This window comes from Streptomyces tauricus (assembly GCF_014650955.1).
Lineage (GTDB): Bacteria > Actinomycetota > Actinomycetes > Streptomycetales > Streptomycetaceae > Streptomyces > Streptomyces tauricus.
On the sequence record NZ_BMVY01000021.1, the window covers coordinates 115344 to 157623 of the forward strand.

The window sequence follows — 42280 nt, forward strand, 5'->3', positions numbered from 1 at the left end:
CGACCGGCAGATTCTCGATGATCTTGTCCACGCGGCCGTCGACGGCGGTGACGTGCCCGACCTCGATCTGGCCGGACGTGAGCACCTTGCCGAAGACGTGCGCGAGCGGCAGCCACAGGTACTGGACGTCGTCCTTGCCGACCAGGCCGGTCGCGGCGATGGCCTTCGCCATGTACGACCAGTTGTCGTGCGGCAGCCGGACGCCCTTGGGGCGGCCGGTGGTGCCGGAGGTGTAGATGAGGGTGGCGAGCTGGTCCTTGGTGATCGCCGCGACCTTGTCCTTGATCAGGTCGGGGTTCTTCTCCAGGTACGCGGCCCCGCGCTGCTCCAGCTCGGCGAGGCCGATCACCCAGTCGCCCTCGCCGTCGGCGGACTCGACACCGGCGGAGTCGATCACCACGACGTGGGACAGCTCGGGCAGCTCGGCGCGCTTCTCCCGCGCCTTGGCGAGCTGCTCCGCGTCCTCAGCGACCAGCACCCTGCTCTCGGAGTCGGAGAGGATGAAGGCCGACTCGTCGGACTTGGTCGACGGGTACACGGTCGTCGTCGCCGCGCCGGCGCACATGATGCCGAGGTCGACGAGGATCCACTCGACGCGGGTGGAGGAGGCGAGCGCGACGCGCTGCTCCGGCCGCACGCCCAGCTCGATCAGGCCGGCCGCGATCGCGTAGACCCGCTCGGCCGCCTGCGCCCAGCTGAGCGACCTCCACTCGTCCGGCCCCTCACCCGAGGCCGCGGGCACCGGGTAGCGGTACGCCTCGGCGTCCGGCGTGGCCGCCACGCGCTCCAGGAAGAGGGCCGCCACGGACGGCGGACGGTTCTCGATCAGGGTCTGTGTGTCGCTCACGACATCCTCCGGGGCCCGCGACAGTGCGTGACTGGCTCGTAGCGGTTAGCTCAGTAGCGGTCGTTGTTTAACTCGCGAGTAACGTCGAGTGGTGATCAGAGTAAAGCCCGTCCGCCCGGTGCGTAAGAGGCGGCGGCCTGTCACTTCCTACAGAGCGCGGGCGGAATACGGCAGTCCGTACACGACACGGGCCCGCCGCGCGAACGCGCGACGGGCCCACGTTTTCGGGCCTGACCCGACGGTTGCTGAGGGCTACTTCTTCCCCTTGCCACTGCCGGCGTTCTCGTCGCTGGACAGCACGGCGATGAAGGCCTCTTGCGGAACCTCCACAGAGCCCACCATCTTCATCCGCTTCTTGCCCTCCTTCTGCTTCTCCAGGAGCTTGCGCTTACGGGAGATGTCACCGCCGTAGCACTTGGCGAGGACGTCCTTGCGGATGGCGCGGATGGTCTCGCGGGCGATGACCCGGGAGCCGATGGCCGCCTGGATGGGGATCTCGAACGCCTGGCGCGGGATGAGCTCGCGCAGCTTGGCGACGAGCCGCACCCCGTACGCGTACGCCGCGTCCTTGTGGGTGACGGCCGAGAAGGCGTCGACGCGGTCGCCGTGGAGCAGGATGTCGACCTTGACCAGCGAGGCGTCCTGCTCGCCGGTGGGCTCGTAGTCCAGGGAGGCGTACCCGCGGGTCTTGGACTTCAGGTTGTCGAAGAAGTCGAAGACGATCTCCGCGAGGGGCAGGGTGTAGCGGATCTCGACGCGGTCCTCGGAGAGGTAGTCCATGCCGAGGAGGGTGCCGCGGCGCGTCTGACACAGCTCCATGATCGAACCGATGAACTCGCTGGGAGCGAGGATCGTGGCCCGGACGACCGGCTCGAAGACCTTGTCGATCTTGCCCTCGGGGAACTCGCTCGGGTTGGTGACCGTGTGCTCCTTCCCGTCCTCCATGATCACGCGGTAGACCACGTTGGGCGCGGTGGCGATGAGTTCGAGGTTGAACTCGCGCTCCAGGCGCTCACGGATGACGTCGAGGTGCAGCAGCCCCAGGAAGCCGACGCGGAAGCCGAAGCCGAGGGCCGCGGAGGTCTCGGGCTCGTAGACCAGGGCCGCGTCGTTGAGCTGGAGCTTGTCCAGCGCCTCGCGCAGGTCGGGGTAGTCGGAGCCGTCCAGCGGATAGAGCCCGGAGAAGACCATCGGCTTGGGGTCCTTGTACCCGCCGAGGGCTTCAGTCGCACCCTTGTCCTTGCTGGTGATCGTGTCACCGACCTTGGACTGACGGACGTCCTTCACGCCGGTGATGATGTAGCCCACCTCGCCGACGCCGATGCCGTCGGCCGGGGTCATCTCGGGCGAGGAGACGCCGATCTCAAGGAGCTCGTGCGTGGCGCCGGTCGACATCATCTTGATGCGCTCACGCTTGTTGAGCTGCCCGTCGATGACACGGACGTAGGTGACCACGCCACGGTACGAGTCGTAGACCGAGTCGAAGATCATCGCGCGAGCGGGGGCGTCGGCGACCCCGACCGGAGCCGGTACATCCCTGACGACCCGGTCCAGCAGCGCGTCCACGCCGACGCCGGTCTTCGCCGAGACCTTGAGCACGTCCTCCGGCTGGCAGCCGATGAGATTGGCCAGCTCCTCGGAGAACTTCTCGGGCTGCGCGGCCGGCAGGTCGATCTTGTTCAGCACCGGGACGATGGTGAGGTCGTTCTCCATCGCCAGGTAGAGGTTGGCGAGGGTCTGGGCCTCGATGCCCTGGGCCGCGTCCACGAGCAGGACGGTGCCCTCACAGGCCGCGAGCGACCGCGAGACCTCGTACGTGAAGTCGACGTGCCCGGGGGTGTCGATCATGTTGAGGATGTGGGTGTTGCCCGGATCCTCGGTCGGCGCCCAGGGCAGCCGCACCGCCTGGGACTTGATGGTGATGCCGCGCTCGCGCTCGATGTCCATGCGGTCGAGGTACTGGGCGCGCATCTGCCGCTGGTCGACCACCCCGGTCAGCTGGAGCATCCGGTCGGCGAGCGTGGACTTGCCGTGGTCGATGTGCGCGATGATGCAGAAATTGCGGATCTGAGCCGGGGCGGTACGGCTCGGCTCGGGCACATTGTTAGGGATCGCGGGCACGCAGGGTCCTGTCTCTTGAGGCGCCTGTCGCCTCGGGTCGGATCGATACGTAGGCTCCATGGTCCCACGGGCGGCGAGGTGCGACCGGTTTGGGCCGTCAGCGGGGCGACTGCTAATCTGGGCAGCTGTGTCTCCTGCCCTCTCTGCGGGGGACACGCAGGAAACGCAGGAAATTCAGAAGAGAAATCACCGGCGCATGGGACTCACCGTCGTGAGACGCCCCGTCTCGTGCGCCTGAACCTGAGAAGGCTCATTCGTGGCGAACATCAAGTCCCAGATCAAGCGGATCAAGACCAACGAGAAGGCTCGGCTGCGCAACAAAGCCGTCAAGTCCTCGCTGAAGACCGCGATCCGCAAGGCCCGTGAGGCTGCTGCCGCGGGTGACGTCGAGAAGGCCACGGCCGCGCAGCGCGAAGCCTCGCGCAAGCTGGACAAGGCCGTCTCCAAGGGCGTCATCCACAAGAACCAGGCCGCCAACAAGAAGTCGGCGCTTGCTTCGAAGGTCGCCTCCCTCAAGGGCTGAACCTCTGCCGAGTACTGGGCCACGGCCCCGCACTCACTTGATTCGAAGTGATTCGAACGCCGGAAGGACCTGAGCGGGCCCTCTCTCATCCGCTCCCGACCGGCACCCCGACTCGTACGCGACTGCGTTCGCCACGCGGGTACGAGTCCCCAGCGTGAACCGAACCCCGGTTGCCCGCCCCGCGAGGGGCGCACAACCGGGGTTCGTCTTTGCTGTTCAGCCCGAAGGGGACCCAGGGAAGAGGGCCGGGCTTGCCTTTCAGCCTTTTCGCCTGCGGGGGCCGGGGCGCGTCCTTGCCTTTCAGCCCGTCCGGCGTTCGAGGACGAGGCCGTTCAGGCCGATGGGGGTCCGGGGGCCTGCCCCCGAGTCAGTAAGGATGGGAGTCCCCCGCTCGAGCGAAGCCGAGGGTGGGGGAGGGCAAGGGCGGCGGGGGCGAGAGTCCCCGCCCCGCCGGCAACGGCTAACCCCGCCGCATCCGGGCCGCCCGGGCGACCGTGACGACCGCCTTCTCCAGCGCGTACTCCGGGTCGTCGCCGCCCCCCTTGACCCCCGCGTCCGCCTCCGCGACGGCTCTCAACGCGACCGAGACACCGTCGGGCGTCCACCCCCGCATCTGCTGCCGAACCCGGTCGATCTTCCAGGGCGGCATCCCCAGCTCCCGGGCCAGATCGGCCGGCCGCCCGCCCCGTGCGGAGGAGAGCTTCCCGATGGCCCGCACCCCCTGCGCCAGCGCGCTGGTGATCAGGACGGGCGCGACCCCGGTCGACAACGACCACCGCAGCGCCTCCAGCGCCTCGGCCGCCCGCCCCTCGACCGCCCGGTCGGCCACCGTGAAGCTGGAGGCCTCCGCCCGGCCGGTGTAGTACCGCCCGACGACAGCCTCGTCGATCGTCCCCTCGACATCCGCGACCAGCTGGGTCGTCGCGGACGCCAGCTCCCGCAGGTCGCTCCCGATCGAGTCGACGAGCGCCTGGCACGCCTCGGGCGTCGCCGACCGCCCCAGCGCCCGGAACTCGGCGCGCACGAAGGACAGCCGGTCCGCCGGCTTCGTCATCTTGGGGCACGCGATCTCCCGCGCCCCCGCCTTGCGCGCGGCGTCGAGCAGCCCCTTTCCCTTGGCGCCCCCCGCGTGCAGCAGCACGAGCGTGATCTCCTCGGCGGGAGCGCCCAGGTACGCCTTCACGTCCTTGATCGTGTCCGCCGACAGATCCTGCGCGTTGCGCACCACCACGACCTTGCGCTCGGCGAAGAGCGACGGGCTCGTCAGCTCGGCGAGCGTGCCCGGCTGGAGCTGGTCCGACGTGAGGTCCCGTACGTCGGTGTCCGCGTCGGCGGCGCGCGCGGCGGCCACCACCTGCTGCACGGCGCGGTCGAGCAGGAGGTCCTCCTGCCCCACGGCGATCGTGACGGGAGCGAGCGGATCGTCTTGTGCAGAGTTCCTGGCCATCGCGCCCAGCATCCCACGCACCACCGACAACGGGCCCGCCGCTACGGCTCCCCTACGGCTCCTCGCGCCAGCCGTCCCACTCCCGCACGAACTCGTCCAGCTCCCGCGCGTCCAGCCGCTCGTTCTCGTCGCGCAGCACGAGCAGCCACTGCGCGTCCTCGGCATCGTCCTCACCGGCCAGGGCGTCCCGTACGAGCTGGGGCTCCTCGTCCAGGGCGAACTGCTCACCGAGCGCCTCCGCCGCCTCCTGAGCGGCATCGCGGTCGGGCAGCACCAGTACATGTCTCACGTCGCTCACCCGGCCATTTTCCGGCACCGGCACAGCGCCTCGCACCGGGGGGCGCCCGCTCAGCCCTTGGGGACGATCTGTATGTCCAGGTCGACCGTGATGCTCGTTCCGACCATGGCGATACCCCGCGCGAGCATCGACTGCCAGCTCACCGTGAAGTCGTCGCGCCGCAACTCGGTGGTGGCCCGGCAGGCCGCCCGTACCTCGCCCTCGGTGCCGTTGCCGACCCCCAGGTACTCCGTGTCGAGCGTGACCGTCCGCGTCACCCCGTGCAACGACAGCGCCCCGGTGACACCCCACCGACTGCCGCCCCGGTGCGTGAACCGGTCGCTGTAGAACTCCACCGTCGGAAACCGGTCCACGTCCAGGAAGTCAGCCGACTTCAAATGCCCGTCCCGCGTCCTGACGTTGGTGTCGATCGACCCCGCGTCGATCACCACGTGCATCGCCGACTCCTCCACGTTCTCCGCCACCCGCACGATCCCCGCGAAGGTGTTGAACCGGCCCCGTACCCGGGCCATCCCGATGTGCCGGGCCGTGAAGCCGATCGAGGAATGGGTCGGCTCGATCTCCCAGTCCCCCGGCGCCGGTAACGCGGGGGGTGGCGCGGGATTGAGTGTCACGTCGCCGAGCGCGGCCACCTCGTTCGCCGGCACGGTGACATTCGCCCGGTACGGGGCGTGCCCCTCGGCCGACACCGCGAGGCGGTACTCACCGGCCGGCACCGTCACCAGGAAGGACCCGAAGGGATCCAGCTCCCCGCCGACCACTCTGCGCCCCGCGGCATCCGTGACCAGGAACTCCGCGTCCGGCACCGGCTGGTTCACCGGATCCAGCACCCGGCAGCCGAGCACACCGGCGCCCTCGGGCAACGGCACCGAGGCGAGATGGCCCGCCTGCGCCCGGTTCGTACGGTTCCCCAGCCAGCTGCCGACCATCTGCGACCCACCCTCGCGTCAACACACGCTGTGAAAACACTCGTTGTTGGGGAGGTATTCGACCACTGATGCGACTTTCGAGGCAACAGGCGACTACATCGCAGGAAACCAGCGCATGTGCTGGTACTACGCACGAGTAGCCCGAATTGACTGTTCCGCTTGCGCCCTCCCCTCAGTCGCCGCTTTTCCGGACAACCGGGACACGCTCCAGCGCGATCCCGAACCGCTTCCTGTACGTCTCCAGTACCTCCTCGTCCGAGACCAGTTCCTCCGTCTTCTTCCCGCCGCCGGGGTCCGTGACCGTGAGAGTGCGCCCGCTGAGCGTGACCCGTCCGCCGTCCTCCGTGACCCGCGAGCAGACCGGCGACCGGGTGAAGTGCGACGCCGGCGAGGTGCTGTGCCACCAGGCCCCCGCCACGAAGTCCCCGAGCACCCGCGGCCGTGTCTCCAGCCGGTACTGGGACTTGCCGTCCCGCACCACCTCCAGGTCCCCGAACTCCCCTGCGCTGCCCCGCACCCCGGCCGGATCCGCCCCGGCCACGATCACCCGGAACGCACCCGCCGGATCCGTCTGCTCCCCCCGCTCCCCGAAGGCCAGCGGGTAGTGGCTGTGCGCCCCGAACCCGACGTCGGCCAGCCAGTCGCCCCCGTCCACCGTCCGCACCCGCAGCGCCAGATGGTCGTAGGGAATCCCGAGCCGCTCCTCCTCGCCGTAGACCCGCCCCGCGAGCAGCGTCACATCGAAGCCCAGCGCCTTGAGCAGCGCGCCGAACGCCCCGTTCAGTTCGTAGCAGAAGCCGCCCCTGCGGGCGCCCACCACCTTGTCCAGGAGCGGTTTCTCCTCCAGCACGATCTCCTCACCGAGGTGGATCGACAGGTTCTCGAAGGGCACGGTCAGCAGGTGTCGCAACTGCAGTTCACGGAGTACGTCGGCGGTGGGCCAAGCGGGGTGGGTGACGCCGATCCGGCGGAGGTAGGCATCGACCTGTGCGGGTTTCATACCCTCAGTCTCGCGTGATCAGCAGGCGATCGTCTCCTCCTCCCACGGTTACCGCCCCGTCCACATCGGTGCGCAGCACCTGCGCGCCCCCTGCTTCCAGTGCTGCCGTCGTGCTCGGTGCCGGATGTCCGTAGGGGTTGCCGGCGCCGCACGAGATGAGCGCGAGGCGTGGCGCCGCCCGTCGTATGAGGTCCGGGTCCTGATGGGCCGAACCGTGGTGAGCGACTTTCAGAACATCCACGGCTTCCAGAGCGAGCCCGGCCGGCGATCTCAACAAGGCCTGCTGAGCGGGTGGTTCGAGATCCCCGAGCATCAGCATCGTCAACCCCGCCGACCGGACGAGCAGGGTGACGCTCGCGTCGTTCGGCCCCTCCGGCTCCGGCCCCGGCACCGGCCAGGACCCCGGGGCCGCACTCGGCGGCGGCCACAGCACCTGCCAGTCGAGCCCGCCCGTACGACGCCGTTCTCCCGCCACCGCCCGCGTCACCGGAATGCGCCGGACCGCGGCCTGCCGGTGGACGAATTCGGCCTGGTCCAGTGGCTCCTCCAGGCCCGTCGTCTCGATCGCGCCCACGGAACGCCCGCGCAGCACACCCGGCAGCCCCGCCACATGGTCCGCGTGGAAGTGGGTCAGTACGACGAGGGGAACCCTGGTGATGCCGAGCGCCCTCAGACACCGGTCGACGAGTATCGGGTCGGGTCCCGCATCCACCACCACCCCACTGCCGTCACCCGCCGCGAGGACCGTCGCATCGCCTTGACCCACATCGCACATCGCAAAGCGCCAGTCGGGCGGCGGCCACCCGGTGATCACCCGGGTGAGAGGCGGCGGCTGCACCGTCACCAGCAGAAGCAGCATTCCGCAGGCACCGCTCAGCCAGGGATGCCGCAGAAGCCTGCGCCCGACGAACACGAGGGTGGTGATCGCACCGGCGAGCAGCAGCGCCCCCGTCCAGCTTCCCGGCCAGTCGATGCCTGCGCCCGGCAGGGCCGCACCCGCCCGGGCGATGTCCGCGATCCATCCGGCGGGCCAACTCGCGCACCAGGCCAGCACTTCCGCGACCGGCATCGCCCAGGGAGCCGTGGTCAGCGTCGCGAAGCCCAGCACCGTGGCCGGCGCGACCGCGAACTCCACGAGCAGGTTGCACGGCACCGCCACCAGACTGACCCGCGCCGAGAGGACGGCGACGACCGGCGCGCACACCGCCTGCGCGGCGCCCGCGGCCGCCAACGCCTCGGCCAGCCTCGGCGGCACCCCGCGCCCGCGCAGCGCCGCACTCCACCGCGGGGCCAGCGTGAGCAGCGCGCCCGTGGCGAGCACGGAGAGCAGGAAACCGTAACTCCGGGCCAGCCAGGGGTCGTACAGCACCAGCACGAGCACCGCCGTGGCCAGCGCCGGGACCAGCGATCTGCGGCGCCCGGTGGCGATGGCCAGCAGGGCGATCGATCCGCAGGCGGCGGCCCGCAGCACACTCGGGTCCGGCCGGCACACGATCACGAAGCCGAGCGTGAGCGCACCCCCGCACAGAGCGGTCGCCCGCAACGGCAGGCCCAGCCGGGGCGCAAGACCTCGGCGCTCGATCCGCTGGGCCCGGCCCGGTGGTCCGATGAGCAGGGCGAGCACGATCGTGAAGTTGGCCCCGCTGACAGCGAGGATGTGCGTGAGATCGGTCGCTCTGAACGCCTCGTCCAGCTCCGGTGTGATCCGGGAGGTGTCGCCGACCACCAGTCCCGGCAGCAGCGCCCGCGCGTCCGGCTCCAGCCCGTCGGTCGCCGCCCGCAACCTGCCGCGCAGCTCTCCGGCGAACCGCTGCGTGGCGGACGGCTGCCCGACCACCGTGGGTGGCCCGCCGCCGCGCACACGGAGCACCGCCGCGATCCGGTCTCCGCCGCTGAGCGGGGGCGCGACCTGTGCCGTCACCCGTACCCGGGTGGAGGGGAGGAGAGAGAGCCAGGGCGAGCCCGCCCTCCCACGGGCCGCCCCCGGTTCCGGACCTGAACCCGAGTCCGGCCTCGGCTCCGGTCCCGGACCCGAGGCCGACGTCGGCTCCGGTTCCGAACCTGGCCCCGGTCCCGAACCCGGCTCCGGCACCGGTCCGGCCCCCGGCCTCGCTCCCGGCCCCGGCCCAGCTCCCGATCCCGTTCCCGCGTCCACGATCAGCAGTACCGGCGTGCGGGTTCGCGTCACCGTCCCGTCCGGTCTCTCGACGTGTCTGACCTCGGCGTCGAGCAGGATCGCGGTCGGGGCCGCGTGGTTCCCCTTGATCCGGGGGCGGGTGAGCCGTGGGTCCGAGGTGACCTCCACCTCGGCGGTCACCCGGTCGTACTGCCGCGCCGCCTCCGGGATCGGCCCCCTGCGCAGATCCGCACCGTGCAGCCCACCGGAGACGGCCGCGGCGGCGACACAGAGCAGCACGGCAGCGGCGGAGGCCTTCGACCAGGACGACCGGAGCAACCGACGCGGCCACGAGGCCCGGGACTCAGGCCCCGGCTCCGGCCCCCGCCCCGGCTCCGGTTCCGGTTCCGGTTCCGGCTCCGGCTCCGGCTCCGGCTCCGGCTCCGGCTCCGGCTCCGGCAGTCGCAGTCGCAGTCGCAGTCGATCAGGCCTCGCGCCCCGCACACGGTCTCGTCCCGTGAGCAGGAGCCGTCCGGCCGCGATCACGCAGAGCGCGACCACACCCGCGACCCACCCCGGCGGTGCGTCCAACACCACCGCCGCTGTCGCCCATGCCGCCAGCGCCGGTGGGACCAGACGCAGATCCGTCGGACCCTCCTGCCGAGGATGCGCGGCACCGAGCGGACTGCCGGAGACCGCGTGTACGGCCGGCCGATTCGTCGGGCCCCTCATGGCCGTACGAGATTCCGCAGATCGGCGAAACGGCGGTCGCCGATTCCGTTCACCTCGCGCAGCTCGTCGACCGTACGGAAGCCGCCGTGCCGACCGCGGTAGTCGATGATGTGCTGCGCCAGCACAGGGCCGACACCCGGCAGCGTGTCCAGCTGTTCCAGAGTGGCCGTGTTGAGGGCGACTGGAACGACCGCGGCGGAGGCGGCCCCACCGGGAGCCACGACACCCGGACCCCCCGGACCTCCCGGACCTCCCGGACCTCCCGGACGTCCCGGCGTCCCCGGCGCTCCCGGCGCTCCCGGTCCCGCCGCCGACGACGCCCCGACCACCACCTGCTCACCGTCCACCAGGAAACGCGCCCGGTTGAGGCCTTCGGTGTCGGTGCCCGGACGCACCCCGCCCGCGGCTTTCAGCGCGTCGGCGACCCGGGAACCGGCCGGCAGCCGATGGACACCCGGTTCACGCACCTTGCCGCTGACGTCCACCACGAGTGCCGTGGGGACCGCGCCCGCAGGCGCCCCGGCGGCAGCGGTGGTCCCGGCCGCCGCCTTCTGGCCGGCCGCGCCCCCCTCCTCGTACGGAACAGCGGCCCGAACGATCTCCGGAGCCCGCACCGGCTGCGTACGCCCCGACCAGAAGTGCTGTACGGCGAGGACCGCCGCGACGACCAGCACCACGGCGAGCGCGGCCACGCTCCTGCGTTCCAGACCGCACCTGGACTGAAGCCACAGCGGCATCCGCTCCCGGACGGCGAGCCCGGCCCGCCGCCGCCACGCGGGCCGGGCAGCAACCGGACCGTCGGACTCCCCGAGCACCCCATCAGCAACCGAGGCCCGCGCCTCGGCCTGAGCGACGACTTGCGTTTCGGCTTCGTCCCTCGCCCCACCCGCACCCCACTCCCCCGGCGGCCCATGCCGCAACTCCCCGCGCACCCTCTCCCGTTCAGGCCCAGGACCGGGCCCAGGACCGAAGAGTGTCTCCGCGCGCAGGCGCAGCGTCTCCGCCGAGGTTTCTCGGCGCCGGGACCTGTCGTGGTGGAGCCGGCGGCGGTGTCGTGCACGAACGTCGGAGGCCGGGCCGCGGCCCGGTCCACTGGTGGCTGTCGTGGTCCGTGAAGCTGATCGAAGTGGCATGGGACGAGAATCGGGCACCAGAGCCCATCCCCGATGATCTTGCTCAATTCCCGTGGATTACCACCCGGTTGTGGATAACTCCACCACCCGCCCGAGTCGGAGCACGACTCAGAACACCCACTCCCCACACAAGCCCGCACACCAGCCCGCACACCGGCAGGACATCTCACCGAGGTGAGACAACCGCCCCCAGCAGCCCCGGCCCCGTGTGCGCCCCGATCACCGCTCCGACCTCGCTCACGTGCAGTTCGGCCAGCCCGGGAACCCGTACTCTCAGCCGTTCCGCGAGCGCCGAGGCTCGGTCGGGGGCGGCGAGATGGTGGACGGCGATGTCGACCTGGGCGCTCCCGGCCCGTTCGGCCACGATCTCTTCGAGGCGGGCGATCGCCTTGGTGGCGGTCCGCACCTTCTCCCGGAGCTCGATGCGCCCGCCGTCCAGTTCGAGCAGCGGTTTGACGGCCAGCGCGGAACCGAGCAACGCCTGCGCCGCCCCGATCCGTCCGCCCCGGCGGAGGTAGTCGAGGGTGTCGACGTAGAAGTAGGCGTAGGTGCCCGCGGCCCGTTTCTCCGCCGCTGTGACCGCTTCGTCGACCGTGCCGCTGGCCTCCGCGGACTCGGCGGCCGCCAGTGCGCAGAAGCCGAGGGCCATCGCGACCATCCCGGTGTCCACCACGCGCACGGGCACGGGAGCCTCGCGTGCGGCGAGGACCGCCGCGTCATAGGTGCCCGAGAACTCGGAGGACAGATGCAGCGAGACGATGCCGGTGGCGCCGGACTCGGCGACGCGGCGGTAGGTCTCGGCGAAGACCTCGGGGCTGGGCCGGGAGGTGGTGACGGACCGCCGCTTCTGCAGGGCGAGGGCCAGGGAGCGGGCCGAGATCTCGGTGCCCTCTTCGAGCGCCTGGTCGCCGAGGACCACGGTCAGGGGCACCGCGGTGATGCCGTGGCGCTCCATCGTCCGCGGCGGCAGGTAGGCCGTTGAATCGGTGACGATCGCGACATGGCGGGACATGAGCTGGAGATTACCTGTCAGTGGACGTGGAAGGCAGCCCGGCCCCTGCCGCCCGCTGCCGGACCGGCGGTATCAAGTCGTGCTCTCCGGGCGGGGCTTCTTCTCCCAAGGGTAGGCGGCCCGCTGCCTGGGTGCGTCGATCGCGGCCCGGGTGGGCTCCTCGGCCTTACGCGCCTCGGGGTTGTCCGGCCAGGTCTGCTGGTCGGCGGTGGCGGCGCTCGGCGCCTCCGGCCAAGGCGGCGGAGAAGCGGCGCCGGCCGGGTCCGCCCTCCGCGTGGGAGACGGGCCCGACGTCCCCGTGGGAGACGGGTCGGACGCCCGCGTGGGAGACGGTTCCGTCGTCCAGTGCCGAAGCGCGCCCGCCTCCATGTCGATCTGCGTGCTCAGCGAGTCCAGGTCGTCGCCGCCGAAACGCTGGGCACGGTCGCGTGCCGCCCAGCGCAGTGCGTCGGCCGATTTCGTTATCTGCTCCGTGCGCTCCCGCAGCGCGGGCAGCCGCTCGGCGAGGCGCGCCCTGTCCGGTTCGCGCTCCAGCCGCTTCAACTCGCCGTCCAGCTCATGGCCGTGCGCGCTGAGGCGGTCGAAGAGCGCCAGTGACTCCTTCAGCGACTCGTCCTCGCCGACGCCCGCCTGCAGCGCCTCCTGGGTGGCCCGCATCGACGTGCGCAGGGAGAGACGCAGTTGAGCGAGCTGGCCCAGGGCTCCCGGCTGGGCGAAGGTCTTCGCCTTGAGTGTGGAGTCCTCCACCGTGCGGCGGGCCTGGGCGACGGTGCGGTCCACGCCCCGCTTCGCGGCGCCGACCACCTTCACCGTGGCGTAGATGCCCAGTGCCACGAACAGCAAGAAGATCACCGCCACGATGGCGACCACGGCTTCCATGACGGTCCTCTCGGTGCTGCGTCCAGTGCGTGCGGGCTCGTGCACGCACGTGTGGGCCCTTTCACCGTAAACGGAAAAAGCAGGCCGAGGGTTCCAGCGGAACCCCCAACCTGCCCGTAGGGGACTACCCCGAGCCGCGCCGCACAGGGCGCCGCCCGCCGCCCCCCACCCCACGACGATGGTCCGTACCTACGCCGGGACGTGCCGCGTACCTACGCCGGGACGATGTTCACCAGCTTCGGCGCCCGCACGATCACCTTGCGGATGCCCGCCCCGTCCAGCGCCGCGACCACCTTGTCGTCGGCCAGCGCCACCTTCTCCAGCTCCTCGTCCGAGATCGACGGGGAGACCTCCAGGCGCGCCTTGACCTTGCCCTTGATCTGCACGACGCAGGTCACGCTCTCGTCGACGGCGTACGCCGGGTCGGCGACCGGGAAGTCCCGGTGGACGACCGAGTCGGCGTGGCCCAGCTTGCGCCACAGCTCCTCGGCGATGTGCGGGGCCAGCGGCGCGACCAGCAGCACCAGCGACTCGGCCACGCTGCGCGGGACGGGACCGCCCGTCTTCGTCAGGTGGTTGTTCAGCTCGGTGACCTTGGCGATGGCGGTGTTGAAGCGCAGGCCCTCCAGGTCCTGGCGTACGCCGTCGATCGCCTTGTGCAGGGCGCGCAGGGTGTCCGTGTCGATGTCGGCGTCAGCGGTGTCGACGACCGTGACATCACCGGTGCCCTCGTCGACGACGTTGCGCCACAGCCGCTGCAGCAGCCTGAACTGGCCCACCACCGCGCGCGTGTCCCACGGCCGCGACACGTCCAGGGGGCCCATCGCCATCTCGTACAGGCGCAGGGTGTCCGCCCCGTACTCGGCGCAGATCTCGTCCGGAGTGACCGCGTTCTTCAGGGACTTGCCCATCTTGCCCAGCAGCCGGGAGACCTTCTCGCCCTGGTGGTAGAAGGCGCCGTCGCGCTCCTCCACCTCGGCGGCCGGGACGGCGATGCCACGGCTGTCGCGGTACACGAAGGCCTGGATCATGCCCTGGTTGTACAGCTTGTGGAACGGCTCCGCGGAGGAGATGTGCCCCAGGTCGAACAGCACCTTGGACCAGAAACGCGCGTACAGCAGGTGCAGTACGGCGTGTTCGGCGCCGCCGACGTACAGGTCGACGCCGCCGTGCGGCTGGCCCTCGCGCGGGCCCATCCAGTACCGCTCGATCTCCGGGTCGACCAGCTTCTCGGAGTTGTGCGGGTCCAGGTAGCGCAGTTCGTACCAGCAGGAACCGGCCCAGTTGGGCATGGTGTTGGTCTCGCGGCGGTACGCGCGCGTGCCGCGGCCGTCGCCCAGGTCCAGCTCGACGTGGACCCAGTCCTCGTTGCGGGACAGCGGGGTCTCCGGGGACGTGTTCGCGTCGTCCGGGTCGAAGGTGCGCGGCGAGTAGTCCTCGACCTCCGGCAGCTCCAGGGGCAGCATCGACTCGGGCAGCGGGTGGGCGACGCCGTCCTCGTCGTAGACGATCGGGAAGGGCTCGCCCCAGTAGCGCTGGCGGCTGAACAGCCAGTCGCGCAGCCGGAAGTTGACGGTGCCGCGGCCGACGTCCTTGCCCTCCAGCCATTCGGTGATGCGCGCCTTGGCCTCGGTGACGCCCAGGCCGTCCAGCGAGATGTCGCCGTTCGCGGAGTTGATGATCTTCGCGTCGTACGAGCCGAACGCGTTCTCCCAGGTCGAGGTGTCCGTGCCGCGTCCGTCCGTCGGCTCGACGACGCACACGATCGGCAGCTCGAAGGCGCGCGCGAACTCGAAGTCGCGCTGGTCGCCCGCGGGAACCGCCATGATCGCGCCGGTGCCGTAGCCCATCAGGACGTAGTCGGCGATGAAGACGGGGACCTGTTCGCCGTTGACCGGATTGGTCGCGTACGAGCCGGTGAAGACGCCCGTCTTGTCCTTGGCCTCGGCCTGCCGCTCGACGTCCGACTTGGAGGCGGCCTGCGCGCGGTAGGCGGCGACGGCCTCGGCGGGGGTGGCGTGGCCGCCCGTCCAGACGTCGTGGGTGCCCTCGGGCCATACGGCCGGGGTGAACTTCTCGACCAGCGGGTGCTCGGGGGCCAGCACCATGTAGGTCGCGCCGAACAGGGTGTCCGGGCGGGTGGTGAAGACGGAGATGGCGTCGCCGTCGATCGGGAAGTCGACGCGGGCACCCTCGGAGCGGCCGATCCAGTTGCGCTGCTGCAGCTTGATGGCCTCGGGCCAGTCCAGCGCGTCCAGGTCGTCCAGCAGTCGGTCGGCGTACGCGGTGATGCGCATGTTCCACTGGCGCAGCTTGGCCTTGAAGACGGGGAAGTTGCCGCGCTCGGAGCGGCCGTCGGCGGTGACCTCCTCGTTCGCCAGGACCGTGCCCAGGCCGGGACACCAGTTGACGGGCGCCTCGGAGGCGTACGCCAGCCGGTACTCGGACAGGACGTCCGCGCGCTCGGTATGAGTCAGCTCACTCCAGATACGTCCGCCGGGCAGCGCGCGTTCACCGCTCTCGAACTGCGCGACCAGTTCGGCGACCGGACGGGCCCGGCCGGCCTCGGTGTCGTACCAGGAGTTGAAGATCTGCAGGAAGATCCACTGGGTCCACTTGTAGTAGTCCGGGTCGATCGTCGCGAAGGACCGGCGCTTGTCGTGGCCCAGGCCCAGGCGGCGCAGCTGGGACTTCATGTTGCCGATGGCCGCCTCGGTGGTGATCCGAGGGTGCTCGCCCGTCGACACCGCGTGCTGCTCGGCGGGCAGGCCGAAGGCGTCGAAACCCAGGGTGTGCAGGACGTTGTGACCGGTCATGCGCTGGTACCTGGCGGTCACATCGGTGGCGATGTAGCCCAGCGGATGCCCGACGTGCAGGCCCGCACCGGAGGGGTACGGGAACATGTCCATGATGAACTTCTTGGGCTTGGCGACCACCGCGGGGTCGCCCGCCAGGTCACCGCTCGGGTTCGGCGCCTCGTACGTGCCCTCGGCGTCCCAGAAGTCCTGCCAGCGTGCCTCGATGTCGGCGGCCAGCGCGGCCGTGTACCGGTGCGGCGCGGCCACCTCGGAGGCGGCAGCGGTGTTCGTCTCGCTCATGATCCTCAAAGCTCCATCGATCGTCTCTGCCAGCGGACTTTCGGAAATGAAAAAACCCCTCGCACAGGAGGGGGCGCCGCGCCGATTCCGGTCGCGGTTTTCCGACGACCGGGTGTGATCAGCGCGGCTCGCTAAGCAGAAGGCGTACGGCACGCATGGCGTCAGGGTACCGCAGCGGCCGAGCGGGCCGCGACGCGCTTTCGGCTACGCTCCGGCACTGAGTGTCGCTCCCCGCGCCGCGTCGGCAAACGCTGGACAAAAGTCAAAGGTTACTTCGCGTAAGGGCCGCTAAGGGACATCACAGCTCCCTCACCGCCCTTTGATAACAGCGATATAACTCAAACCTCGTACTCCTCGGTATGCGCCGACCTAGAGTGCGGCAGCGGGACCGCTTTCCCGAACTGTTCGGAGTTGCCCCCATGAACTCTCGCCGCAACAACAGCACGCTCTCCCAGCCGAGTCGCTCGGTCCAGGGCGGAGTGATGGCTGCCGTTCTGCTGCTCATACCCGTGAGCGTCGTCGTCGGAGGTGACGCGTTCCGTGACTTCATCAACTTCGGCGCGGGCGTGCTGTCCCTCGTCGCCCTGACCTGCTCGGTCCTGTGGGGACTCGTCGCCACCGACCGCGTCTTCCTCAACACCCGCCAGCGCCTGATAGCCCAGGCCGTGCACCGCACGACCGCGGTGAGCTCGGTCGGCTTCCTGGTCCTGCACGTCACGGTCAAGCTCTTCCTCGACCACGTCTCCGCGATCGCGGTCTTCGTCCCCTTCGGCCTCGGTGTCACCGGCACGGGCCAGCTCATCGGATTCGGCACCCTGGCCGGCCTCCTGATGATCCTCACCGCGCTCACCGGCGCCCTGCGCAGCAGGTTCGCGTCCCCCGCGGAGGTCGCCGCCCGCTGGCGCGCGGTGCACATGCTGGCCTACCCCGCCTGGTGCGCGGCCCTGGTCCACGGCCTCTTCGCGGGCCGCGAGGCCAAGCCGGTCTTCGTGATCCTCTACAGCCTCTCCCTGGTCGCCGTCATGGGAGCACTCGGCCTGCGTGCGGCCCCCCTGTCGTTCAAGCGGAAGTTCGCCAAGCGCGTGCTGGCCCTGCTCGACAACGGCAACAACAGGTCCTTCCGCGAGGAGCCCCCGGCACGCCGTGCCGCGGAGGCCCCGCGGGGCGGCGGCGGCCGGCCGGGCTTCCCCGACCAGCCGATCCCCCAGCAGCGTTCCGGTGCACGGGACACCGGGGCCTTCCCGGCCGCCGGGTCGTTCACGGACACCGGCTCGCTCACCGACACCGGCGGTTTCGCGGCCGCCTACCGGGCCGTCTCCAGCACGCCGCGCGTCCAGGAGCCGATGATTCCCGAGGCGACCCGGCCCATGCAGATGCCGATCGACATGCAGCCCACCGAGGCGATGCCGCGCGTCGACGGAAACACCGGCACCCGCTGGCCGGCCCCGTCCCCGCCGCTGTACGAGGCCCCGCCGCGCACCGACGGGCCCAACTACGACACGGGCACCTTCAGCCCCGTGTCCTACGACACTCCCCCGCCGGGCGCCTCGTACGGCGGAAGTGACTTGTACAACACCGGTGAGACGAACGACCCCCTCGGTACGTACAACCCGAATGACACGTACAACAGCGGTCCCGCCACTGAAACGCTGCCCGGTTCCTACGAGGCACCGAGCAACGGCGAACCCTGGAACGCGCCTTCCGGAGGCTTTTAGTGAACGAGGCCCTTCCCGACGTCCCCGAAGTCCGAGTGGTGGGCCTTCCCCAGCTCACCTCCGGTTTCGATCTCGTCGAGAGACTCGACCTGCCCATGCACCTGAAGGTGCACGGGCCGCTCGAGCCCATGGGCGGTGAGCAGCTCGCGCAGCTCTCCGAACGGATCAACCTGAAGGGCCGCGGCGGCGCCGGCTTCCCGTTCCACAAGAAGCTCCGGTCGGTCGCCGAGGCGGCGATCCGCCGGGGCGTACGGCCCGTCGTCGTCGTCAACGGCAGCGAGGACGAGCCCGCCTGCCGCAAGGACACGGTGATGATCAACCGTGCCCCGCATCTGATCCTGGACGGTGCCCTGCTGGTCGCGGAGGCACTGGGCGCCCGCACCCTGGTCGTCGGCGTGACACGTGAATCCACCCAGCGGTCGATGGAGGCGGCGCTCTCCGAGCGCGGTCTGACCAACCGGCGCAACGCGACCATCCGCGCGCGGGTGCAGCGCAACCCGGTGCGGATGGTGACCGGAGCGGCCGCCTCCCTGGTCCGCTCGATCGACGGCGGCCCCGCCATCCCGCCGGGCCGCAAGACCAGCGCCTCGCAGAACGGTGTCGGCGGCGCCCCCACACTGCTGTCGAACGCCGAGACGTTCGCCCAGCTGGCGATCGCCGCCCGCATCGGCGCCGAGCGCTACGGGAACACCGGCCTGTACGACGAGCCCGGCACCGTCATGCTCACCGTCTCCGGGGCGGTCGCCCGGCCCATGGTGATCGAGGCCCCGACCGGCGTCCCGCTGCGCTACATCCTGCAGCTGGCCGGCGCCCCGCCCGTCCCGCAGGGCGTGCTGACCGGCGGCTACCACGGCAAGTGGCTGGACTCCGCGACGGTCAACGAGGCGATCGTCTCGCGCAACTCCCTGGACGCGGTGGGCGGCGCCCTCGGCGCCGGCGCGATCCTCCCGATCAGCATGAACACCTGCCCGCTCGGGGAGTCGCTGCGTGTGGCCCAGTGGCTGGCCGAGGAGAGCGCCGGCCAGTGCGGCCCCTGCTACCTCGGTCTGCCGGCCGCGGCCCGCGGCATGGAGGACATCCTCAACGGCGGTGGTCCGGCCGCCCTGGAGGCGCTCAAGCAGGTCGCCAACGCCGTGAAGCGGCGCGGCGCGTGCTCGCACCCGGACGGCTCCGCGATGTTCCTGGAGTCGACCATCAAGGCCTTCACGGACGACCTGGCCGCGCATGTCCTCGGCAACGGCTGCGGACGGCCCGTGGAGGGCGTTCTGCCGCTCTTCGAGGGCGGCCAGCAGCCCACCGGCATCCCGGGCGGCCAGCCCGAGGAGGAGCAGGGCCCCAGCCGTCAGAAGATCTACGTCGACTGGACGCTCTGCCGCGGGCACGGCCTGTGCGCGGACATCCTCCCGGAGGTCTTCCAACTGGGCGCCGACGGCTTCCCGACGGTCGCCCAGGCACAGGTCCCCCGGTACGCGGAGGCGAAGGCGCTGCGGGCCGTACGACGCTGCCCGGCGCTCGCCCTGCGCCTGGAGGAGGACACCCGCGGAGCGGCTCCGCGGCAGAACCTGCCCGCCGTGCGCGAGGGCGGCGGGGGCGGCCGTCGCGCGCTGGGCCGCGGCCGCTGACCCACCGGCGGCCCGGCACCCGGGCCGCCGCACCCGCACACCTGCGCACTCCGGTACGCCGAGACGTCACGAAGAGCAGAGACCTCACGACACCACACAACGCAACACAAAGAAGCGGGCCATCCTGATCGGATGGCCCGCTTCATCTGCTGTGGAGCTAAGGAGAATTGAACTCCTGACCTCCTGCATGCCATGCAGGCGCTCTACCAACTGAGCTATAGCCCCTTGCGGTGTCCCACCGGGTCTCCCCGGCGGCGACGCCAACATTACCGGTCCCTCCGCGCACCACCAAATCGTTTCCCGGCCGCGCTCCCGGCCGCGCATCCGGCCGGGGACGCCCCGGCCGGATCAGGCCGTGGCGAACGAGTAGAAGCGCTTGAGCGTGCAGTGCTCGTCGAGGAGCCGGCCGTAGATCGGCTCGCCCTCCAGCTCGCGGTACGTCTCGATGGGGTCGCCTTTTATGATCAGCGCCCGTGCGCATTCCTCGCACCAGTACTGATAGTCGTGGTTGACCGGTTCCATGTCGCGGACGATCGGCGTACCACTGCCGCACCAATCGCACTTCCGCCTGTGCGCACCCATCGATCAGCTCCAGCTGTGGCCGCAGGCCGTGCACACGTAGGGAACTCCTCCGTTGTCGCCGAGGACTTGAGCAACGTGGGCCGAAGCGCAGGAAGGGCGGTCGAGGCGCGTGATCGGGTCCCGTACCACCTCGGATCCGGAAAGGTCGTCGACCTTCCCGAGGATGCTCGCAGGCATCGCCACTCCCTCCCGTCGGGTCGCGCCCCCTTCCGGCCGTTTGATTCTGCCACGGCCGGAGCAATACGGTCAGCGACGCCTTCGTACCAGTCCGGACACGGCACCTGCCGCAGCGGTCGCGGCCAGCGCAAACGACGAGTAGTGCGTCCGAAGAGGTATACGCCTGGGAGGCCCAAGTGACTCAACAGGCCGGGAAGACGGGGCAACGAAAGATCCCGCCCCCTGACGGGGACGGGATCATCTACCTGTGGAGCTAAGGAGAATTGAACTCCTGACCTCCTGCATGCCATGCAGGCGCTCTACCAACTGAGCTATAGCCCCTTGCGGTGTCCCGGCCGCTTTCCCGGCGGCGGAACAAGAGAAACTTTAGCCTGCGACCAGCCGGAAAGTGAAATCCGGTGTGCGGGGGCACCGGGACACGATCCTCCGGCCGGCGTGGGCGGACCCACGCGTGCCGGCCGGAGGTTCTAGTCGTCGTCGCCCAGCACCGGCTCCGGCAGCGTCCCCGCGTTGTGCTCCAGGAGGCGCCAGCCGCGGGCGCCCTCGCCGAGGACGGACCAGCAGCAGTTGGAGAGGCCGCCGAGGCTTTCCCAGTGCTGCGACTCCAGACCGAGGAGGCGGCCGATGGTGGTGCGGATGGTGCCGCCGTGGCTGACGACCACGAGCGTGCCGTCGTCGGGCAGCTTCTCGGCGTGCCGGAGCACCACGGGGGCCGCCCGGTCGGCGACCTCGGTCTCCAGTTCGCCGCCGCCCCGGCGGACGGGCTCGCCGCGCTTCCAGCCCGCGTACTGGTCGCCGTACCGCGCGATGATCTCCTCGTGCGTCAGGCCCTGCCACAGGCCCGCGTAGGTCTCGCGCAGACCCTCGTCGTGCGTCACGTCGAGACCGGTGAGCGCGGACAGCTCGGCCGCGGTGTTCGCCGCCCGCTTCAGGTCCGAGGCGACGATCGCGTCGGGCCTCAGGGACGCGAGCAGCCGGGCGGCGCGGCGGGCCTGGCCCACGCCCGTCTCGGTCAGCTCGATGTCCGTGGTGCCCTGGAAGCGGCGCTCCACGTTCCACAGTGTCTGGCCGTGGCGCCACAGGATGACGCGGCGCCCGCGGCCCGCCTTGCGCCCGGCGTCGGACAGCGGCTTGTCGTCCGACGCCGATCGCTCCGCGCCGGCGGTCATCGAAGTTCTCCGCGCAGCTCTGCGGCGTCCTCCGCGTCCTGGAGCTCGGCGTGCTCGGCGGCCTTGCCCCGGGTGGCCTTGGCGTCGGCGGGCAGGTCGAGCTCGGGGCAGTCCTTCCAGAGCCGCTCCAGCGCGTAGAACACGCGCTCCTCGCTGTGCTGGACGTGCACGACGATGTCGACGTAGTCCAGCAGGATCCAGCGGGCGTCGCGGTCGCCCTCGCGGCGCACCGGCTTCGTGCCGAGCTCCTTGTTCAGGCGCTCCTCGATCTCGTCGACGATCGACTTGACCTGGCGGTCGTTGGGCGCGGAGGCCAGCAGGAAGGCGTCCGTGATCGACAGCACGTCGCTGACGTCGTACGCGATGATGTCGTGCGCGAGCTTGTCGGCGGCCGCCTGCGCGGCGGTGGTGATGAGCTCGACAGAACGGTCAGTGGCGGTCACTACAAGGCTTTCCGTAGGCGGTCAGGAACCCCGGGGGGTTATACCCCAAGGGTCTCACGGACCGCCGACAGCACCCCACGCGATTGAACGATCACCGCGTGGGGCCGGTGGGCCGGGTGGGCCGGCCTATTCGCCCACCTTGTAGTCCTGGCCCAGCACCACCGACACGTCCGCGTTCGAGGTGGCCTTGCCCTTCTTCACGGAGGTCGTCGGCAGGCCGAGTGTCTTGGCGACCTCCACCGCGTCCTGCTTCTTCGCGGCGTCGGCGTATGTGATCTCGGACACCGCCTGCGCGGCGTCGGCCGTACCGCCGTCGACGAAGGTGTAGCCGCCGTTGAGGAGTACGACCCTGGCCTTCTCCGTGGCGTCCTCGTCGGCCGTGGCGTTGCGGATGCCGACCTGGACGGCGGCGCCCTTCTCGGGGCTCTTGGCGGCACCGCCGAGCACGTCCTTGACCACGCTGTCGCTGGCCTGCGTACTGAGCCGGCCGTCCGTCTGGACGGGCAGCAGGGCGGTCTTGAAGTCGCCCTCCTTGGCGCGGTCCGCGAGCTTGGCGAGGAACGTGCCCAGGTCCTTGTCGGTGAGCGAGGGGTCGAGGATCTGCGCGAGGGTCTGCACGGTGGTCGTCGCGGCCTGCGCGTCGGACGACATCTTGCGCAGCACGCCCTGCATGACCTGCCCGAACCGCTGCAGCTGCGCGTTCTGCGCCTCCCCGGAGGCCCGGTACGTGGCGTACGCGACGGCCATCTTGCCGCTGAGCGTCTGCTGCTCGCCCTTCTTGACGAGGGGCGCCTCGCCCTTCTTCTTCGCCTCGGGATCCGGCACGTCCGCGTCGGTGTCGATGTCGATGTTGCCGACCAGCTCGACCAGGTTGTCGAGGTAGGGGGTGTCGAGGCGCCAGGTGCCCTCGATGTCCGTCCCGAGTACGGTGTCGAGCTCGTCGCGCGTCCCCGAGGAACCGTCGTCGTCGACCGACTTGGAGAGGGTGGTCGCGCCGCCGTCGTCGTCCGTCAGGGCAAGGGAGTTGGGCAGCAGGACCGTGGTGCCCTGCTTGGTGGTGGTGTTGTTGACGAGCAGGGCCGTCGAGGTGCCGCTGCCCTTGGTGTTGTGCAGGTGGACGACGATCACGTCACGCTTCTGGGCGCCGGACGCGGTGGTCTCGCTGGTCTTGGAGTCCGACGACGACCCGGGCAGCTTCCCGGCGAACCAGAGGTAGCCCGCCCCGCCCACCACGACCAGCGCGAGGACGACAACGAGGGCGACGACCCGGCCACGCGCGCGGCGCTTGGCCTCCTCGCGCCGCTCGGTGCGGTTCTCGGTGAACTTGAGCCAGTCGATGACGTCCTCGGACTGCTCGGGCTGCTCCTCGACGAACGCGAACTGCTCGGTGCGGTAGTCGGGTTGATCGGGCCGCTCGTCACCCTCCGCGGGCGCCGGGGCCGGCGCCGGGTCCTTCGCGGGGCGGGTCTGCTGCGGGATGTACGCGGTCTGCCCGGCGGCCTGGGCCTGCTGCCGACCGGTGGGAGTGTCGGTGTCGGTGTCATAGGAAGACACGGGTTGCTGCTGACCGGTGTCATACGACACCACAGGCGCCGCCTGCTGCCGGCCCGCCTGCTGCTCCGCCTGTCCCGCCTGCCCCGTCGCGTACGGGTCGTAGCCGTAGCCCTGCCCGTATCCCTGCTGCCCGTGGTCCTGGCTGTAGTCCTGTCCGTAACCCTGCGCGGGCGCCTGCCCCGGGACCTGTCCCTGGGCCTGCCCGCCATAGGGGTCGTACGAGCCGTACTCGTCCTGTTGCGGAGAGTACTGCGGGTGCTGCGGAGACTGCCCGGGCTGTGGCACCTGCCGGTACACGGGCTGCCCGAACTCGTCGTAGCCGACGAGTTCGTACTGGTCGCCTCCGTACCCAGCGTCGTATCGGTCGTTCACCGGTGCCCCTCTCGGCTCACTCGCCGCGGTACAGCTCACGCTTGTCGATGTAGCGCACCACACCGTCCGGCACCAGGTACCAGACCGGGTCACCCTTCGCGACCCGGACCCGGCAGTCCGTGGACGAGATGGCGAGCGCGGGCACCTCGACGAGCGAGACGCCGCCCTCCGGCAGACCGGTGTCGGTCAGTATGTGACCGGGCCGGGTGACCCCGATGAAGTGCGCGAGGGAGAACAGTTCGTCGGCGTCCCGCCAGGTGAGGATCTGGCCGAGCGCGTCGGCGCCGGTGATGAAGAAGAGATCCGTGTCGGGGTTGAGCATGCGCAGATCGCGCAGCGTGTCCGTGGTGTAGGTGGGACCGCCGCGGTCGATGTCGATGCGGCTCACGGAGAACTGCGGGTTCTCGGCGGTCGAGATGACCGTCATCAGATAGCGGTCCTCGGCAGGCGAGACCTTGCGGTCGGTCTTCTGCCACGGCTGTCCGGTCGGCACGAACACCACCTCGTCGAGGTGGAAGCGCGCGGCGACCTCGCTGGCGGCCACGAGGTGTCCGTGATGGATCGGGTCGAACGTTCCGCCCATGACGCCGAGGCGGCGCTTGCCCGGGTTCGACGGTCCGTTTCCCGTGCCACGCCGTGCGTCGTGTGCCACGACGCCCGCCGGACCGGTAGGCATGTCCTGCTCTCCCATGCGTGCAGACCCTACCGGCCCTGACGGCGGGCGCTGTCGCGCGGCCGTCAGCGGTCCCGGTTGAAGCGGGTGGTGATCCACAGCAGCAGCATGAGGGCGAGGAAGGCTCCACCGCCGACGAACAGGGGGTTCAGGCTCTCGTGGTTGCCACCGTGCTCCTCGCCCTCGGCGGCAAGTGTGACCAACTGGGCAGCGGTGCTGTGGAAGCTCATCTTCGGCAGACCTATCCGATGTGGGCGGGATAAAGACTTCCGCACATCGTAAGCGGGTGCCCTCTCCCCCATCACTCCGACTCCGCCGTTGGAGATCTCGGCTCCGCCGTCGGGGAGTTCGGCTCCGGCCGGTCGGGAACCTTCCGCGGGGTCTCAGTCGTCCCGTTTGTAGCCGCGCAGAAGGAACCAGGCGGCCAGCACGCATCCGACGACCATCACGATCAGCACGACGCGGAGGAGATTGCCCGCCCCTTGCTCCTGGGCGGCGCTCGCGGCCTCGACGAGCCACGATCCGGGGGAATGCTCCATGACGTACTACTCCTTGACGTACCGCTCCTTCGCTGTACTGCCCGTCCAAGGTATCTCCGCCTAGGCTGGTCCCCGCCTTGGGGGCACAGAAGGCAACCAAACGCATGGGGGACCACATGCCAGAAGAAAGCCACGAGAACGTACCGAGCAGGCAGCGCAGGCGCTTCGAGGGGATCTCCTCCCGGGCGTACGAGCACCCCGCGGACCGCTCGGCCCTGGTCGCCCTGCGCAAGCTCACCGGCTTCGACACGGTCTTCAAGGCGCTCAGCGGCCTGCTCCCGGAGCGCAGCCTGCGGCTGCTGTTCCTGTCGGACTCGGTGCGCGTCTCGGACGCCCAGTTCGCCCACCTGAACGTGATGCTGCGCGACGCCTGCTACATCCTGGACCTGGACAAGGTCCCGCCGATGTACGTCAACCAGGACCCGCAGCCGAACGCGATGTGCATCGGTCTGGACGAGCCGATCATCGTCGTCACCACCGGGCTCGTCGAGCTGCTCGACGAGGAGGAGATGCGGGCGGTCATAGGCCACGAGGTGGGCCACGCGCTGTCCGGCCACTCCGTCTACCGCACGATCCTGCTCTTCCTCACCAGCCTCGCCCTGCGCGTGGCGTGGATCCCCCTCGGCAACCTCGCGATCATGGCGATCGTGACCGCCCTGCGCGAGTGGTTCCGCAAGTCCGAGCTGTCCGCGGACCGTGCAGGGCTGCTGGTCGGCCAGGACCTGCGGGCCTCGATGCGCGGCCTGATGAAGATCGCGGGCGGCAACCACCTGCACGAGATGAACGTGGACGCGTTCCTCGCCCAGGCCGAGGAGTACGAGGCCGGCGGCGACCTCCGCGACTCCGTGCTCAAGATCCTGAACGTGATGCCCCGCTCCCACCCCTTCACCACGGTCCGGGCGGCCGAGCTGAAGAAGTGGGCGGAGTCCCGCGACTACCAGCGGATCATGGACGGCCACTACCCGCGGCGCGACGAGGACGGCGACACCTCGGTCACGGACTCCTTCCGCCAGTCGGCCGCCAGCTACGCCACCGACGTGAAGAACTCAAAGGACCCGCTGATGAAGCTGGTCAGCGACATCGCGGGCGGCGCGGGCGACCTCGGCGGCCGGGTCCGCCGAGGCTTCGGCGGCTTCGCAACCGGCAGCAGCACGGGCCCCGCCACCAACACCGACCCCTCCAAGGACAACCCGACCGACACACCCCCACCCGGCACTCCCTGATCCCTCGCCCCGTTCGGGGGCGAGGGTCCGCCCCGTTCGGGGGCGAGGGTCCCGTCCGGAGCACGGGCTCCGTCGTGGGCGCGGGTCCCGTCGGGAGCACGGGTCCCGTCAGGGACGCGGGCCCCGTCGGGGACGCGGGCCCCGTCAGGGACGAGGGTCCCGTGGGAAGCGAGGCCGCACCCGCGCCCCGTCAGGGGCGCGGGGAACTGCGTGGCCAGCACCCACCGGGCCCACGGATCAAAACAGAGTTCCCGGCCCCCGGCCCCGCTCAGTGCCCAGCCCCGCTCAGAGCTTCGGCTGTGCGCTGGCCGCCAGCGACCCGCACAGCGCCGTCGCGCTGCCCGTGGCGAACGGATCCGTGCCGGCCGGCCCACCCGCCCGGGCCGTCTCCCCCGCGAGCAGCGGACGCAGCTGGTTCGTCGCGTCCTCGGCGCAGGCCAGCGGCCCGGCCTGGACGTAGGAGACGAGCAGTTCGGCCTGGTGCATACGCAGGTCGTCCCGGTCGAACCGGAAGTGCAGCTCGCGCCGCACGGTGAACAGCGAGGCCTCGGCCTTCTCGTCGGAGCCGGTCGGCCGCAGCGCGTAGACGAAGGTGTGGTCGGCGCTGACCTCAAGGGTGTCGGAGTCCGTCTCGGCGGCGGTCAGCGTCCCCTGCACCCGGATCTTGGTGTCGGCCAGCTCCGCCCGCGCCGGATCGAAGCGGACCAGCCAGCCGGTGGGCGCGTGCCGCCCGTCGGCGGTCGGGCTCCGGAAGCTCTGGTCGAACTGGTCGAGCTGCTGCGGATCGAGCAGTATCCGTACCGACCGGCTGGCGCCGCCGGTGAGGACGTCCGGGTCGAGCGCGGACTCGACGAGGTAGTCCTTCGCCGTGGTCAGCGCGGTGACGATCTGGCTGTCGGAGAAGTGTGCGGTGCGCCGCGAGGCGGGCAGCGTGATGCCGTCGGCGCCTATGCGGAACTGGTCGGCGGGGCTGTGCGCGTACAGGGCCTCCACATCGGCCGAACCGGGTACGCGGCTCTGTGGCGCGAGCGGTATCACCGTCATGCGCAGAGGTTCGGGATGCTTCGCGGCGGGCGTCTGGTACGGATGGCGTACGCCCATGTAGATCGCCGTGCCGAACGCCACGGCGATCAGGACGACGAGGACCAGGGCCTGCCGGGAGAGCCCTCGGCGCATCGGGGGGCGGCGGCGGACGGCCGGGGTGTGGTCGCCGATCCGCTCCTGCGCGGAGAACTCCTGGAGGCGGGCAGCGCGGACGAACGATTCGTCGAAGACGACGGACCGGTACTCCTCCTCGCCACCGCCGGGTACACCCTCGGACGTCCCCTCCGGCGGGTCTCCAGGACTGCCCATACTTTCAGAGTAGGTCTCCTGGACCTCAGGTAAACGCCCTGCTACACGACAAGTTCTGACAGGTTCTCACCAGTTCTGGCACACGGTCCGAGACCGCCCTGGCAGGCCGCGGGAGAGGGTTCTCAAACCTGCGCAGGCCATGGTCCCCGGGGGAATTCTCACGGCGTGCGGGGCACCGCCGAGGCGGCCGGCGGGGAGTAGTCGGCGGAGGCCGAGGGGCCCACCCCGCCGCCCTGTTCGAGTCCGGTGGAGGCGGGTGGCGGTACCTGATCCCCGCTGCTCGACGAGGCGCCCCGGTAGACCGCCGCGAAAGCCAGCGCGACCATGCCGATGCCCATCACGAGGGCGAGCATCCAGGCCACGGGCCGGTGCCAGCGGGCCTGCTTCCCGTAGGTGCCGGGGTGGCCGTAGCGGCCGTGCAGGACGTCGCGGTCGTCCAGGTCGTCCAGATCGGGGTCGTGGCCGAAATCGCCCGGCCCGTCGGGGCCGAACCCGTCCTCGTAGAGCTCGTCGTCCCCGCGCAGGCCCCGGGTGTGCGCCCGGCGGGCCTCGGCCTCGGAGGCCTCCGCTCTCGCCTGGGCGGCGGCCAGGAGGCGCTCCACGGCGGTCGGCTCGTGCACCGTCGCCGCCCGCACGAAGGCCTCGTCGAAGACCACGGAGGCGAACTCTTCGTCCGCACCCCCGCGGTCGCGGTCGTCGTCGGGCTCCCAGCCGTCAGGGAACGGCGTGCCCCCCACGTCCTCCGGCACGGATCCAGAGTAGACCGGGGTGGTCAATTTGGGCAGACGGTAAGGAAATTCATCCGCCTGCCGAGACAGCCGGCAGGCGGATGGGGTCGCGGACGCGGATCAGCGCCGGACGTGCCCGTCGCCCGTGACGATGTACTTGGTGCTCGTCAGCTCCGGCAGCCCCATGGGCCCCCGCGCGTGCAGCTTCTGCGTGGAGATCCCGATCTCGGCGCCGAAGCCGAACTGACCGCCGTCCGTGAAGCGCGTGGACGCGTTCACGGCCACCGTCGTCGAGTCCACCAACTGGGTGAAGCGGCGGGCCGCCTGCTGCGAGGTGGTGACGATCGCCTCGGTGTGCCCGGACGTCCACAGCCGGATGTGGTCGACGGCCCGGTCCAGCGAGTCGACGACGGCCGCCGCGATGTCGTACGACAGGTACTCGGTCTCCCAGTCCTCGATCGTCGCCTCGACGACGGTGGCCTTGGAGTCCTTCGCGTACGCGAGGACGCGCTCGTCGGCGTGCACGGTGACCCCGGCCTCCGCGAGGGCGTCGAGGGCGCGCGGCAGGAACACGGGCGCGATGTCCTGGTGGACGAGGAGCGTCTCGGCGGCGTTGCAGACGCTGGGCCGCTGCGCCTTGGAGTTGATCAGGATGTCGATCGCCATGTCGAGATCGGCGTGCGCGTCGACGTAGACGTGGCAGTTGCCGGTGCCCGTCTCGATGACCGGGACGGTGGACTCCTGGACGACCGTGCGGATCAACGAGGCGCCGCCGCGCGGGATGAGCACGTCGACGAGGCCCCGGGCGCGCATCAACTCCCGTACGGACTCGCGGTTGTCGCCCGGTACGAGCTGGACGGCGTCGGCGGGCAGGCCCGAGCCGCCGACGGCGTCGCGCAGGACGCGGACGAGGGCGGAGTTGGACTCGTACGCCGAGGACGAGCCGCGCAGCAGCACCGCGTTGCCGGACTTCAGGCACAGGGCGGCCGCGTCGACCGTCACGTTCGGGCGGGCCTCGTAGATGATGCCGACGACGCCGAGCGGGACGCGGACCTGGCGCAGGTCGATGCCGTTGGGGAGGGTCGAGCCGCGGACGACCTCGCCGACCGGGTCGGGCAGCGCCACCACGTCGCGTACGTCGGAGGCGATCGCGCGGATCCGCTCGGGGGTGAGGGTGAGCCGGTCGATGACGGTCTCACTGGTGCCGGCCTCGCGGGCGCGCTCGACGTCCTTGGCGTTGGCCTCGACGATCTCGCTCGTACGGACCTCGAGGGCGTCCGCGATCGCGAGCAGCGCGTCGTCCTTCTCGGCGCGCGGCAGCGGGGCGAGGTCGGCGGCGGCGTTCTTGGCCCGGTAGGCGGCCTGGGTGACCGGGGACATCGAGTCGTACGGCGAGAGCGTGGTCATAACCCGCAGGGTAGTGCGCCCGCGAGGGCGGTTCAGCCGTTGTCCCACACCGCGAGACAGGTCCTGAAATGGCCGGAGAAAGCGTGTGCCCCGGCAAGCACAGGGGTCGGCGGAAGGGCGGCGGCCGCTACGAGGGCTAGAACGGGTGTACGCCGACGGGGGTGGCGGGCAGCGGCCCGTACCCCTCCGCGATCCGCTGGTGGTAGGTCTCGCGGTCGATGACCTCCAGGCCGACGATCTCCCAGGGCGGAAGTTTCGCGGTCTGGCGGTGCTCGCCCCACAGCCGCAGCGCGACCGCCGCCGCGTCGTGCAGGTCGCGCGCCTCCTCCCAGTAGCGGATCTCCGCGTGGTCGTTGGCGTACCGGCTGGTCAGCAGGAAGGGGTGGTCGTGGGCGAGCTGCTCCAGGCCCCGCCTGACCTCTTTCAGCGGGGCCTCGCCGCCCGAGACGCTCAGCGTGACGTGCCACAGCCGTGGCAGGTCCTGCGGCTCCTCCGCGTCGTACATCTCACCGGCGGCGACGCTCGTGAGCGCCCGTTCCTCGCCGGCCGCGCGCGAGCCGCCAAGACTGCGGGACGCCGCCGCCCCAGGGCGCACTCGTCTCACGACGGCCTCCTTTTACGCAATGGGTCCGCTCGGTCTGCCGGACTCAGGGGGTCTCCCTGAGACAAAGTTGAGCAGGTGGGAAGGCGCCGCGTGGCACTTTTACCGAAGGTCCACCTTCGGGCAGGGGCTTTGTCCGGCGTTCCCCGTCCTTTTCGGCCGAGGCCCTGTTGACGGGCGGGGCGCCGGGCGTACGCCGGTGAAGGTCCGGTGGACACCGCTCCGGGTCCGCGCGGCCCCTTTTGGGCCGCCCCGTTCACGGATTCAGCAGCACCAGGTCGTCCCGGTGCACGACCTCGCGTTCGTACGCGGGGCCGAGCTCGCGGGCCAGGTCGTGCGTGGAGCGCCCGATCAGCTGCGGGATCTCCTTGGCGTCGAAGTTGACCAGCCCCCGGGCGACCGCCCGTCCCGCGCTGTCGCGCAGTTCGACGGGGTCGCCCGCGGTGAAGTCGCCCTCGACGGCCGCGATGCCCGCGGGCAGCAGGGACGTACGCCGCTCGACGACCGCGCGCACGGCCCCGTCGTCCAGGACGAGGGCGCCCTGCGGGGTCGAGGCGTGCTGGAGCCACAGCAGCCGGTCGGCGGAGCGGCGGCCGGTGGCGTGGAAGTACGTGCCGGTGTCCCGTCCGGCGAGGGCGTCCGCCGCGTGCACCGCGCTCGTCAGCACCACCGGGATGCCGGCCGCGGCGGCGATCCGGGCCGCCTCGACCTTGGTGACCATGCCTCCCGTGCCGACGCCCGCCTTGCCCGTACTGCCGATCTCGACGTGGTCGAGATCGGCCGGAGTGCGTACTTCCGCTATCCGCGACGTACCGGGTCGGCTGGGGTCGCCGTCGTACACGCCGTCCACGTCGGAGAGCAGGACGAGCAGGTCCGCGCGGACGAGATGGGCGACGAGGGCCGCGAGGCGGTCGTTGTCGCCGAAGCGGATCTCGTCCGTGGCGACGGTGTCGTTCTCGTTGACGACCGGCAGGGCGCCCATCGCGAGGAGCTTGTCGAGGGTGCGGGAGGCGTTGCGGTGGTGGGCGCGGCGGCTCATGTCGTCGGAGGTGAGCAGCACCTGGCCGACCCGGACGCCGTACCGGGCGAAGGAGGCGGTGTAGCGGGCGACGAGGAGGCCCTGGCCGACGCTGGCGGCGGCCTGCTGGCGGGCGAGGTCCTTGGGGCGGCGGCGCAGGCCCAGCGGGGCGAGACCGGCGGCGATGGCGCCGGAGGAGACGAGGACGACCTCGTGCTCGCCGCCGCCACGGCTCTTCGCCAGGACGTCGACGAGGGCGTCGACACGGTCGGCGTCGAGGCCTCCGGCCGCGGTGGTCAGGGACGAGGAACCCACCTTGACGACGATTCTGTGGGCGTCCAGGACACCCTGTCTGCTTGCCGCCCGCCTAGCCGCTGACACGCTGTACCCCACTGTTCCCAACGTTCCCCATGGTCCGACCCGCGACCTGCCCGGTGCGTGCAATCTACGTGACGGAGGGTGGCGGACGCCCGCGCGTTTCGAGGGGCGGACGCGGAAAGGCGGGTCGGTGGGGGCGCGCGCGGAGGGCGGGAAGGGAGTGCCACGGCTTCTCGTCGTTTTAAACCCAAATCCGGTGATAGTTCTCACGCAAGATTGCTAGGCGACCCGCAGAGGTCATACGGTCAGGGATCGGCCTCTCCCGTACGAGCTTCAGGGAGGTACGGCGAGGCCCGACCTCCACGCCTCCCCCCATCCGTCGCACCCCTCGCAGGAGCCCATTCCGTGCCCTCCGCCGGACTCGCCACCCGCCGCATCGTGCAGCTGTCAGCGCTGCTCGCGATGTTCGCGCTCTTCACGGCGCAGATCGTCTCCGCTCTGCTGCCCAACGTCCCGGTGTTCGTCGCCGCGAGCGCCGCCGGCCTCGCCCTCGACGTGTTCCTTCAGTACCGGGATCCCGGGCTGCTCTCGCTGCTCGGCAAGGTCCGCTTCGACGCCACGGTCCGGCAGCTGCTGCGCGACATGATCATCCTGGTGGGGCTCCTGCGGATCGACGGCATCAGCCCGACGCGCGAGCAGGCTCCGCTGATGGTGGGGCTGTGCGTCTTCTACGCCCTGCACTTCGCCTGCCAGGCCGCCGCCGTCATGGTCCGCCGCACCCGTACGCTGCCGATCGTCACCCGGAACATCGACGCGTCCGCGCTGCGCCTCACCGCCGCGCCGCCGCGCATCCTGGCCCGCCGTCCCGGTCACCGGCTGCTCACCTTCTCCGTCCCGACCACGATCGGCCTGATGGTCACCGCGGCCACCGAGCACGCCCTCTGGGGCGCCATCGGCCTCGGTGTCGCCCTCGTGCTGATCGGCGGCGGCACCGCGTACCTCGCCACCTGGCTGCTGCCGAAGAAGCGCGCCCTGAGCGAGCAGAAGGTCATGGAGTGGCTGGACCAGTGGCTGGCCGACTACCGGCCGACGGTCGCCATGTACTTCTCCGGCGGCACGACCTCCGCGTACCAGGCCAACATGTGGCTCTCCACGGTCTCCGCCATCGACGCGAAGCCGCTGATCGTGCTGCGCGAGCGGTTCATGGTGCAGAAGATCGACGCCACCGACGTGCCGGTCATCTGCTTCCCGAAGGTCTCGACGATGTTCTCGCTGGAGAACTCGACGCTGAAGATGATGCTGCACCCGGCGAACGCCGCGAAGACCTCGCAGGTGCTGCGCATCCCCACGGTCAAGCACGCCTTCATCAACCACGGCGAGAGCGACAAGCTCTCCTCCTGCAACCCGTACGCGAAGGCGTACGACGAGGTGTGGGTGGCCGGGCCCGCGGCCCGCGAGCGGTACGCGCTGGCCGAGGTCGGCGTCGAGGACAAGGACATCGTGGAGGTCGGCCGCCCGCAGCTCGCGCCGATCCGCCCGTACTCGGGGGCGCCGACGGGCGCGTTCACGACCGTGCTGTACGCCCCCACGTGGGAGGGCTGGGACGGCAACCCCGGCAACACCTCGGTGGTGCTGGCCGGCGAGAACATCGTCCGGCAGCTCCTGGCCGACGACGGTGTACGGCTCCTCTACAAGCCGCACCCCATGACCGGTTCCGTCGACATGCGCGCGGGCGCCGCCAACGAGCGCATCAAGGCGATGATCCGCGAGGCCGCCGCGCTGCGCTCGGGCGCTCGTCCCCAGGCCGGCGCCGCCGCCGAACTGGCGCGGCGTACGGCCGAGTTGGACAAGCTGACGTCCACCCACTTCCGCAGCAGCGCCGACGAGATGGAGCGGATGCTGCTCCAGGGGGCGCCCCGGGGTGACCGCGAGGCCGCCATCGCCGAGGCCACGCTGGCCTGGGAGAAGGCGTACTGGGCGTCCTTCCCGGAGTGGGAGCACCAGATCATCACGGACGCGCGGCCGGGCATCTTCGCCTGCTTCAACCAGGCGGACCTGCTGGTCAGCGATGTGTCGTCGGTGGTGTCCGACTGGCTGTCGAGCGAGAAGCCGTACGCGGTGGCGAACACGTCGGGGATGTCCGAGGCGGCGTTCCGCACGGGCTTCCCGACGGTGTCTGCCGGTGTGGTCCTCTCTCCCGGCGCGGAGGGTGTGCCGGCGCTCCTGGAGTCGGTCCGCCGGCCCGAGAAGGACCAGTTCACGGCGGCCCGTGCGGCGCTGAAGGAGCACCTGCTCGGTCCGTCCGACCCGCCGTCGCTGGCGCGCTTCAACGGGGCGATCGACGACCTGTGCACGAAGGCCGACGAGCGGCGGGTGCGGATGGAGTCGCGGCTCGCGGCGGAGATTCCTTCCCCGCGGTCGGCGTCGGAGGAATTCACCCAGGACGCGAGTGAGCCGGAGGACGCGATCAACGCGTAACCGCCGACCGAAGCACAAAGGTGTGGGGCCCGGAGTTCTCTCCGGGCCCCACACCTTTACCTTCGCGTACGCCCCGGCGGGGGCTTGTTGCGCCGTTCCCCGCGCCCCTAGGGAGTGAGGCTGGGGCGGGTGTGTTTGCTGCGGGCCGACGGGGGTGGGCCGCGCAGTTCCCCGCGCCCCTAGGGAGTCGGGGCTGGGGCAGGTGCCTCACCGCGGGCCGTGGGGGTTGCCCGCGCAGTTCCTCGCGCCCCTAAAAGCAGACGCCCGCTGTGCGCCCTTCAGGGGCGCGGGGAACGGCGCGGCCCACCCCGACCGGCCCGAGGAAGCACAACAACCTCAACCCCCACTCACCCCAGGGGCGCGGGGAACTGCGCGATCAACCCTCACCGGCCGCAGGAAACACACCCGCCCCAGCCCAAACCCACCAAGGGGCGCGGGGAACGGCGCAATCAGCCCCACCCCTCCGGGCCGCGGTGTACAGACACCCCCGGCCCGGAGGGCAACCCCGTTAGAACGGGTTGAAGTCGTCGAACTCCTGGTCCGACTCGTCCCGCTCCGCCTGCTTGTCCCGCCGCCGCTGCGAAGCCGGCCGAGGCGCGTCGAACCGGTGGTCCTCACCACGGCGCCCGAGCATCTCCGCCCCCGCCATCACCGTCGGCTCCCAGTCGAAGACGACCGCGTTCTCCTCGGGCCCGATGGCGACGCCGTCACCCGTACGGGCGCCCGCCTTCATCAGCGAGGCCTCGATGCCGAGACGGGCGAGCCGGTCGGCGAGGTACCCGACGGCCTCGTCGTTGCTGAAGTCCGTCTGCCGCACCCACCGCTCCGGCTTCTCGCCGCGCACGCGGTACAGCCCGTCGTCCTCGCGCACCACCGTGAAGCCCGCGTCGTCGACCGCCTTCGGCCGGATGACGATCCGCGTCGCCTCCTCCTTCGGCTTCGCCGCACGCGCCTGCCCCACCACCTCGGCGAGCGCGAAGGACAGCTCCTTGAGGCCGATGTGGGCGACCGCGGAGATCGCGAAGACCTGGTAGCCGCGCGCCTCCAGGTCGGGGCGCACCATCTCGGCCAGGTCCTTGCCGTCGGGCACGTCGATCTTGTTCAGGACGACCATGCGCGGCCGGCGGTCGAGGCCGCCGCCGTACTGCTTCAGCTCCTCCTCGATCATGTCGAGGTCGGAGACGGGGTCGCGGTCGGACTCCAGGGTCGCCGTGTCCAGGACGTGGACGAGCACCTCGCAGCGCTCCACGTGGCGCAGGAACTCAAGCCCCAGGCCCTTGCCCTGGCTGGCTCCCGGGATCAGTCCCGGCACGTCGGCGATCGTGTAGACCATCGAGCCGGCCGTCACCACACCGAGGTTGGGGACGAGGGTCGTGAAGGGGTAGTCGGCGATCTTGGGCTTGGCCGCCGACAGGACCGAGATCAGCGAGGACTTGCCCGCGCTCGGGTAGCCGACCAGCGCCACGTCCGCGACCGTCTTCAGCTCCAGGACGATGTCCTGCATACCGCCGGGAACACCCAGCAGGGCGAAGCCGGGGGCCTTGCGGCGGGCCGAGGACAGCGCGGCGTTGCCGAGGCCGCCCCTGCCGCCCTCCGCGGCCACATAGGTGGTGCCCTGGCCCACCAGGTCGGCGAGGACGTTCCCGTCCTTGTCCTGGACGACGGTGCCGTCCGGCACCGGCAGGATCAGGTCCTGGCCGTCCTTGCCGGAGCGGTTGCCGCCCTCACCGGGCCGGCCGCTGGTGGCCTTGCGGTGCGGGGAGTGGTGGTAGTCGAGGAGCGTGGTGACGGACTGGTCGACGACCAGGATCACGTCACCGCCACGGCCGCCGTTGCCGCCGTCCGGGCCACCGAGGGGCTTGAACTTCTCCCGGTGGACGGAGGCACAGCCGTGACCTCCGCTACCCGCGGCGACGTGCAGCTCGACGCGGTCCACGAAGGTGGTCATGGGATGTGCCTCCAGTTACGTACGGAAATCTCTCATCGATGAGCACCGCGCGGCCGACGGCGAACGCCACCGCTCAGTGATCACTACTCAGTTAAAACACGCGAAAGGCGGACCCGCTTCCCGTACGGGAAGTGAGGTCCGCCTCGCGAAAGATCCGGTCAGGCGACCGGAACGATGTTCACGACCTTGCGGCCACGGTGCGTGCCGAACTCGACCGCACCGGCGGCCAGCGCGAACAGCGTGTCGTCCTTGCCACGGCCGACCTTCACGCCGGGGTGGAAGTGGGTGCCACGCTGGCGGACCAGGATCTCACCGGCGTTGACGACCTGACCGCCGAAGCGCTTCACGCCGAGCCGCTGAGCATTGGAGTCGCGACCGTTCCGGGTGGACGATGCGCCCTTCTTGTGTGCCATCTCTCCTCAGTCCCTTACTTCGCAGCCGCGGGGATCTCAGTGACCTTGATCGCCGTGTACTGCTGGCGGTGGCCCTGACGACGGCGGTAGCCGGTCTTGTTCTTGTAGCGAAGGATGTCGATCTTCACACCCTTGTGGTGATCCACGATCTCGGCCTGGACCTTGATACCGGCCAGGACCCACGGGTCGCTGGTGACAGCGTCGCCGTCGACAACGAGCAGGGTCGAGAGCTCGACCGTGTCGCCAACCTTGGCAGTGGAAATCTTGTCAACCTCAACGATGTCGCCGACAGCAACCTTGTGCTGGCGACCACCGCTGCGCACGATGGCGTACACGCGGATCTCTCTCTCACTCGAAATCGGAATCCCCGCAGTCCAGCCACCGAAGAAAGCGAAGCAGGCAGCCTCTCCCGGGGCGCGAGCCACCAGGAGGAAGAGGTTTACGGGAATGCGGTGCATTGACAAACACACCGAGGGTCAAGGTTACGGGGCCCCGACCTGGGGGTCAAACCGGGCCCCGACCACACCCTGACCAGGCAACCTATGTGGGCTCGCCGTCCGCCGGCAGCGGCTTCACGCCCTTGCACAGATCCGTGGTGTCCGCGGTGCCCGGGTAGGCGACCTTGGTCACCCGGTCGAAGTGGATCCGGTACATGTCGTGCACGGCGTCGTCGTCGACCTTCACGATCGACTCGTCGTTCTCGCGCAGCGCGGGGCCCGTGTAGTTGCCGGAGCCGGTGAAGCTGACCTTGTTCCTCACACCGTCGTACATGCCGTCGACCAGGATGTACTTGGAGTGGATGATGTACGGCGTGATCAGCTTCTTGCCGGGGTTCAGCGGGTCACGGTCGTCGTTGTAGCAGCGTACGGTCGGGCCGCCGGTGGTGTGCAGCTTCTCCCAGGTGCCCTTGGTGCCGCCGCTGCTCTTGGCGCTGTCCGACTCCGCGTAGACGATGCTCACGGAGCAGCCCGCCTTCTTCAGGTCGACCAGCTTCTCCGCGATGGCCAGCCGCGTGATCTTGAAGATCGCCACCCGGACCTTGGTCGACTGCGTGACGCCCGCGGTGTCCTTGTACTTGCAGGTGACGTTGTTGAGGATCGAGTACACCGAGTCGGTGGCCCGCGTGTTGCCCGCCCGCGGGAAGAAGTACGCCTTGTAGAGGCCGTTGCTCACCGTGCGGTAGTTCCAGGACTCCCAGTCCTGCGCGACCATCGTGTCGAAGTAGTCCGCGTACGCGTCGTACATCGTCGGGTTGTTCGGCAGCAGCAGCGCGTCGTTGAAGAAGCGCGTGTGCGCGGACGGCGTGGAGTTCGAGGTGGTCTCGACGACCACGTTCGTGGCGCCCTGCACCGCCGAGAACAGCCAGAACTTGTTGTGCATGATCGACTGCCCGAACTTCGGGTCGCCGAGGCACGACTTGTTCTCCGGACACGTCGAGACGTACGAGCCCTGTGTACGGTCCGTGCCGAGCCCGGAGGCGAGCGTCCCGTAGGCGGTGTTCGTCGGACGGTCGCTGATACTGGACTCGTCGAGCAGCACCTGCACGTTCACACCGCGGTTCTTGGCGGCGACGAGCGCGTTGACGACGCCGGCCTCCCAGACGTGGTAGACCGCGACCTTGATCGTGGAGCCGGGCAGCGCGGAGTTCGTCAGCTCGATCAGCCGGGTGCGGATCGCGTACTGCTGGTCGGTGGTGCCGAGCGGGTCGTTGAAGATCGGCCCCTCGGTCCACGTCGGGTTGTCGACGGCCTGCGCCGTACCCGCCGACGTGCCGGCCTGGATACCCGCCGCGGACAGCACGGTCGCCAGCGCGACGGCCTGACGGCTTCCCTTGACCGGCTTCACAGCGCGGTGCCGCCCAGTGCCCTGCAGGCGCACGCGCGCCATGAGATCCCCTCCCTGACACGTGTGAACGCCCTCCCCGACGTACACCCGTGTATGTGTAAACGATGACCGCCCGAGTTTTGCAGGTGAGGGTTCACCTTCCAAGTGGCGGGGGGTGAATGTGATGTCCGTGATGTTCCCGAAACCACGTCACGGTATGTCAAATCGGGCGCCCAGTACGACAGTTCGGGTAACCGCACGGGCCCTAAGGGTGACGGCGGCGGTGTCCGCGCCGGCCATGAGCGCGCCCCCGCCGGGCACGAGGACGCCCCCCGACCGGCGTGGTGATCGCCGGTCGGGGGGCGTCGTGCCGAGGCTCGCGCCTCCGCTGATGTCCGTCCTCGTCCGTCCTCGTCAGTCCTCGTCGGTGGAGGCCGTGACGGTGGACGGCGTCTGCTGCTCCGCCGCCGCGGTCTTCTTGGACGTCGACTTCGCGGCCGTCTTGGCGGTCTTCGTCGCCTTCTTGGCCGTGGTCTTCTTGGCGGCCGTCTTCTTGGCCGCCGTCGTCGTCTTCTTCGCGGCGGCCTTCTTCGCGGGCGCCTTCTTGGCCGCCTTGCGGGCCGTCTTCTTGGCCGGCGCGGCGCCGTCCTCGGCGGACGGCTCAGCGGGGGCCTCGACCGGCGCCTCGGCGGCCTGCGCCGGAGCCTCCGGCTGCGCCGACGGGACGACCACGACAGCGGTCTCGGCGGACGAGGTCGGCGCGGTGGCCTTACGGACCGCACGACGCCTCGGCCGGGCCGGGGCGGCGCTGTCGGCGACGGGCTGCTCCTGCGTGGCGGCGGCCTCGGCGGGCTGCTCCACGGGCTCGGCGGGCGCGGCAGGCGCGGCGACCGGCTCGGAGACCGTCACCACGGTCTCCTCGGCCGCCGTGGGCGAACCGGCGGGCGCGGACACCTTGCGGGTCGCCCGACGGCGCGTACGGCCCTTGGGAGCCGCGTCGTCGACGACCGGGGTCTCGGCGGCGGCCGGGGCCTCGACCACCGGGTCCTCGGCGGCGACGGGCGCCGTCTGCGCGGCCTCGGCCGGCTCCTGCTGGACCGGACGCGCGATCTCTTCCTCCGGCGTCACGGACTGCGCGGTCGGGACCTCGTCCCTGCGCTCGGCCTGCTCGGCCCGCTCGGCCTGCTCGGCTCGTTCCGCCCGCTCGGCCCGCTCGGACCTGCGGGACTCGGACCTCGGCGCACCCGCCGGGGCGGACGCCCGCCGGCTCGACCGGCGACGCGAACGACCGCCACGGGTGGCCGCGGCCTCCGCCTCGGCGGCGCTGCTGTAGAGATCCTCGTCCGGTACGAACTCGGGCTCGGGAAGCGCGACGGGCTCGGCGGCCTCCGCGGCGACCTCGGCGGCCGTCTCGTCCGGCTCGACGGCCTCGGCCGTCTCCGTCTCGTACGTGTGCTCGTGCTCGTGGCTCTGCTCGGCACCGCCGCGACCGCGCTTCTTGCGCTTGCCGCCGCCTCCCGCGGAGGTCGGCTGCTCCATGTGCACGATCACGCCGCGGCCGTTGCAGTGGACGCAGGTCTCCGAGAACGACTCGAGGAGGCCCTGACCGACCCGCTTACGGGTCATCTGGACGAGGCCCAGCGAGGTGACCTCGGCCACCTGGTGCTTCGTGCGGTCGCGGCCCAGGCACTCCAGGAGGCGCCTGAGCACCAGGTCCCGGTTGGACTCCAGGACCATGTCGATGAAGTCGATGACGACGATGCCGCCGAGGTCGCGCAGCCGCAGCTGGCGCACGATCTCCTCGGCCGCCTCCAGGTTGTTCCTGGTGACCGTCTCTTCGAGGTTGCCGCCCTGACCGGTGAACTTGCCGGTGTTGACGTCGATGACGATCATCGCTTCGGTCTTGTCGATGACCAGCGAACCGCCGCTCGGCAGCCACACCTTGCGGTCCAGCGCCTTGGCGAGCTGCTCGTCGATCCGGTACGTCGCGAAGACGTCGACCTCGGAGGTCCACCGCGACAGGCGGTTCGCCAGGTCGGGCGCGACGTGCGCCACGTAGCCGTGGATGGTGCTCCACGCCTCGTCACCGCTGACGATGACCTTGGAGAAGTCCTCGTTGAAGATGTCGCGGACGACACGGACGGTCATGTCCGGCTCGCCGTACAGCAGGGTCGGGGCGTTGCCGCTCTTCGCCTTCTTCTCGATGTCCTCCCACTGCGCCTGGAGCCGCTCGACGTCACGGCGCAGCTCGTCCTCGCTCGCGCCCTCGGCGGCGGTGCGCACGATGACGCCCGCGTCCTCGGGGACGATCTTCTTGAGGATGGTCTTCAGCCGGGCGCGCTCGGTGTCGGGCAGCTTGCGGCTGATGCCGGTCATCGAGCCTTCGGGCACGTAGACCAGGTAGCGGCCGGGCAGCGAGACCTGGCTCGTCAGACGGGCACCCTTGTGGCCCATCGGGTCCTTGGTGACCTGCACGAGGACCGACTGGCCGGACTTCAGGGCGCTCTCGATGCGGCGGGGGCCGTTGGCCATGCCCAGCGCCTCGAAGTTGACCTCACCGGCGTACAGGACCGCGTTGCGGCCCTTGCCGATGTCGATGAACGCGGCCTCCATCGACGGCAGCACGTTCTGGACCTTGCCCAGGTAGACGTTGCCGACGTACGAGGTCGCCTCCTCCTTGTTGACGTAGTGCTCCACGAGCACGTCGTCCTCGAGGACACCGATCTGCGTACGCTCGCCGCTCTGGCGGACGACCATCACGCGCTCGACGGCCTCACGGCGGGCCAGGAACTCGGCCTCGGTGATGATCGGGACGCGGCGGCGGCCCTGCTCGCGCCCTTCGCGGCGGCGCTGCTTCTTGGCCTCCAGGCGGGTCGAGCCCTTGATGGACTGGACCTCGTCGCTCGGGTGCTCGTCCTTCTTGCGGGGCTCGCGGACCTTGACGACCGTGCGCTCGGGGTCGCTGCCACCGGACTCGGCCTCGGCCTCGCCGGAGGAGTCACCGGCACGACGGCGGCGGCGACGGCGGCGACGGCTGCTGCTGGAGCCGCCGGCGTCGTCGTGGTCGTCGTCCGCGTCGGCGGAGTCCTCCTCGGCCTGCTCGGCGGTGTCCTCGGTGTCGTCGGCGGTACGGGCGGCCTGCTCGCCGCGCTCACCGCGTTCGCCCCGCTCGTTCTGCTCGGCGGCGAAGTCGTCGTCCGCGTCGGCGGACTCGCCCCGGCGGCGGCGACGGCCACCACGGCGGCGACGGCGGCGCGAACCGGTCTCCTCGCTGTCGTCACCGTCGGCGGCGTCCTCCGCGGACTCCTCCTCGACGGGCTCCTCGTCGGCCGGCTCCTCGGCCTCGGGGGCACGCTCCACCGGGGCACGCTCGGCGGGGGCGGCGGGCTCCTCGGCCTTGCCCCGGCGGCGGCGACGGCGCGAACCGCCCGTCTCCTCCTCGGCGGCGGCCACGGGGGCGGTCACGGGTGCGGCCGGCTGGACCGGCTCCGCGACCTCGGTGACCTCCTCGGCCTCTTCGGCGGCCTCGGCCGCGGCGGCGGCCGCCGCGCGCTCCGGCGTCTGGAACATCGGCTCGGTGAAGACCGGCGCCTGGAAGACGGCGACGGCGGGGCGCGCGGGGCGCCGGGCCGAACCCTCCTCGGCGGTCTTGCGGGGCGCGGGCGCGGAGAAGCCGCCGGCCGCCTTGCGGGTGGCGCGGCGACGGGCGCGACGCGGGGTGGCGTCGTCGGCGTCGGCGGGGGTCTCGGTCTCGGCGGACCGGTCGTTCCTGGCAGCGGCCACGGGGGCCTCCCTGCGCTCGTCGCGAGCAACGGCCTCGGCGGGCTCGGTCGCGGTGGGGGTCTCGGCGCGCTCCGCCTTCTGGCGGGCGGCGCGACGAGTGGGCTCGGCGGCGGCCTCGGCGGGCGCCTGCTCGGGCGTCTCGCTCAGCACCTCCGCCTCGGCCTGCGGCGCACCGGCGGGCGCGGTGGCGCGGCGGGTGGCGCGA

At 70.8% G+C, this 42280-nt stretch carries 33 protein-coding genes and 2 tRNA genes (1 of these 35 running past the window's edge); 5 read left to right on the forward strand and 30 right to left on the reverse strand.

The annotated features are described in order from the left end of the window. Both IE278_RS27305 and lepA read right to left on the reverse strand, forming a co-directional pair. Positions 1-847, reverse strand: partial view of an AMP-dependent synthetase/ligase gene (locus IE278_RS27305; protein ID WP_189775922.1) — the start only. Its footprint begins 1040 nt before the window's first position; 847 of the gene's 1887 nt are visible here — the first part of the coding sequence; it begins with the start codon at positions 845-847; its stop codon lies beyond the left edge, outside the window. A gap of 252 nt (positions 848-1099) precedes the next feature. Then, positions 1100-2968: a translation elongation factor 4 gene (gene lepA / locus IE278_RS27310; RefSeq protein WP_107016310.1), complete on the reverse strand. Its 1869-nt coding sequence runs from the start codon at positions 2966-2968 to the stop codon at positions 1100-1102. Between the two features lie 256 nt (positions 2969-3224). Here lepA and rpsT point away from each other — a divergent pair, with 256 nt between their 5' ends. Beyond that, positions 3225-3491 carry a 30S ribosomal protein S20 gene (gene rpsT / locus IE278_RS27315; protein WP_107016309.1) on the forward strand — a complete coding sequence of 89 codons (267 nt, stop codon included), beginning with the start codon at positions 3225-3227 and terminating at the stop codon, positions 3489-3491. A gap of 460 nt (positions 3492-3951) precedes the next feature. Here the strand turns inward: rpsT and holA are convergent, their stop codons facing one another. The 9 genes from holA to leuS form a co-directional block, all read right to left on the reverse strand. Beyond that, complete coding sequence (gene holA / locus IE278_RS27320) at positions 3952-4938, reverse strand: DNA polymerase III subunit delta (protein WP_189775923.1); 987 nt, start codon at positions 4936-4938, stop codon at positions 3952-3954. A gap of 52 nt (positions 4939-4990) precedes the next feature. Continuing rightward, on the reverse strand, positions 4991-5236 hold the full coding sequence (locus IE278_RS27325; RefSeq protein ID WP_189775924.1) for a hypothetical protein: 246 nt from the start codon (positions 5234-5236) through the stop codon (positions 4991-4993). Positions 5237-5286: 50 nt separating this feature from the next. After that, positions 5287-6165 carry a YceI family protein gene (locus tag IE278_RS27330; RefSeq protein ID WP_189775925.1) on the reverse strand — a complete coding sequence of 293 codons (879 nt, stop codon included), beginning with the start codon at positions 6163-6165 and terminating at the stop codon, positions 5287-5289. A gap of 172 nt (positions 6166-6337) precedes the next feature. Continuing rightward, the gene (locus IE278_RS27335) at positions 6338-7165 is read right to left on the reverse strand and encodes an arylamine N-acetyltransferase family protein (protein WP_189775926.1); all 828 of its coding nucleotides are present in this window, start codon (positions 7163-7165) and stop codon (positions 6338-6340) included. A gap of 4 nt (positions 7166-7169) precedes the next feature. Continuing rightward, complete coding sequence (locus tag IE278_RS27340; protein ID WP_246570727.1) at positions 7170-10013, reverse strand: ComEC/Rec2 family competence protein; 2844 nt, start codon at positions 10011-10013, stop codon at positions 7170-7172. Continuing rightward, positions 10010-11146, reverse strand: a complete 1137-nt coding sequence (locus IE278_RS27350; protein WP_189775927.1) for a ComEA family DNA-binding protein — start codon at positions 11144-11146, stop codon at positions 10010-10012. The genes IE278_RS27340 and IE278_RS27350 overlap by 4 nt, the downstream gene beginning before the upstream one ends. 166 nt (positions 11147-11312) lie before the next feature. Then, positions 11313-12158 carry a DegV family protein gene (locus tag IE278_RS27355; RefSeq protein WP_189775928.1) on the reverse strand — a complete coding sequence of 282 codons (846 nt, stop codon included), beginning with the start codon at positions 12156-12158 and terminating at the stop codon, positions 11313-11315. A 72-nt stretch (positions 12159-12230) separates the two neighbouring features. Continuing rightward, positions 12231-13037 (reverse strand): hypothetical protein, encoded by an 807-nt coding sequence (locus tag IE278_RS27360; RefSeq protein ID WP_189775929.1) that lies wholly within the window; start codon positions 13035-13037, stop codon positions 12231-12233. A gap of 212 nt (positions 13038-13249) precedes the next feature. Continuing rightward, positions 13250-16135 (reverse strand): leucine--tRNA ligase, encoded by a 2886-nt coding sequence (gene leuS, locus IE278_RS27365; protein ID WP_189775930.1) that lies wholly within the window; start codon positions 16133-16135, stop codon positions 13250-13252. 419 nt (positions 16136-16554) lie between these two features. On the opposite strand from leuS, the gene IE278_RS27370 reads away from it, so the two are divergent. Then, entirely contained in the window at positions 16555-17850 is a 1296-nt protein-coding gene (locus tag IE278_RS27370; protein WP_189775931.1) for a ferric reductase-like transmembrane domain-containing protein, read from the forward strand. After that, the gene (locus IE278_RS27375) at positions 17850-19472 is read left to right on the forward strand and encodes an NADH-quinone oxidoreductase subunit NuoF family protein (protein ID WP_189775932.1); all 1623 of its coding nucleotides are present in this window, start codon (positions 17850-17852) and stop codon (positions 19470-19472) included. The genes IE278_RS27370 and IE278_RS27375 overlap by 1 nt, the downstream gene beginning before the upstream one ends. A gap of 152 nt (positions 19473-19624) precedes the next feature. Here IE278_RS27375 and IE278_RS27380 read toward each other — a convergent pair. The 9 genes from IE278_RS27380 to IE278_RS27420 form a co-directional block, all read right to left on the reverse strand. Continuing rightward, positions 19625-19697: transfer RNA gene (locus tag IE278_RS27380), tRNA-Ala, on the reverse strand. 123 nt (positions 19698-19820) lie between these two features. Continuing rightward, on the reverse strand, positions 19821-20054 hold the full coding sequence (locus tag IE278_RS27385) for a hypothetical protein (RefSeq protein ID WP_010986886.1): 234 nt from the start codon (positions 20052-20054) through the stop codon (positions 19821-19823). A gap of 425 nt (positions 20055-20479) precedes the next feature. Further along, a tRNA-Ala gene (locus tag IE278_RS27390) sits at positions 20480-20552 on the reverse strand. Between the two features lie 146 nt (positions 20553-20698). Next, positions 20699-21400 (reverse strand): histidine phosphatase family protein, encoded by a 702-nt coding sequence (locus IE278_RS27395; RefSeq protein WP_246570729.1) that lies wholly within the window; start codon positions 21398-21400, stop codon positions 20699-20701. Further along, positions 21397-21843 carry a ribosome silencing factor gene (rsfS, locus tag IE278_RS27400; protein ID WP_189775933.1) on the reverse strand — a complete coding sequence of 149 codons (447 nt, stop codon included), beginning with the start codon at positions 21841-21843 and terminating at the stop codon, positions 21397-21399. Before rsfS ends, IE278_RS27395 begins: the two co-directional genes overlap by 4 nt. 126 nt (positions 21844-21969) lie before the next feature. Continuing rightward, on the reverse strand, positions 21970-23769 hold the full coding sequence (locus IE278_RS27405) for an LCP family glycopolymer transferase (protein WP_189775934.1): 1800 nt from the start codon (positions 23767-23769) through the stop codon (positions 21970-21972). Between the two features lie 16 nt (positions 23770-23785). After that, positions 23786-24460: a nicotinate-nucleotide adenylyltransferase gene (gene nadD / locus IE278_RS27410; RefSeq protein ID WP_189775935.1), complete on the reverse strand. Its 675-nt coding sequence runs from the start codon at positions 24458-24460 to the stop codon at positions 23786-23788. 47 nt (positions 24461-24507) lie between these two features. Further along, complete coding sequence (locus IE278_RS27415) at positions 24508-24672, reverse strand: hypothetical protein (protein WP_189775936.1); 165 nt, start codon at positions 24670-24672, stop codon at positions 24508-24510. 153 nt (positions 24673-24825) lie between these two features. Then, positions 24826-24981: a hypothetical protein gene (locus IE278_RS27420; protein WP_189775937.1), complete on the reverse strand. Its 156-nt coding sequence runs from the start codon at positions 24979-24981 to the stop codon at positions 24826-24828. 116 nt (positions 24982-25097) lie between these two features. Here IE278_RS27420 and IE278_RS27425 point away from each other — a divergent pair, with 116 nt between their 5' ends. After that, entirely contained in the window at positions 25098-26204 is a 1107-nt protein-coding gene (locus tag IE278_RS27425) for a M48 family metallopeptidase (RefSeq protein WP_246570731.1), read from the forward strand. A gap of 285 nt (positions 26205-26489) precedes the next feature. Here the strand turns inward: IE278_RS27425 and IE278_RS27430 are convergent, their stop codons facing one another. The 5 genes from IE278_RS27430 to proB form a co-directional block, all read right to left on the reverse strand. Further along, positions 26490-27557: an SCO2583 family membrane protein gene (locus IE278_RS27430; protein WP_189775939.1), complete on the reverse strand. Its 1068-nt coding sequence runs from the start codon at positions 27555-27557 to the stop codon at positions 26490-26492. A 158-nt stretch (positions 27558-27715) separates the two neighbouring features. Then, positions 27716-28306 carry an SCO2584 family spore wall biosynthesis protein gene (locus tag IE278_RS27435; protein WP_189775940.1) on the reverse strand — a complete coding sequence of 197 codons (591 nt, stop codon included), beginning with the start codon at positions 28304-28306 and terminating at the stop codon, positions 27716-27718. Positions 28307-28405: 99 nt separating this feature from the next. Continuing rightward, on the reverse strand, positions 28406-29692 hold the full coding sequence (locus tag IE278_RS27440; RefSeq protein WP_189775941.1) for a glutamate-5-semialdehyde dehydrogenase: 1287 nt from the start codon (positions 29690-29692) through the stop codon (positions 28406-28408). Positions 29693-29828: 136 nt separating this feature from the next. Next, on the reverse strand, positions 29829-30287 hold the full coding sequence (locus tag IE278_RS27445; protein WP_189775962.1) for a DUF8830 family protein: 459 nt from the start codon (positions 30285-30287) through the stop codon (positions 29829-29831). 262 nt (positions 30288-30549) lie between these two features. Further along, positions 30550-31692 carry a glutamate 5-kinase gene (gene proB, locus IE278_RS27450; protein ID WP_189775942.1) on the reverse strand — a complete coding sequence of 381 codons (1143 nt, stop codon included), beginning with the start codon at positions 31690-31692 and terminating at the stop codon, positions 30550-30552. 342 nt (positions 31693-32034) lie between these two features. Here proB and IE278_RS27455 point away from each other — a divergent pair, with 342 nt between their 5' ends. Continuing rightward, positions 32035-34107 carry a CDP-glycerol glycerophosphotransferase family protein gene (locus tag IE278_RS27455; RefSeq protein ID WP_189775943.1) on the forward strand — a complete coding sequence of 691 codons (2073 nt, stop codon included), beginning with the start codon at positions 32035-32037 and terminating at the stop codon, positions 34105-34107. A 508-nt stretch (positions 34108-34615) separates the two neighbouring features. On the opposite strand, the gene obgE is transcribed toward IE278_RS27455, so the two are convergent. The 5 genes from obgE to IE278_RS27480 all read right to left on the reverse strand — a co-directional run. Further along, entirely contained in the window at positions 34616-36055 is a 1440-nt protein-coding gene (gene obgE / locus IE278_RS27460; RefSeq protein WP_189775944.1) for a GTPase ObgE, read from the reverse strand. Between the two features lie 158 nt (positions 36056-36213). Next, complete coding sequence (gene rpmA, locus IE278_RS27465; RefSeq protein WP_189775945.1) at positions 36214-36468, reverse strand: 50S ribosomal protein L27; 255 nt, start codon at positions 36466-36468, stop codon at positions 36214-36216. Positions 36469-36482: 14 nt separating this feature from the next. Next, positions 36483-36803, reverse strand: a complete 321-nt coding sequence (rplU, locus tag IE278_RS27470) for a 50S ribosomal protein L21 (protein ID WP_006374708.1) — start codon at positions 36801-36803, stop codon at positions 36483-36485. 205 nt (positions 36804-37008) lie between these two features. Further along, positions 37009-38355: a phospholipase D-like domain-containing protein gene (locus IE278_RS27475; protein ID WP_189775946.1), complete on the reverse strand. Its 1347-nt coding sequence runs from the start codon at positions 38353-38355 to the stop codon at positions 37009-37011. A gap of 351 nt (positions 38356-38706) precedes the next feature. Continuing rightward, positions 38707-42280 (reverse strand): Rne/Rng family ribonuclease (locus IE278_RS27480; RefSeq protein ID WP_189775947.1); only part of this gene is annotated, 3574 nt, incomplete at its 5' end.

Coding starts and splice junctions, on each gene's coding strand:
- IE278_RS27340 (WP_246570727.1), bottom strand. CDS start 10,013: ATGAGGGGCCCGACGAATCGGCCGGCCGTACACGCGGTCTCCGGCAGT.
- IE278_RS27335 (WP_189775926.1), bottom strand. CDS start 7,165: ATGAAACCCGCACAGGTCGATGCCTACCTCCGCCGGATCGGCGTCACC.
- IE278_RS27395 (WP_246570729.1), bottom strand. CDS start 21,400: ATGACCGCCGGCGCGGAGCGATCGGCGTCGGACGACAAGCCGCTGTCC.
- IE278_RS27330 (WP_189775925.1), bottom strand. CDS start 6,165: ATGGTCGGCAGCTGGCTGGGGAACCGTACGAACCGGGCGCAGGCGGGC.
- obgE (WP_189775944.1), bottom strand. CDS start 36,055: ATGACCACCTTCGTGGACCGCGTCGAGCTGCACGTCGCCGCGGGTAGC.
- IE278_RS27475 (WP_189775946.1), bottom strand. CDS start 38,355: ATGGCGCGCGTGCGCCTGCAGGGCACTGGGCGGCACCGCGCTGTGAAG.
- nadD (WP_189775935.1), bottom strand. CDS start 24,460: ATGGGAGAGCAGGACATGCCTACCGGTCCGGCGGGCGTCGTGGCACAC.
- IE278_RS27420 (WP_189775937.1), bottom strand. CDS start 24,981: ATGGAGCATTCCCCCGGATCGTGGCTCGTCGAGGCCGCGAGCGCCGCC.
- holA (WP_189775923.1), bottom strand. CDS start 4,938: ATGGCCAGGAACTCTGCACAAGACGATCCGCTCGCTCCCGTCACGATC.
- IE278_RS27385 (WP_010986886.1), bottom strand. CDS start 20,054: ATGGGTGCGCACAGGCGGAAGTGCGATTGGTGCGGCAGTGGTACGCCG.
- IE278_RS27370 (WP_189775931.1), top strand. CDS start 16,555: ATGAACTCTCGCCGCAACAACAGCACGCTCTCCCAGCCGAGTCGCTCG.
- leuS (WP_189775930.1), bottom strand. CDS start 16,135: ATGAGCGAGACGAACACCGCTGCCGCCTCCGAGGTGGCCGCGCCGCAC.
- IE278_RS27430 (WP_189775939.1), bottom strand. CDS start 27,557: ATGGGCAGTCCTGGAGACCCGCCGGAGGGGACGTCCGAGGGTGTACCC.
- IE278_RS27350 (WP_189775927.1), bottom strand. CDS start 11,146: ATGCCACTTCGATCAGCTTCACGGACCACGACAGCCACCAGTGGACCG.
- IE278_RS27360 (WP_189775929.1), bottom strand. CDS start 13,037: ATGGAAGCCGTGGTCGCCATCGTGGCGGTGATCTTCTTGCTGTTCGTG.
- IE278_RS27355 (WP_189775928.1), bottom strand. CDS start 12,158: ATGTCCCGCCATGTCGCGATCGTCACCGATTCAACGGCCTACCTGCCG.
- IE278_RS27425 (WP_246570731.1), top strand. CDS start 25,098: ATGCCAGAAGAAAGCCACGAGAACGTACCGAGCAGGCAGCGCAGGCGC.
- rpmA (WP_189775945.1), bottom strand. CDS start 36,468: ATGGCACACAAGAAGGGCGCATCGTCCACCCGGAACGGTCGCGACTCC.
- IE278_RS27415 (WP_189775936.1), bottom strand. CDS start 24,672: ATGAGCTTCCACAGCACCGCTGCCCAGTTGGTCACACTTGCCGCCGAG.
- IE278_RS27440 (WP_189775941.1), bottom strand. CDS start 29,692: ATGACCACGCTCTCGCCGTACGACTCGATGTCCCCGGTCACCCAGGCC.